We start from the raw sequence: 57,671 nt of genomic DNA, 5'->3' as shown, positions 1-57,671 counted from the left end.
GCGCTTTGAAGTCAAGCGCATTAGCTCTTTTCCGCTTCGCCGGCATTGGACGTCTTTCGCGGGGCCTTGCTTCTCTCCGGGATCGGCGCTCTGGCCCTGCCCTCTATGGGGATTCAGAAGAATGGGGTGGAACAATCTGTCGAGCGCCTTGATTGCCGATGATAGGCAATCGAGCCAAGCCAATCGACGAACTCACCTCATCCTCGTCCCGCGAAGGACGCTTTTCCACCCGTAGGTGGAACTGGTGTCGTCCCCGTCTATCGGAGGGGCGATGTTTATTAATTTTTCAGCCGGCGACCGGCATGATTTCCGTCCTGGTCCAGCGGAACTGTGTGCCGTCGCTCCAGATGCGATGCATGATCACCGCCAGCCGGCGGGCGAGCGCAACGATGGTTTTCCGCTGGCCGCGCCGCTTGGCGACGTCCATCGCCCAGGCCTTCAGCCAGGACCATTTCGTCACCCGCGTCAGTAGGGTCTGTGCGGCCTCGTAGAGCAACGTTCGCATCATGCCGTCGCCGCATAACGAGATCCCGCCCACCCGGCGGCTTTCGCCCGATTCATGGAGCGCCGGCGTCAGGCCCAAAATCGGCCCGACCGCCTTGGAGTTGCGGAAGCGGGCGGGGATATCGATCGTCGCGGTGTAAGCCAGCGACGCGACGGGGCCGACACCGGGGATCGACATCAGCCGGCGGCAAACCTCATCATCCCGGACGATCGCCAGAAGCTTGCGGTGCAGGGCGGCAAAATTCTGGCGCAGCTTGCGGCGCGCGTCGAGCAGCGGTTCGACGATCTCGGCCAGATCGAGCATTCCTTCGGTGAGCTCGCGGATCCGCTCCTCAAACTTGAGCGCACCGACCTTGCCAACCTTGAGCCCGAAGTTGCGCAACAGCCCGCGGATGTCGTTCTCGATGGCAATCGCCTTTTCCTTTAAGAGCTTGCGCGCCGTCAGCAGCGCCCGGCGCTTCTGGCTCGTCAGGGTCTTGACATGCACCGGGCGGAACAGATTGACCCGTATCATCTGCGCGATCCCGCGCGCATCATTGCGATCGGTCTTGTTCGGCTGCGCCTTCAGGAAGGCGTTGACGTGACGCGTCTCAATGCAAACCACTGGCAAGCCGGCTTTGGCAAGCCCCTCGAACAGCCATTGCGACAAAGGTCCCGGCTTCAAGCCCGACGCGTTCCAACCGCCAGGCGGGATCCTTGAGCACCCGCGCAAGATCCTCGGGATGGGTCGGCACCTTCACCTCGCGGCACACCGTGCCGGTTTCGTCGACGATGCAAATGGCGGTCTCTTTCACCGAGACGTCCAATCCGGCATAATGTTTCATGCTGCGCTTCTCCTTCCTGATGCTTGTGGCTGTTCCAGACAGACCACGTTCTACCATCAGCTCGAAGCGCAGCACCTCCATGCCGCTCCGCCAAGATGGGGCGCAAGCCGAATACCCCATCGTGTGCCACGAAAGCAAAGCAAGGAGATCAGAATGTAGGATCGCTTCGCAGCAGCTATGCTGCACGAGAGATGAGGGCAGGTCCCTCGGGCTCGGATTGCAGGATCAGGGTCCAAACCGCCACAAGCTGCGTCGGCACAACGGCCGGGGTGGTGAGCGTTGTGGAAAAGTCGGGTCACGAGCCCGGCAGGTAAGTTGCGGGAAGGCGAACGCGAGTGAACCGCTGATGACGTATCGAAAATTCGGACAGAAGTTGTCGAAACCAGAGATGGATGGGATCTCTGGGATAAGCCCGGCGGGTGCCTGCATATTGGCCGGGCGGCAACCGGTACAAAGGCGGCGCGAGCCCGTGACAGGCTCTTGTGCGGAACGTGGGAACCTGTGTCACGATGCCAAGGGAGAACCCGGAGACGGCAGCCCCGTCGAGGGCAGAGCACCGATGCGTGACATAGGGGCGGACGGGTTCGTAATAGTGATGAAACCCGGTAATGCGGGCGGAGCGAAGGGACCCGATTTTTCCAGCCAAGGTCAGAGGTCAACCGGAAACGGGAGGAGCCGATGACTGAGGCAAAGCCGTATCAGATTTCCAAACACCTCGTTCTGGAAGCCTGGAAACAGGTGAAAGCGAACCACGGTGCGGCGGGTGTGGATGGCGTCTCCATCGAGATGTTCGAAAAAGACCTGAAGAGGAACCTCTACAAGGTCTGGAATCGTATGTCTTCAGGAGCGTACTTTCCTTCGCCTGTTCGTCTCGTGGAAATCCCCAAGGCGAATGGAGGGATACGCCCTTTGGGCATCAGCACCATCGCCGATCGTGTGGCGCAGACGGTCGTCAAGATGGTTCTGGAGCCGGAGGTGGAGCCAATTTTCCACTCTGACTCCTACGGCTATCGTCCCGACCGTTCGGCGCTTGATGCGGTGGGGAAAGCGCGACAACGCTGCTGGAAGTTCGACTGGGTTATCGATCTGGATATTAAGTCTTTCTTCGACTCAATTCCATGGAACCTGATCGAAAAAGTCGTTGCTCACCATACGAAACTGAGCTGGGTCCGTCTTTATGTAAAGCGGTGGCTGTTGGCCCCAATGGAGCAAAAAGACGGTACTCTCATAGGGGAGAACATGCGGAACCCCTCAGGGTTCTGTGGTCTCTCCGGTGATCGCCAACTTGATTCTGCACTATGCATTCGACCTGTGGATGCAGAGAACATTCCCTCTTCTGTGTTTCGAAAGATATGCGGATGACGCGATTGTCCACTGTAGAACAGAGCGTGAAGCCCAAATCGTGGTGGAGGCAATACGAGGGCGTCTTGCTGAATGTGGTCTTGAACTCCATCCGGAGAAAACAAGGATCGTTTACTGCAAGGACAGCAATCGTAGGGAAGATTACGAGCATATCTCGTTCGACTTTCTCGGCTACACATTCCAGCCACGTGAAGCCAGAGGCCGAAATGGCAAAAGGTTCACGAACTTTCTGCCTGCTATCAGCAACAAGGCGGCCAAGGGCATCCGGCAAACTATCCGCAAATGGCGGACTGATCTGACCGGAAACGCTCAATGGCTCGAAGATCTTGCAAAACTGATCGACCCCGTGGTGCGAGGATGGTTGAACTATTACGGGCGATACTATCGCTCAGAATGCGTCAACGTTCTGCAACACGTGAATGAGGTACTCGCCCAGTGGGTGAGAAGGAAATATAAAAGGTTCAAGCACCGGAAAACTGCTGCGACATACTGGCTTGGACGGCTCGCTAAGCGGGATCCGGACATCCTGTATTTGTGGAAGATAGGTGTCCGACCAACGGCTGGAAAATAGAAGCCGGATGACGCGAGAGTGTCATGTCCGGTTTCGTGAGCGCGGAGAGGTGAAATTCCTCTCCGCTACTCGACTTGGACGGTGCGTTCTTGGCGCATTGTCGGCTCCGGCGGTGGCAGATTGTGCTTTGGAATCAGTGGCATGAGACCAAAGTGTACCTGAAACCGCCGGGCCTTGCCTGCGCAAAGTTCCGATTCACGCAATAATATCAATATGTTGGCGTTTGTGGACGGAAACTAGCTAGCATAGCACGCGCCCCGGCGCAGTCCTACGAGCTACTCCTTGAACGGTGCTCCATTACGCGCCGCGCCGGTTTGCGCCAGGACGGGCACATTTGCCAAGCGTCATGAATTGTCTAGTCGCTCATATCGCAACGCTGATGTTCCGCCGCCCGCGCCCATCCTGGCAGGACAACTCGATCGTCATAAGTGGTATGCATTGTCAATATCCGCCGCTCGTCACGCCGCGCGATCTCGCGCGACACAAGGAGAGCCAAAGCCTCGCGCAAGGTCATCTTCGAGCGTGCGGCCTCATCCAGCAGCGTGTCGAGTTGATCGCGGATTGCCGTCAGCTTCAACCGGTCGAGTGTCGCAACCAGCATGTCGTGATCCACGGTCGTCATCACCAGCCTCCCCCGACAACCGCTCGTATTCCGCCAGCGGCCGCAGCAAGGCGCAGGGGAGCAATCTCTTTAGGGGCTGCTGCGCGCACTGGTCCCTCGGCGCCAGCCACGCCGACAAAATGCGCCCGATCCACGATCCGTTGTCGGCGGCCTTGGCATTGGGAATGATCAGCCACCACCCGGCCCGCATGACGGATGATGACGCGACCGGCCAGAACCACTACCTGAACGCTCTCTCCGATCAGGCGCCAGGGCACTGAGTAGCTGTTCGTATCGAGGTCGATCGCGCAGTCCGCCTGAACCTTGCGCACCAGATCACGTAGTTGTCCGAACGGCGCCCGGCCTGCAAGCGGCCGAAGCGCACCGGCCTCAGCGGCAAAACGTTCCGCAGGCGCGACGCCGGTCGTGCCATGCTCACGCTGGTCGGCAATCTCGCGCGTCCACCGATCCAGATGCGCCTCGAACGCCGCCCAGCTCTCGAAACGGCGGGCGATCGCGTTCTTCTTGACGTAGGCGACCCCACGCTCGTCCTTGCCCTTCGTGCGGGCCCGATATGGCGCGCAAGCTCGTGGCGTAAAGCCCCAGTAGCGGGCAAAGGCATGCAGTCGGGCATTGAACCTCACCTCGCGCGTCACCGCGTCATGGTGCTCGACCAGAGCCTTCGCATTATCCAGCAGAACCTCCGCTGGAACCCCGCTGAAGCGCAGGAAGGCTCCTTCCATCCCATCAAACCAGTCCGCCTGGCGCTCCCGTAAAGAGGGGCGGATATGCACCCGTCGCGAATAGCCCAGCGTCCCCACGAACAGGTGAACGCGCAACCGCTCGCCGCCGATCCACACGCGCGTATCGCCAAAGTCGATCTGCATCTGATGACCTGGCGCCGTCTCAAAGCGAACCGTCGCGCGCTTCTGCGCCTTCAATTCCCGCCGCCAGCGCTTCACTCTCAGCTCCACCGAGCGAAGCCCGATCACGATACCATGTTCGCTCGCCAATTCCTGGCGAATGACATCCGCGTTTCCATCATGACGAAAGAAACGCTCTCTAAGCCAATCGTCCAGACCGTCGAATGCAGTTCGACGAGCAGGCTGGCGATACGCCACGACACCACCTTCACGCAGATAGCGGCGAACCGTATTGCGCGCGCAACCGAACTCTTGCGCAATGCGCTTCGCGCCCCAGCCGACCTCATGGAGCCGAACCATCGCTGAAACTTCTTCCCCCGACCGCATCTCCTCAACCCGCATTGTTGTCGACAAGGCGAGCTTCGATGGAAATTCTTCTTGCCTCCACTGATCCTCTCAAAAATGAGGGGTCAGTTCTTCGTTTCGTTAGGGGGTCAGTTTCTCACTTCGCCTGACACAAGCTCAAGGCGCATCTGCGCGCAAAGGCCGTCAGAACCATCGACGCCCTATGGCAGGCCATCGGCGACATCTGCAATCTCTTCTCCCCAACATAATGCAGAAACTACTTCTCCGCCGCAGGATAGGGACTCACATGAACGTCCGAAGCTCTAAGTGTTTAGTCTAGCTGATCAGCCACCAGACGATCGGACCAAATATCACGACGATGATGACCAGAAGCCACAATGATGGGCCTTCGTCTCCGTCGAGAGGTTCGTTCTCACCAGACATGGACATCTTTCATCCGAACCAGTCGTGAAAAAGGGGGGGCAGGCGGCTCGGGGGTTACAAATCCGACGAGCGAACAAGCGGTCTGTGACGGACCCACTCGAACCGGCTAATGCCGCGCCCTTTGACCTGACTAACCCAAGCCCATGAAAACCTCAACAGCTAGCTCGTGGAAGGTAAGCGCCACGCCGCTCCCCTCGTGCGGGGCATGAGGTGAATGTGCGAAGAATCCCCCCGATCGCGAGAGACGGAGGGCCTACGTGGGAGCAGACGGCAAAATGGACGTCGATTTGGACGTCCCAACAGCTGGCTACGCAGGCCGGCTCGAGGTTCTGGAAGGTCCAACGGGACGGCGGGTTCGCTCGGAGGCTGAGAGAGCCCGGATTGCGGCCGAGAGCCTGATGCCGGGGGTGCAGGTGGCGGCGGTCGCACGCAAGCATGGCGCGACCCGCTGGCAGGTCTACGATTGGCGGCGTCGCCTTCGTCAGGGGCAACTGGCACTGCCGGAAAGCATGGCGCCGATGTTCGCGCAGTTGATGGTGGACGAAACATCGGTGCCTCAGCGGAGGATGAGGCCATCGAAATCGACGCCGGCGAAGGTGGAGATCGTGATCGACGACATGGTGATCCGAACGGCGGTTGACCTCGAGCAGCTGTCGCAGGTGATCCGAGCGGTTCGGGCCTCGCGATGATTGCACCGGGCAACGATCTGAAGATCTACGTGGCGACCCGGCCGGTTGACTTCCGGCGCGGCATGGACGGATTGGCATTGGCTGTGCAGGAGATGCTAGGCCTCGACCCGTTCTGTGGGGCAGCCTTCGTGTTCCGGGCCAAAAGGGCTGACAGGATCAAGATTTTGGTGTGGGATCGCACCGGCCTTGTGCTGGTGCACAAGCGGCTCGAGGGCTCGAAGTTCGTCTGGCCGCAGGTTCGCGACGGCGTGATGCGCATGTCGCCGGCGATGTTCGCGGCCTTGTTCGAAGGCCTACAGGAATATCCCTGCTGGTGAGTCTGACGAATCATCGGTCGAAGTGGTCCGGGTATTGGATCCGTGTCATCCGCTTTACGGGCGATCCTTCCGTGTGATCCGCCGAGTTGCCCATCACCGCGGCAATTTTCCACCATCATACGAAGTCGAGCACCGTGATGGATCAACATTGCTGATCCCTGTGACAGCAACTCAGAAGTATGTAGAGAAGGCGAATCAGACTAAGTTGAGTGTCGAGGCGGTTCGGGATCTTGTCGCGGTGGCGGAATGTCTCGAAGGTCATGACCATAGACCCCAAGAGCCTATGGGCGACGCTGTCACCAGCTTTGCGGCGTCAAATCCTCGACGACGTCGCCGCGGTTCTGGCGGAGGTGTCTCGTGAAGTCCGAACTGGTCAAGCCAACTCATCTGGCGCGCAGAGCGGTTGTTTACGTCCGACAGTCGACGCCACACCAGATGGTAAGCAATCAAGAGAGCCTGCGGCTGCAGTACGCGCTTCGCGTGCGCGCCCGCGAACTCGGCTGGCATGACGCCGATATCGACGTCATCGATGCCGATCTCGGCTTGAGCGGAGCCTCAGCTGCAAAACGGAATGGCTTCAAGGAACTCGTCGGTCGGGTCGGCCTGAGCGAGATCGGGTTGATCCTCTCGATAGACGTCACGCGGCTGGCTCGCAATTGTTCCGATTGGTATCCGCTCCTGGATATCTGCGGCCTGCGCGGTTGCCTCATTGCCGATCGCGATGGCGTCTATGATCCCGGCAGCGCCAATGGTCGCCTGCTTCTCGGCTTGAAGGGAACGATCTCGGAGCTTGAGCTGCATACGATCCGAAGCCGTCTGACGGCCGGTCTGCTTGCCAAGGCCGAGCGCGGCGAGCTTGCACTAACACTGCCCGTCGGCTTGGTGCGCGATCCAAGCGGGGTGGTTGTCAAAGATCCAGATCTCGCCGTTCAGGAGCGGCTTGAGCTTATATTCGAGACATTCCTGAAGTTCCGCACCGTCGCCAAGGTCATGCGTGTGCTGAATGATCGTGGCCTGGCTCTGCCGCGCCGCGACTGGCACGGCGAACTTCACTGGGCGCGAGCGACGGTCTCGGCGGTGGCGGCAGTCCTGAAGAATCCCGCTTACGCCGGTGCCTTCGTCTATGGACGAACCCGCCTTCGTGCCGCCACGGGAGAAGGCGGTTCGCCGGGAAAGGTGCCGCGGCCAATCGATGAATGGCGCATCGTCGTGAAGGGCCGGTATCCACCCTACATCGACTGGCCAACCTATGAGAAGATCCGCGACATCGTACGAGACAACCGGGCCGAATATATGCGCATCAAAACGAGAGGTGCCCCTCGCAATGGCGAACTTCTCCTGCATGGCATCGCTTGGTGCGGGCGATGCGGCCACAAGATGTACGTTCGCTACAAGGGTGGCGGAGAGTATGTGTGCAATCACCTGCGCTCACACACGGGCTTGCCTGCGTGCCAGTACATCCGTGCTCCACGCGTGGATGCCGCTGTGGCCGCCGCATTCTTGACGGCGCTGGCTCCCGCCGAGCTTGACGCACTATCGCGGGCGCGGCGGGCACAGCAGCAAGTCGACAAGGCCTTGCGCACGAGCGCGGAGCGTGAGCTTGAGCGCAAGCGCTATGCTGCGGCACTGGCAGAGCGGCAGTTCAACCGCGTCGATCCTGACAACCGTCTTGTCGCCGGCGAACTCGAGCGTCGGTGGGAGGCTGCATTGAGCGAAGTCCGCGCTGCCGAGGAAGCCCTCGCTCGGCAAGCGTCGGCTGAGCCTGTTGCGCAATTGGCATTGGGCAAGGTCCTCAACAGTAAGGTAGTCGCCCTGTCCGGCTGCCTGCCGCAGATCTGGGCGGGCGACGCCACGACGGATGCTCATCGCAAGGCGCTATTGCGGTGCCTGATCGAAAAGATCGTTCTCGATCGCGGCGAGCGCGACGTTGCTCTGGTCAGGATCGTGTGGCGAGGCGGCGCGGTGACCGAACTTGAAGTGAAGATGAAGGTTAACTCCGTCGCCAAGCTCACGCGCGGTGGAGAGATGCGCGCGCGTCTGATCGAACTCGCGCAGGCCGGCATGCCTGACAATGAGATTTCCGCCGTCCTCACCCGGGAGGGGCACCACTCGCCCAATTGCTCGGACAAGGTCCTGCCGATCACTGTGCAGCGGATCCGGCTCGGTGCCGGGATCAGGATAACGACGCAGCGCAACCGATGGACCCACGAGTTCACTTCGCTCAGCGCCACACAACTGGCCGCACGGCTGAACATCCCCGTCAATTGGATCTACGTGCAGATCAGGCAGAAGCGCCTCTTGATCGACCGTCAGTCGACTGGAGCTTACCTGTTCCAAAACTCGCCTTCCGTAATCGATGCGGTCCGTGACCTCCGCAACCACACCATTAGCCACCTTGATCTGAGAATCATTCAGCTTCACCAGGAGGGGCATCAACATGCGTGATCGTTGAAGGTACTGACGCAGTGCAGGGTCGCGACACAAATCTGAAGGTCGAGCAGGGTGGTTTGGCAATATGGCCAAGGTTGTGTGGGGGCGTGGATCCCGGATCTGCGGTGATCAAATCCCCCGCGGGCGGCACTTCCGATTCGGCGCACGGCAAAACTGGTTGATTGATCGGTACTGCAAAGTCGGAAATTGCGAACAGCCTAATTGAGGCGGCACCGATTGAACCGGTGAACGAGCGATGGTACCTAGCGCGCTCCGCAAGGCCCACCTGTTCTAGGTGCGTCAATTGTGTCGTCGAGAGGGTTTCACTTGCCGATCTTAGTCACAGGTGCAGCTGGTTTTATTGGAAGCCACGTTTGTCTTAAGCTTCTGGAACGTGGCGACGACGTTCTGGGTGTGGACAATGTGAACGACTATTATGACCCGAGACTGAAGAGAGCACGGCTGGCGCGCTTGGCCGGAGCCTCGAGGTTTTCCTTTCTTGAAATTGATATCGCGGAGCCCATGGCTCTTGCGCGAGCTCTAAGCGGGCAGAAAATAACCAAGGTCGTTCATCTCGCGGCACAAGCTGGGGTGCGCTATTCGCTAGAAAATCCCCGAGCCTATATCCGGTCCAACATCAGCGGTCACCTTGAGGTTCTAGAATTTTGTCGTGGCTGCTCCGGCTTTGAGCACTTGGTCTATGCGTCATCGAGCTCGGTTTACGGGGGAAACCAGAAAGTGCCGTTCAGCGAGAGCGATCGGGTCGATAGTCCGGTGTCGCTTTACGCGGCCACCAAAAAGTCGGATGAATTAATGAGCCACACCTACGCTCATCTATTTCGTCTGCGGCAGACCGGTCTGAGATTTTTTACGGTCTATGGTCCCTGGGGCCGGCCCGACATGGCCTATTGGATATTCACCAAGGCCATACTTGAAGGCAAGCCGATCCGCGTGTTCAACAACGGCGAGATGCGGCGCGATTTCACCTATATAGACGACGTCGTGGAGGCGGTTATTGCCGTGGTTGACAAGCCGCCTTTGACAGACGCTCCGCCCGGCAGAATCTACAATGTTGGGAACAACCAGCCAGCTCGGCTCGGCGACTTCATTGATATCCTGGAAAAACTGTTGGGTGTAAAGGCAAACCGCCAATCCGAGACCATGCAGCCCGGCGATGTGGCGCAGACCTTTGCCGACATGACATTGTTGGAGCAAGACTTTGGATTCAAACCGCGAACTTCACTGGAGATCGGCCTGGGCAAGTTCGTAAACTGGTATCAATCAGAATGGACAGGAGGACTGTGACAATGAAGCCAAGGCCATCGAGCAAATCGGCACGCCAAAGATAGGAACTACTGCTCCATACAATCGCAAGCCACTAGCAACGCTTGTAATGTCCGTCGGAATTCTCTGGCTGGCCGCACAAAAAGCCTTGGCTTATTAGTTGTTCCGCGAGATCGGCCCCTTTCTCAGTAAAACATTGAGCGACGACAAATTTGTTGAGTCTTGGGGCGACAAGGCCGTCACAAGGCGTGCCGACTCCCACTGGCTTGCAGGTGACCATCTGCGGCGGGAACCGCTCCCTTGCGGCTTCGGACACAAGGCTGCTCATCCCAGCCGGTTTCGTGAAAGTTGCGCCGCACAAGATCACGTGCTTGGAACCGACCATGATGTCTCTAATATCCTTTATGAGGAGCGTGCCCCTAAAAGCTACAGGGCCATCGACTCTGACCGGCGGAGATCGTTTGTGGTCATTTGCTTGCAGGAGGGTAAGGATGCCCCATGTAAACAGCGCGAAAAACATAGCTAGAACGGCATACAACCGCCAAGACATACCTGATTGCCCCATGGTTCATACATAAGCGGCTTTATTTGCCGTCGCGGAAAGCAATTAAGCATAGATACTCAGCCGCGCTTTCCTAGCGGCCGCGAATTGCGCCGGTCTTTGCCTGTCGGCGGGCACGACCTCGGCTTGCATGCTCTCGAAAGGGAACTGGTCTATAATCAGCCGTCAAGTGGCCCGACCAACAAGCGAGCTGGCACAGCTGACCGCCGCCAGACCGCATGCAATGCCAATCCAATCGGCGGCAAAGTCAAGCCCATCAAAATCCCGCCTTATCAAGGCCGTACCTTGAAGGACCTCTATCGCAGCGCCAACCAAGGCGAGGAAGAGAATCAAGTTCGCTTTGCGTTCCGGCCATCCGAGGCCCCCAACAAATGTCAGCGCGACGAAGCAGTGGCGTGATTCAGCTTATCATAGTGAAAACCGACATCGAGTCCGAATTCTTCAACGCTGCACGGGTAGAAGCGCAATCGCAAGTGCGGCAAGCAGCATGACAAAAAAGCTATTCTTTCGGAGGCCCACTGTAATCTCATTCTGTTCCAACAAATGAACTGTTGCGGTTGAACCGTGGTGGGCAAGCTTCAACTCGCGACTGAACCGTCGCCCCGAATCCTCTTTCCTCATCAGTCCTCCTTGCGGAGAACTGTTACCCTTTTTGTGTCTCAGTTCAGGGGTGCACTACACCATGTCTCCGGTATAAGGTATAAACCGTAACCTATGTGGCCGGAATGGACCCCTTTTGCGCGTGGCTGGGGCGCCAGGATTCGAACCTGGGAATGTCGGTACCAAAAACCGATGCCTTACCACTTGGCGACGCCCCAACAGCCGAGGACATGCCCGCTGCGCGCGGCCTTATAAGACGAGCCGTGGGAAAGCTCAACGGCGAAGATACCAACCGCTTGTTTTTGGTCTGCCGGTCTCGTTTGCAATCGTCGCTTTGGATGCGCGGCTATTGGCTCCAGACCGCCATCTCATTACCGGCAGGATCTTTGAAATGGAACCGCCTGCCGCCCGGAAATGAAAAGATCGGCTCGAAGATGGTGCCGCCCCCATTCTCGAAGGCGCTCAATATTTCCTCCAGCTTTTCGGAATAGACCACGGGCAACGGCTTGGACGGCGCATCTTCGGCATCCGCCTGAAAACCGCCGTCCAGCCCTTCGGCAAAGGCTGAATAGGTCGGCCCGTAATCGGTAAACGACCATGAGAAGGCCGCGCTGTAAAAAGCCTTCACCCTGTCCAGTGTCCTGCCTGTCGCCGGCATTTCCAGATAATCAGCTTTCCGGTCACTCTCATCTCTCTGCCATTATTGTTCTTGTTATGTTCTACACAAGTGTGCCCAAAACGCAGGTCTTTTGGGCGCTGCTTTTCATTAATCGATTGTAGAGGCCGGTCGGCTTTGCCGATCCCTTGCCTTTCGCACTGCAGCATCATATCGCTCGATTGGTCAGTATTTCCAATCTCCTGCAACCGGGGAGCAAGCATGACCAAGTGGGTCTACACCTTTGGCGACGGCGCGGCGGAAGGCCGTGCCAGCGACCGCAATCTGCTCGGCGGCAAGGGCGCCAACCTGGCCGAAATGTGCAGCCTGGGCCTGCCGGTGCCGCCGGGCTTCACCATCACCAGCGAGGTCTGCAACGTCTATTACGCCAACGGCCACACGTACCCGGCTTCGCTGGAAACGGACGTTGCGGTCGCGCTCGACCACATCGGTCGGCTGACCGGGCGCCGTTTCGGCGATACCTCGAAACTGCTTTTGGTGTCGGTTCGCTCAGGTGCGCGCGCCTCGATGCCAGGCATGATGGACACCGTGCTCAATCTCGGCCTGAATGACGAGACGGTCGAAGCCTTGGCCGCCGATTCAGGCGATCCGCGTTTTGCCTATGACAGCTACCGCCGTTTCATCCAGATGTATTCCGATGTCGTCATGGGCCTCGACCATGAGGTGTTTGAGGAAATTCTCGAAGACCAGAAGGGCGGCCTCGGCCATGAGCTCGACACCGAGCTGACGACCATCGAATGGCAAGGCGTGATCGCGCTCTACAAGGCCAAGGTCGAGGAGGAGCTCGGCAAGCCGTTTCCGCAGGATCCGCACGAGCAGCTCTGGGGCGCCATCGGCGCGGTGTTTTCCAGTTGGATGAACAACCGCGCTATCACCTACCGGCGCCTGCACGACATCCCCGAAAGCTGGGGCACGGCGGTCAACGTCCAGGCCATGGTCTTCGGCAATATGGGCGACACTTCGGCCACCGGCGTAGCCTTCACCCGCAATCCGTCGACCGGCGAAAAGCAGCTTTATGGCGAGTTCCTGGTCAACGCCCAGGGCGAGGATGTCGTGGCCGGCATCCGCACACCGCAGAACATCACCGAAGCTGCGCGCATTGCCGCCGGCTCCGACAAGCCGTCGCTGCAGAAGCTGATGCCGGATGCCTTCCAGGCATTCGTCAGCATCTCCGACCGCCTGGAAAAGCACTACCGCGACATGCAGGATCTCGAATTCACCATCGAACGCGGCAAATTATGGATGCTGCAGACCAGGTCCGGCAAGCGGACCGCCAAAGCGGCGCTGAAGATTGCCGTCGACATGGCCAGGGATGGACTGATTTCGAAGGAGGAGGCCGTCGCCCGCATCGATCCGGCCTCGCTCGACCAGTTGCTGCATCCGACGATTGATCCGAAGGCGGCACGCGACATCATCGGCGTCGGCCTGCCGGCTTCGCCGGGTGCTGCCACCGGCGAGATCGTCTTTTCCTCCAATGACGCCGAGGAGGCGAAGGCGCAAGGCCGCAAGGCGATCCTGGTGCGCATCGAAACCAGCCCCGAGGACATTCACGGCATGCACGCGGCCGAAGGCATCCTGACGACGCGCGGCGGCATGACCAGCCACGCCGCCGTGGTGGCGCGCGGCATGGGCAAGCCTTGCGTTTCGGGTGCGGGCTCGCTGCGCGTCGACTACAAGGCCGGCACGCTGATGGCGATGGGAGCGACCTTCCGCAAGGGCGACATCATCACCATCGACGGCTCCAACGGCCAGGTGCTGAAGGGCGCCGTGCCGATGCTGCAGCCCGAACTCTCGGGCGATTTCGCCGCCATCATGGCATGGGCCGACGGCGCGCGCCGCATGAAGGTGCGCACCAATGCCGAGACGCCGCTCGATGCGCGCATGGCGCGCTCCTTCGGCGCCGAAGGCATCGGGCTTTGCCGCACCGAGCACATGTTCTTCGACGGCGATCGCATCATTGCCATGCGCGAGATGATCCTGGCCGATACGGAAAAGGATCGGCGAACGGCGCTGGCCAAGCTGTTGCCGATGCAGCGCTCGGATTTCCTCGAACTGTTCGAGATCATGGCCGGCCTGCCGGTGACGATCCGCCTGCTCGATCCGCCGCTGCACGAATTCCTGCCCAAGACCGAGGAGGAGGTGGCCGAGGTCGCCGCCGCCATGAACGTATCGCCGGACAAGCTCAGGCGGCGCACCGAAGCGCTGCACGAGTTCAATCCGATGCTTGGCCATCGCGGTTGCCGGCTTGCCGTCTCCTATCCCGAGATCGCCGAGATGCAGGCGCGCGCCATTTTCGAGGCGGCCATCGAGGCCGGCAGGAAGGCTGTCGCGCTGGTGGTCCCGGAGATCATGGTACCGCTGGTCGGGCTGGTGACGGAGCTCGAGTTCGTCAAGGCACGCATTGACGCCGTCGCCAAAAGCGTGATGGAAGAGACCGGCGTCAGGATCGATTATCTGACAGGCACGATGATCGAACTGCCGCGCGCCGCCATCCGCGCCCATGTCATCGCCGAGGCGGCAGAATTCTTCTCTTTCGGCACCAACGATCTGACCCAGACAACCTTCGGCATCTCGCGCGACGACGCGGCCTCGTTCCTCGAGACCTATCGGAAAAAAGGCATTATCGAGCAGGATCCGTTCGTGTCGCTTGACATAGACGGTGTCGGCGAGCTGGTGCGGATGGCGGCAGAGAAGGGCAGGGCGACGCGGCCCGACATCAAGCTCGGCATCTGCGGCGAGCATGGAGGCGATCCGGCATCGATCCATTTCTGTGAGAAGGTTGGCCTCGACTATGTGTCATGCTCGCCTTACCGGGTGCCAATTGCCAGGTTGGCTGCCGCGCAGGCGGCGGTACAGGCTGCGAAAGCCGGGGACCTGAATAAATCTGATCGAAGGGATTCGGACAGATAAGCACGGTGACCACGGAAATTCTTACTGCCTGACGCCGAGCTTGGGGCATCGCGACCCTTTGGATGCACAGCAAGAATATTGCACTGTCTAGTTGTTTGATCCCTCCGCGCAGCAAGTGTAAGTTGATGCTTTCAATCGGCCGTGTGAAATGGGCGCGGGATGGTGAACATGTCTGATGATGAACAAACCGCTGCGGCGCGCTGGACGGTGAAGTCCGAACTCCGCGCGGTCGGCCGCGACAAGCCGCTGCTGCTGGTGCTGGCGGCGATCCTCTGCCTCTATTGTGCATTTATCGCCGGACCGATCGTCTATGCGGTGCTGGCCATCAACGGCATTGCAGATTTCTTCAAATGAAGCCGGTTCCGGCGATCTCGCTCCGTTCCGGCGTGCTGCGTCTATCGGCCCCGAAATTGCTTGACCTGGACGAAATTGCTTAGCCGGGATGAAACTGTTCCCGTCTATCGTTCGTAGCTTTAGGGGGTGCGGGAGGACACGTGACGATAAGAATCAGGCTTCCGGGCGGGACCTTGAAGATCAAGAAAAGGGAGGAGCTGCGGCGCCGCGAGCAGAAGGGCGAGGTACCGGTTTGGCAGGTCGGCAATTACTTCGTCATCTGGTGGCCGAGCGGCATGTCCGATCGCCCATCCTCGCCCAAAAAATCCTCGCCCAAGAAATAACCCGCGCATCCGACGATCTCGGCTGGGCACTGACGCCTCCGTGCGGGATCAGGAACCGCCGTGCGCGCCCAAACCTCCGACGGCCGCTCAACTAGCCCAGAAATAGTCAGGAGGCAGGCATTGACTCTTCCGCTACGGAAGGTCTCTGGTGCTGCATTGCACAATGGGGCGGCGGAATCGATGGCGGTGCGTATCAGGATGCCTGGCGGCACGCTGAAGGTGAAGGTGTACCGCGAATTGCGCGACCGCGAGCGCGCCCGCCGCATACCCGTCGTCAAGATCGGCCGGATCTATTTCACCTGGTGGTCGAACCGGCAAAGCGCCGTCAATGATCAGCCGCTGGGCTGACCCACCTGACGCTCGCGGCCTGGCGAGGCGCCTCCCCCTCTATTACCGCATTGCACATCATTGCTGCGCTGCACAACGGGAGTTGGACCGATGACGGTGCGTATCAAGTTGCCGGGCGGCACCTTGAAATTGAAGACCTATCGCGAATTGCGAACTCGGGAACGCGACCGGCGCGTGCCTGTCATGAAGATGGGCTCGCTGTATTTTGTCTGGTCGAAGTCTCAAAGTCCTCAGGAAAAGCCACACGACAGCCCTCGGTAAACCCAGCACGCCTTGCACCATCATCAGTGTTCGCGCGGAGTGCAAACGAGGGCGGTGACGAGCCATAGTTTGGGGTGGCAATAGCTGTCGTGAAGTCGGGCTCGAGCCATCTTGCACTGTGTGACCAGAGAGCTGTGCCGCTGGTTGAACGCGAACAAGGCTTTCGTCTGACGGTTGGAGGTCAACCGGTTCTTGGCGCATTGCGCGAGCCCTTTCACGCACGGCTAAGGCCGTGGAGCACGCACTGTGACCTGGCGCCTTGATAGAGATTTTAAGATCGCCGCTGCGACTTTGGTCTGGTCAATCTGGAACGGATAGATGCGCCGTGCAAGCAGCGATGCAGGCTGCAAAGAACGGCCGCGGATAAGAGTTGGAGTCCACTAGCATCTGACCTTACCGATTTGTAACCAAATTCACGCGAACGTGCGCCTGACGGCTCCAAATCCCGACATCGTTTCTGCCCAGTTTCCGGCTCCCGAACCCGCCCCGGTGCCAGAAACAGATGTTGCAGAACCCGCCCACGCACGTCCGCTCGATTCTTATCCTCCAGACGAAATTCATCGGCGATCTTGTCCTCGCCTCCGCGCTCGCCAGTAACCTGCGCCTCGAATATCCACGGGCCAGAATCGTATTCCTTTGCGAGGCGAGTTTTGCCAGTTTCTTGACGGCTCATGGCATCGCCTCGGACGTGGTGGCGTTCCGGCGCGCGCGCATGCGTGGCACCCCTCTGGAGCGTGGCAGCGAGCTTTATGCGATGGTGCGCGCTCTGCGCCGGTTCCGGTTTGACCTGACCATCGACCTGGCCGATTCCAAAACCTCACGCATCATCGTCCGGCTCGTCAATGCCAAGACCCGCGTCGGATACGATCCTCCCGAAAAACCGTTGCGCTGGCTGGAAAGCCAGCCCGCCAACGTCGCAGCCAAGCCGTTTGGCTTTGGTGGTCAGCATTATCTCTACCGCTATCTTTCGCCGCTTGAGGCGCTTGGCGTGGAGTTGCGTGCGCAGGTCCCAACGATTCAGCCGCTGCCGTTGGAGACCGCCAGGGCGTTGACGCTTCTCCACCGGCATCACCTTCGGCGTAACGCCTTCATCGCCGTTCATGCGGGAGCGAGCTTCCGGGGGCGGCAATGGCAGCCGGAACGTTTTGCGCTGGCGATCGACGAGATTTCGCGGCAGACCGGGTTGGACTTCCTGCTTGTCGGTGGCCCCGATGAACGGGCATCTGCCGAGCGCATCATCGCCAAGGCCGCTTCGCCGGTCGTCAACGTCGTCGGGGCGATGTCGCTTGCAACGCTGCTGGCGGTCCTCGGACAGGCACGCCTGTTTCTCGGGAACGAGAGTGGCCCGATGCACATGGCCGCCGCCGCGGGAACGCCGGTTGTCGGCCTCTTCGGCCTGACCGACCCGGCCGTGTGGGGTCCTGTCGGTGTGGCCAATGTTACGCTGCGGCCCTCCATGCCTTGCGAGTGCATAGCCAGGGACCTGTGCCGCCGGCCCGATCCGAGCAAGGCTTGCTGCGTCTGGCGGCTAGAGGTCAAAGCGGTTGTCGACGCGGTGCGCGCGATGCTTTCACGTACGGTTAAGGACGTGGAGCACGCATTGTGACCCCGCGCTTGCCAAAGGTCAGGCCCGCGGTCAAATTGCCGCTGCCGACGCTTTTGCAGGGGTATCGTCCCGATTTCCGCCTTGATGCCGGTCTTGGGGTCGCCGCTTCAACTTTGATCTGGCCGACCTGGAAATAATCAATGCGCCTGTTCCAAAAGCTTTTTTGCGCAGTTGCGATATCGCTGTGGGCTGTCTCTCCCGGCAACGCCCAATTGCTCGTCGAACCGACGCTGCACATCAAGGCCGAGGTGGGCAGCGGCCGCGTCGCGCTGACGCTCGATGCCTGCGGCGGGAAGACCGACACGCGGATTCTCTCGGCGCTGGTGGAAAACAAGATTCCCGCCACCATTTTCGTTACCGGCATCTGGCTCAAGCACAACGCCGTCGCCGTCGAGATCATGCGGGCGCATCCCGAACTGTTTGAATTGGAAAACCATGGCGGCCGCCACGTCCCGGCCGTCGACACGCCGCAAAGGGTCTACGGCATTCGCAGTGCCGGCAGCTCGGAGGCCGTGCTGGCCGAGGTCGAATCCGGCGCCGCCGCTCTTGCCGTGACCGGCGAACCGGCGCCGAAATGGTTTCGCGGCGCAACCGCCGAATACAGCCCGTCGGCAATCGCGATGATACGCAAGCTTGGCTTCAAGATCGCCGGATTCTCGATCAACGGCGACGGCGGCTCGTTGCTCGGTGCAAAAGAGACCGCCCGGCGCATTGCCGCGGCAAAGGACGGCGACGTCATCATCGCTCACATCAACCAGCCGACCCATGCGGCCGGCGAAGGTGTGGTGCAGGGGCTTCTGGCGCTGAAGGAGAAAGGCCTTACCTTCGTGCGGCTCGACGATGCCGACGGTGTTGGCGATGAAGGCACCACCGACTGATCAGTCGGGCGTGGCCTCGATGGTCACCTTGTTTGGATAGAACGCGCCGTGATCGCGGATGTCCGCCATCTCGTCGAAGGGCTGCTCATAGGCCCACATCGCATCCTTGCCTGCATCGCCGGCGGGCAGCACGCTCCAATAGCTGGCATCGCCCTTGTAGGGGCAATGGGTCGAGTGTTCGGTCTTGCCAAGTTGCTTGAAGTCGATGTCGTCGAACGGAATGTAGAAAACAGGGAGGTATGGAGGTTCGGTCAGCACCTTGACCTTGTTGGACGACGCGATGACGACATCGCCGGCACGCACCGTCAGGGTGCCTTTGTAAGGCGCGACGGTGATGACCTTGCCCGGATTGCGTTGGAAGCCGGGTGCCGGGTTTGCGATTTGGTCCATGTCGGATCTCCTTGCCTCAACCCCAAGATGTGTCTGGCAAGAGCCTTGCGCAAGACCTGCCTGCCACCAGGCGGGCGTCGCCCGTGGGGGGAAGTCTCGCCTCTTTCTTCCGCTTCGCCGAAAACTCAGGCGGCGGCCTGGAATGCATCCATCAGCCCGGCATAGGCGGCGGCAATGCCGGCCACCGGATTGGTGCTTTTCGCGGTGGTCTCGACCTTCAAAGCACCACCGCTGGTCGGCAAGGTGAGCAGCAGGAACTGGCGATTGCCGCCATCGCCGACCGATGCGGCGGCGACGTGCTGGGCTTCGCCCTCGTTCTCGACGCACATCTTGAACAAGAGCGTGCCGCCGACAGCTTCGAGGGCGCCGCCGACGACCTCGACGAATTCATCTTCGGAAACGGTTTTGCCGTCGGGAACCAGATCGGCCGGCGCCACATCGGTCGCCACCAGATCAGCCAGGCTTTCGGCAAGCGTATCTTCGAGGGCTTTGTCGTCGAGCTGCGCGTCCATGCGAACCTCTTTCATTCGCCAATCGCGCCCCACCCATTAATCAACGTTAACGCCGAGCATGGCCGGATTGTGGCGAATTCGGCCTCATTTCGCTTTGTGCACCGCTCCAGCCCGGTCATGGCTGGACAATCCGCCGGTTCGTTCCACAATGGCGCAAAAAATAACGGGAGGAACAAGATGCTCGGGCTGATGCAGGAATGGCCGCTGCTTTGCCACAAGCTGATCGACAATGCCGAGCGGCAGCACGGCCGACGCGAGATCGTGTCGCGCTCGATCGAGGGGCCGATCGTGCGCAGCACATATGCCGAAATCCATCACCGTGCCCTGAAGGTCGCCGAGAGGCTCGAGCGTGACGGCTTCGGGCTTGGCGACCGCATCGCCACACTGGCCTGGAACACCGCGCGCCACATCGAGGCCTGGTACGGCATCATGGGTGTCGGCGCGATCTATCACACGCTCAACCCGCGGCTCTTTCCCGAGCAGATCACCTGGATCATGAACAATGCCGAGGATAAGGCGATCTTCGTCGACCTGACCTTCCTGCCGCTGCTCGAAAAGATCGCCGGCGCGGTCAAATCGCTGAAGCAGGTTATCGTGCTTACCGATAAGGCGCATTTGCCGGAGACTGCGCTGCCCAAGGTCGTCGCCTATGAAGAATGGCTTGCTGAAGCCGACGGCAGCTTCGTCTGGAAGACATTCGATGAAAACACCGCCGCCGGCATGTGCTACACCTCGGGCACGACGGGCGACCCGAAGGGCGTCCTCTACAGCCATCGTTCGAACGTGCTGCACGCCATGATCGCCGCGATGCCCGACGCCATGGGCCTGTCGTCACGCGATACCATATTGCCGGTCGTGCCGATGTTTCACGCCAACGCCTGGGGCCTTGCCCAGAGCGCGCCGATGATCGGCGCCAAGCTGGTCATGCCCGGTTGCAAGATGGATGGCGCTTCGCTTTACGAGCTGCTCGACACCGAGAAGGTGACCTTCAGCGCCGCCGTGCCGACGGTGTGGATGATGCTCCTCCAGCATCTGGAAGAGACCGGCAACAAACTACCCTATCTGCAGAAAGTCGTCATCGGCGGCTCGTCCTGTCCACGCGCGCTCACGACGAAGTTCCAGGACCATTACGATGTCCAGGTCGTCCACGCCTGGGGCATGACCGAGATGTCGCCGCTGGGCACGCTGTGCACCCTCAAGCCAAACTATTCCGGGCTGAAGGGCAAGGCCCGCCTCGACGTCCAGCAGAAGCAGGGCTTTACGCCGTTCGGCATCGAAATGAAGGTGACGGACGACAGCGACAACGAACTGCCATGGGATGGCAAGACCTTCGGCCGGCTCAAGGTCCGCGGGCCGGCCGTCGCACGCGCCTATTATGACGGTGTCGGATCCGAACAGTTCGATGAACAAGGCTGGTTCGATACCGGTGATGTCGCGCATATTGATCCCGACGGCTACATGCAGATCACCGATCGCGCCAAGGACGTGATCAAGTCGGGCGGCGAATGGATCTCGACCATCGAGCTCGAGAACCTCGCGGTCGGTCATCCGGACGTGGCGGAGGCCGCCGCCATCGGCATTCCGCATTCCAAATGGGGCGAGCGGCCTTTACTCGTGATCGTCCGCAAGCCGGGCAGGGAGCCGACCAAGACGGACATCCTGGCTTTCATGGACGGCAAGGTGGCGAAGTGGTGGATGCCGGACGACGTTGCCTTTGTCGGCGAAATCCCACACACCGCTGCAGGCAAGATCCAGAAGACTACCTTGCGTCAGCAGTTCCGGGATTATCATCTGCCGACGGATTGACCGGAGATGCGGCGTCTTTGCGCCTTCAAGCCGCCGCTGAAAGGCACTATGCCTTGTTCGGGTTGGGGGCAGCGCGGAAAAGAATGACGGCAATTCCAGAGCGACAGACGTCGAGGGCTGCCGGTTGGTCGCGGCGCACCGGCGCTTTTTCGGCGGTCCTGCTGCTGACGGTTCTCATCGGCCACCGATATGATCTCGTCGAGACGCCGGCTTTCCTGTGGGTGCTCGGCGTTGTCGCCTTGCTGGCCGCGTTTGCGCTTTTGTTTGCCGGGTTTGCCTTTGCGCGATTGTGGAATTTCGGTGATCGCGGCGGCCAAGACCTGACCGCCGGCGCGTTGCTGGCGCTTCTGGTGCTCATCCCTTACGGCGTCGCGGCCTATTGGGCGGCGACCTATCCGCCGCTGCGCGACATCTCGACGGATTTCGACGATCCGCCGGCGCTCGATATTTCTACCCGGACAATGGATATGAACGAGCTTTTGCCGCTGACGCCCGGCGAGCAGCGCCTGCAAACCGAAGCTTATCCGCTTGTTACCGGACGCAGCTACACCTTGCCTTTCGATCGCGTTCTGGAGGCGGTCAAGACCGTGCTCGATCGGCGGGGTTGGCAGCTCGCGGCGCCATTTCCCGACGCAGTAGGGCAAAGCGACGTGACGGTCGATGCGCTGGCCAAGAGCTTCCTGCTTGGCCTTCCCGCCGATGTCGCCATCCGCGTGACCGACGATGGCGACGCGGTCATCGTCGATATGCGCTCGGCCTCGCGTTACGGCCGCTATGACCTTGGCGACAATGCAGCGCGCATCACCGATTTCCTTGCCGAACTCGACCAGGAAGTCGCCGGCCAGGTGGGCGTGGCGCCGGCGGAATGATAGCCGAAGGGTATTACTTTGCCGGCGAATAGATGCCGTCGATAGCCGGCGCGCCATTGGTGTGGACCAGACCTCGCGCCACCAGGTCTTCCAGATGGGCGAGCACCGACAGGCCGGCTGCGCCATGCAGGCGCGGGTCGGTGTCTCGATAGATCGCCACCACCATGTCCTTGATTGTCTGGTCGCCGCTGTTGATCCGTTTCAGAATTGCCCGTTCGCGCATTTTGCGATGCGTTTTCAATCCGCGCATGAAGTTGCGCGGCTCGGTCACCGGCCCGCCATGGCCGGGCAGCAGCAGCCGGTCGTCGCGTTCGATCAACCGATCGAGCGATGTCATGTAGTCGGCCATAGCGCCGTCCGGCGGCGCGACGATGGAAGTCGACCACGCCATGACGTGATCGGCCGAGAAAAGGATGCCGGTTCCTTCCAGTGCGAAGGCCGCGTGATTGGCGGTATGGCCGGGCGTCAGCACCGTCCGGATCGCCCAGCCGTCACCGTCGATCACCATATTATCCGGCAGCGCGACGTCCGGAACGAACTCGATGTCAGCGCTGGCATCGAGCGGATTGACCTCGCCGGTGCGCAACGGCCGCGCCGGGCGATGCCGGCCTTCCGCCAGAACCGCCGCGCCGGTGTGCTGCTTCAGCCGCGCCGCCAGTGGCGAATGGTCGCGATGCGTGTGGCTGACGAAGATATGGCTGACCGGCCTGGTCCCGATCGCATCGAGCAGCGTTCGAAGATGTGCCCCGTCATCCGGACCCGGATCGATCACCGCCAGCGTCTCGCGCCCGACGATATAACTGTTGGTTCCGTGAAAGGTGAACGGGCTTGGGTTCTTGGCGGTGATCCGAAGTACGTCGGGCGCAATGGTCACACCCCTGCCGTAGGCAGGATCGAAGCGTGTGTCGAATTTCAGCGCCATGCGAACGTCGCGACCTTTTTTGGGGGGAGGGCAAAACCGATTGCCGCATAGCACGGAAGCCAATATAGGAAAACGCAAGGCCGCGTTCGGCGGCAATCCGGAACGGGGAAGACCATGGCAATTGCAACCACGATGCGTCCGCTCATTTCTCTCGCTTTGCCTGAAAAGGGCGCGGCCCGTCTGGCGGGACAGATTTTGCTGGCGATCGCCGGAACGCTGCTGCTGATCTTGTCGGCCAAGACGAAGGTTATTCTCGGACCGGTCGATATCTCGATGCAGACGCTCGCTGTCTTCCTGATCGCCGCCGCCTTCGGAATGCGCCTCGGCGTCGCCACGCTGCTCCTCTACATGGCCGAGGGCGCATGGGGCGTTCCAGTCTTCCAGAGCACGCCGGAAAAGGGCATCGGCGTTGCCTACATGCTCGGTTCGACCGGCGGTTATCTAGCCGGCTTCGTCGTCATGGCGGCGATCGTCGGCTGGGCTGCCGACCGTGGCTGGGATCGCCATCCTATCAAGCTCTTCAATGCGATGCTGGTGGCCGAGATCGTCATGATGGCGATGGGCTTTGCCTGGCTGGCGCTGTTGATCGGCCCGGAAAAGTCGTGGCAGTTCGGGGTGGTGCCCTTTATCGTTGGCGATCTGATCAAGGTTGCGCTGGCCGCGAGCCTGGTGCCGGCTGCCTGGTCGCTGCTGAAGCGTTCGTGAATCCGGTCAAGAACCGGGTAGTGGGTCAGTTTGACCATCACGAATGAAAATATTTTGATGGTTCTTGGCATCGTTCTCGTCGAAATTCGCGCGACCGATGATCTAACCAAGGCACGTATGCTCGCGGACTCATTTCACAACGCGCCGTCCAATATCGCGAATGGCGCCGGTCCGCAGGATACGTGGGCAAGCGTTCTTAATACTGCTCGCAGGCTTGATATGGAACGATATGTCGTCTCGCTATTGAGCCACGTTCAGGCGAGACAGATTTCAAACTGACCCACTACCAAGAACCGGCATCGCTGTGCCATGATCGGGATTTCGTGGCTTGCTGGCAATTTTGTCTCAGTGCCGGCCTATCGAAACACCTTTTTATCGCAAACTGGAATGGCTCTGCAGGTATCCCCCGCCGGCGGGCATGTGTTGCGCAACGACATACCGGCGACCCGTCACATTAGCTTCAAGTCGGTGGACTAAGCACCAGAACATCCGGGGATCGCCGCGCCAATATAACCAAAGAGCTACGCATCACAGCGAATTGCCCGATATCGCATGTCGGGCAGCTGAAAAAGAAAGCGGCCCGATGACTATTTAGGCATAGCTAATTTCATGGACAATTTGCGGGTAATTTTTCTATGAACCACCCTGATTCTCGGCGCATGGGTGCTTGCCGGCATCGACACACTGTCGTAACCCTTGGCACCGATATGCCCGCCCTGAGAGGGAGACACGTGATTAGCGCGGAAAAAACAACGAGTAAGGCGACCATGCTGTCGCCGGAGCCGACAGCCGCGCCGGCAACGCGCTGGTACGCGGCCAGCGTCTTTCCCGGAAAGGAGCATGTCGCCGAACGGCATCTCCGGATCCAGGGATTTCAGCCGTTTGTGCCTCGCTGCGAGAAAACCGTCCGACATGCCCGGCGGCTCGAAACCCGGTCTGCGGCGTATTTCCCGGGCTATATGTTCATCGCCCTTGACGTTGCGCTGCAACGTTGGCGCTCGGTCAATGGAACATTCGGTGTGCGTTCCCTCGTCACGCAAGGCGACCGGCCTTTGCCGGTCCCCTCGGGTCTGGTAGAGCGTTTCATTGCATTGACCGGTAAGGACGGGCTGCTTGATTTCAGTGGAGGCCTTGCAGCGGGCGCCTCGGTCCGAATCCTTTCTGGCCCTCTCGCGGAAACGATCGGTCGCCTTGACCGGCTCGATCCAGCCGGAAGAGCCCGGGTTCTGGTGGCCATCATGAATGGCGAAATCCCTGTCGACTTGGATGCCAGGGATCTCGTAGCAATCGCGTAGCCGCAACATCAAGGCGGCGTCGTGATGTAAATTGTTGTAGGATGCGCTCTCGGGTTTCACCCGGGAGTGCGGTAGCCGTCGTTCGGTGGGGAATAGGCGCTGTCTGGCGAGATCGTCTCATCGGCGCTGATTGGGAGTACGCGGTATGCGAATAACAATGATTGGTGCCGGCTATGTAGGGCTCGTCTCGGGCGCCTGCTTCGCCGACTTTGGCCATCAGGTCTGCTGCATCGATCGTGATGCGGAAAAGCTCGCCCTGCTCAAGCTCGGCAAGATACCGATTTACGAGCCAGGGCTTGACGATCTCGTCACGACCAACACCCTGCAGGGTCGCTTGCGTTTCGGCGACAATTTGGCGGACGCCGTTTCTCAATCGGATGTGGTCTTCATCGCCGTGGGCACGCCGTCGCGGCGTGGCGATGGGCATGCCGATCTGTCCTTCGTCTACGACGCGGCCGCCGAAGTGGGCCGCGCGCTCAAGGGATTTACAGTCGTGGTGACGAAATCGACCGTCCCCGTCGGTACCGGCGATGAGGTGGAACGGATTATCCGCGAGCAAAATCCGACCGCCGATTTTGCCGTGGTCTCCAATCCCGAGTTTCTTCGCGAAGGATCCGCGATCGAGGACTTCAAGCGACCCGACCGCATCATTGTCGGAACCGATGCCGAACGGGCCAAAACGGTCATGGGCGAGATCTACCGCCCGCTCTCGTTGAATGCCGCGCCGATATTCTATACGAGCCGACGTTCGGCGGAGCTTACCAAATATGCCGGCAACGCTTTTCTGGCCATGAAGATCACCTTCATCAACGAAATTGCCGATCTCTGCGAGCGGTTGGGGGCCGATGTGCAGGACGTCGCGCGCGGCATCGGCATGGACAACCGCATCGGCGCAAAATTTCTTCATGCCGGGCCGGGTTACGGTGGCTCCTGTTTCCCGAAAGATACGCTGGCGCTGGTCAAGACTGCGCAGGATGCGGCAAGTCCGGTCCGGCTTATCGAGACGACGGTCTCTATAAACGATCAGCGCAAGCGGGCGATGGCTCGCAAGGTGGTCGAGGCCTGCGGCGGGTCGGTTCGCGGCAAGACCATCGGTATCCTGGGCCTTACGTTCAAGCCAAACACCGACGATATGCGCGATGCCCCCTCATTGGCCATCATTCAGGCGCTCAAGGACGCGGGCGCTTCGATCAAGGCCTATGATCCGGTCGGCATGGAGCAGGCGCGCAAGATGATCGAGGGCATTGAATTCGGGGAAAGCGCCTACGCGGTGGCCGACAGTTCGCATGCGATCGTCATCGTCACCGAGTGGAACGCGTTTCGGTCATTGGATCTCAAACGGCTTCATGCACTTATGGTGACGCCAGTGATGGTCGATCTTCGAAACGTCTACCGCGGCGAGGACGTCGTGAAGGAAGGCATAGCCTATTCGAGCGTTGGGCGAGAGCAGCATCTTGTTTAGTGAACGTCAGGTTTTCATGGGGCCCGGTTCGCGGGATTCAATTTGACCACCACCACTATCCATTTACCTAATCGAAGGCACCTCCTGCTCCGGATGCGCTTTCAACTGCTTGGCGGACTGACGTTCGCCATACTGCTGCCTGCGTTGATGCGCATGTCGTTCGATCGGGAAGTAATCTGGCAGTCGAACATGCAGGTTACGATTGTTGCGGCATTCATCGCCCACACCACCGGCTATCTGCTTTACAAGCGCATCGGCAATTTCCCGGGCGTTGCGGCGGCCGGCTACATCTTGCCAACGTTTGCACTGACTTACGGTCTCGTGTTCGTGACTATCTTCTTCTTCAGGTTCGAATACAGCCGGTTCCAAGCCGCAGCGAGCTTCATCCAATCGACATTGTGGTATTTTGGCCTGAGCCTGGCCACGCGGCGGCTCGATGCACACCGGCTAGCGATCATTCCTGGCGGAGACGTTGACCGGCTAGAGAACATACCGGGTGTCAATTGGCACAGGATCCATTCGCCTGACATGATTGTCGAATATGCGAGCGGCGTGGTGGCCGATCTTCGAGCCGACCTTTCGGGTGAGTGGGAGCGTTATATCGCCGACCGAGCGCTCTCGGGAACACCGGTCTACCACGTCAAGCAAATTAGCGAGTCGCTCACCGGTAGGGTAGAGATCGAGCATCTTTCTGAAAATACACTAGGTTCCTTGAACCCAAACCAGGCCTATCTGAAAATCAAGGAGGCGATAGACTGGGCTTCCGCGTTGTTTATCCTTGTTGTTTTCTCTCCATTGCTGTTGTTCGTGGCGATTGCAGTGAAGACCGACTCACCTGGACCGGCGTTATTTAGACAAAAAAGGATGGGCTATAGAGGTCACCCTTACGAGGTCTACAAATTTCGAACGATGAAGCTCAATGACACCGTTGTCGACGAGAAGGAAGCGGCCATCACGAAGGCCGGCGACGCACGCATCACGCGTTTGGGACAGTTCTTGAGAAAATCCAGGATCGACGAGTTGCCGCAGGCCTTCAACATCCTGCGTGGCGAGATGAGCTGGATCGGTCCGCGGCCGGAAGCTCTCGTACTCTCGATGTGGTACGAGGCGGAACTGCCATTCTATCGGTACCGGCACATCGTTCGGCCTGGCATCACCGGATGGGCACAAGTCAACCAAGGCCACGTTGCGGCCGTGGACGATGTTCTGGAAAAACTTCACTACGATTTCTACTATATCAAGAACTTCTCGCCTTGGCTCGACGTGCTGATTGTATTTCGCACCATCCGAACCATGCTCACTGGATTTGGCGCGCGTTGACAGAGTATTTCTCTACAAAATATCTCTGATATGAAACTTCTGATATCCGTCTCGGCCTGTTTCTTCGTCTGCCGTGTTGCGTCCAGATATGTTGAGGTTCTGGAGGAGGCAATCGCCGGACCCGCGGGGGGCTTCTTTCCCTTCAGCCAAATGAAGTGACCGATACATTTGCTGAGAAGTGCCTGGTGGAGGCGGACAGACATCGCAGCAGCAAAAGTGTGCGCGAGGGCGTAAGAAAATTCTTGGGCTTTTGCAAGTCTCACCGAACCAAGGGCGTTATCGTTTGACCCAGCATTCTATGATCGCATCACTACGCGAGCTTTTCGCCCATGTGTCCCGCCGCCGCCGCCGCCAACTTGGCCCCGTCCTGATGCTGATGCTTGCCGGCGCAGTGGCCGAGGTGGTCTCCCTGGGAGCGATTCTGCCATTTCTCGCTGTCGTCTCCAAGCCACAGGAGGCTCTTGCTAGCGAAAGGCTGCGGCCGCTGCTCAATGCGCTCGGACTCAACACGCCCATGGAGCTAGTGATCGCGGCCGCCGCCGGCTTCGCGCTGTCGGCGGTCGTCGCCGCAGCGGTGCGGCTGTTGCTCGTCTGGGGCAGCCAGAAATTCGTCTTCGCCATCGCTCAGGAGCTTAGCGTGGCAGTCTACCGCCGTACTCTGCACCAGCCTTATGCCTACCATACAGCTCACAACTCAAGTGAGACTCTGGCCGCCATTAACAAGGCACAACTTGTCACAAATGGCCTGCTGGTGCCGCTGATGCAAGCGGCCAGTTCTGCTGTGATTGCGCTGTTTATCCTGCTTGGCCTACTCTTTGTTGACCCAGTGGTGGCACTGACCTCGGGCCTCGGTTTCGGCCTGATTTACCTGCTGGTTATGCATTTCACAAAGCGGATAATGCGGCGCAATGGCGGGGTCATCGCCCGGGCACAGAAAGAGCGTGTGCAGGCGGCGAGCGAAGGCTTGGGCGGCATACGCGACGTGTTGCTTGATCGATCGCAAATGGTCTTCATCAAGCGCTTTTCAGCCGTCGAGAGCGACCTACGCCGGACACAAGGGACCAACAATTTCGTTGCCGCCGCGCCGCGCTTTGTTGTCGAAGGACTTGGGCTAGTGTTGATCGCTGGGCTAGCGCTAATGCTCAGCTTCCGGGATGGAGGGCTGGTTGCGGCAATCCCGGTGCTCGGCGCCCTAGCGCTCGGCGCCCAGAGATTGCTTCCGTTGCTGCAACAAGTCTACTACGGCTGGACGTCCTACATGGCCAACGGTCAGTCGCTGCGCGACGTTCTTGACATTTTGCAACTGCCAGACGCGCCGCACTTTGCCGCCTCACAGAACCTGGACCCTTTGCCTTTCAACAGAGCGATTACGCTAGAAAAGATCCGCTTTTCCTATCCTGTGGGCAGTCGGCCGGCAATCGAAGACGTCAGCCTCGTCATCTCCAAGGGAACGCGCGTCGGCTTTGTCGGCAAAACCGGCAGCGGCAAGTCGACGTTAATGGATATCATCCTCGGACTTTTGACGCCCACCAGCGGCCGCATCATCATCGACGGCGTCGAACTGAGTGATGCCAATCGCTCGGCCTGGCAGGAGCGCATCGCACATGTGCCGCAGGCGATATACCTGTCCGACGGCAGCGTTGCCGAGAACATCGCCTTTGGGGTCTCTGCAGAAATGATTGACCACGAACGGGTTAGACACGCTGCCGAACAGGCTGAACTCCTGGACGTCATCGCAGCGCTGCCCCACGGGTATGACAGCATCGTCGGCGAGCGCGGGGTTCGCCTGTCGGGTGGGCAGCGCCAGCGCATTGGTATCGCCCGCGCACTCTACAAGCAGGCCGACGTGCTCGTGTTCGACGAGGCAACCAGCGCGCTGGACAACGAGACGGAGAGCGCGGTTATGCAGGCGATAGACGGGTTGAGCCGGTCGTTGACAGTTATAATGATAGCGCATCGGGTATCTACATTGGCAAAATGCGATTTTATCGTTGAATTAAAAGATGGCCGTGTTTTGCACGGAATAGATCGCCGACTTGAAGAAATTGACTAGTAAGATAAAGTCCCGCATAAGGAATACACGATCTTTCCACTTCGCTACGCTCAATGAGATTGCGGGCTTGACGGGCAGTACTGAATGGTTAACCGGGCGAAGGCCTGCTGAGGCGAGGAAAGTTCTGGATGAGTGCCATGCGTTCACTAAACTTTGTGGCTAGATTGACGTCTGATCTCATGCCATATATCGGTGGAGATAGAAGGACGCCCGTTGTTTACTTTGACAAAGTCCGCAATGTTGGTGATCTGCTTAACCCGTACATTGTTCCAAAAATAACGGGGCAAGAGACGCGGCGGTCGAAATCAAATGTTTTCGCGCATTTGAGGGCGATCGGAAGTGTGTTGGGCTCGGCCAACCGGCAGAGTTACATTTGGGGATCCGGCTCAATCGATGGCAACCCTCCCAGGTCCAGATTGGATCCGCAAAAAATTCGCGCAGTGAGAGGGGTTCTTACGCGCGAAATGTTGCATGGTTGTGGTTACCCGATCGAGTCAGTGCCGCTCGGTGATCCAGCCGTGCTGCTTCCAAGATACTATTCGAAGGAACGTCTTGCGACTACCTTTCGTGTCGGTGTCGTACCTCATTTTTCTGACATGGATATAGTGCTTAGCGGGAATATAGTTGTCCCAAAGGACTGCCTTGTTATAGACGTTGCGCAAGATCCGGAGACGTTTGTCGATTCGCTTCTGAAATGTGACTTTATCGTAAGCTCGTCTCTTCATGGTTTGATCCTCGCCGATGCCTATGGAGTTCCAAATGTTTGGGCAAGTTTCTCGGGTAGACTTCTGGGAGGTGAGTTCAAGTTCATGGATTATTATACAACAACCGACTCTCGGAAGCAGGTGGTGTACCACGTTGCAACGCAAAGTGACTTTACCGAGCTGTTGAAGAGCATCTCATCGATTGCGTCTAGAAAATTATATAAATTCAATGCTGACGATTTGCTTGATGCATTTCCAAGAGAGATGAAGTCTGTTTAGGCCGTCAAGGGGCCTGCCGAGCGCCGCGGGCCGTAGAACGGCGAAAAGGAGCGGATCGGGCGAATGGTCATTTGGTCGAGTGCGATTACCGATTCTGCGTCTCACGATAACCTCGCAAGTGGTGGCCACTACGTGGCGGTGCAAAGGCGCTTCGGGGGAAGTTCGATTGGATTGTTTTGAAGTTCGATTGGATTGTTTTGTTGATGAGGAGAACCGTCTTGGTTGAGGAGGAGACGCACCTTGTCGAATCGGTCCCCGCGCCGGTCTTTCGGCCTGGAACAACTCAGGCCTGTAATGTAATCGTGACCCGCTCAGGAATGTGCTTCCAAGGACCGCTCATGCTGTCAGATTCTGTCCATGTCGGTTACGGCTTCCGCAAGAGCCTTGCAACCTACGCAACCGGAATCGGCAGCCTGTTAGCACGCGGTGTGCGCTATCATCGCACCACGCGCGAAGCGATTGTATTCCATAACCTGTGGACTGGGGGATACTATCACTGGATGACAGAAGCCTTGCCGCGGCTATTCGCTGTCCGTGACCGGTGGAGCACGTCTGCGTTAGTTATGCCGCACCACGCTCCGAATCCGTGGCTTCTCAGGTGGATCGAGAATGTAGGCCAATTTGAAGAAGTCGTCCGGTTTGAAAGCGGGCGAAATTTGTGGTTGCCGCGCGTGTTAATCCCGCATTGCCCAACAAGGCAGGATGAGTTTGACGTGCTAAACCTTCAAAGGGTTAAGAGTGAACTCTTTGCTTCGATTGGCGTTGACCAACGGTCCAGGGCCGATCGCCGGATTTTCATCACGCGACGAAACGCCAGATGGCGCAAAATCCCCAATGAGGCTGAGGTAGTCGCGCGACTCGAACCACTAGGATTCGAGATCTTCGATTTCGACAAACTGGACTACGAAGGGCAGGTACGCACCATGAGTGAGGCAGGTATTCTTGTCTCTTTGCATGGAGCGGGCCTGACCAACTTGATGTTCATGAGGCCAGGTTCGCACGTGGTCGAATGTGCAATGCGCCCTGCCTTTCCGCTTACCTACAACCGTTTTCGGAAGACGCACCTGGCAAATCCATCTTATGTCAGACTGGCGCGACTGTTTAGGGTAAATCATCATTTCGTGTTTTGTGAACTGGATATGTCGAATGTTCCAAAAAGCAGAACCAAGAAGATAACCGCAAACGATTATGACCTCATCGTGGACGTGGATAAGTTGTTGGCGACGCTGGGCGAGATCATTCGATGAGCAAAAGCTCGTATGAGATGATGAGGTCTGCAGCAAAATTCGTGCATTCATGGCTGGCGAATCCGGTCTCGCGCTTTTTCTACCGGAGATTCGGAGCTGGATCGGTTGTCGCGCGCAGAGCCGAAATCATAGGTCGTCGGCGTGTGTCAATCGGGGCGGGCGTTCGTGTAATGCCGGGCGCTTCCCTAATATGTTCGGGCATGCCACCCTATCTTTTTAAGCGCAAAGGGACAATCAGCATCGGTGATGGAAGTATTATCAGAGAGAATTCTTTCTTGATCACGTACGGTGGCAATATAGAACTCGGCAGTCGTGTAACAGTTAACCCATTCTGCTGTATCCAAGGAAATTGCGGTGTCGAGATTGGCGATGACGTTCTCATCGCAAGCCACGTATCGATTTTCTCTGCAAATCATGTGTTCGAGGATGCATCTAGAACCATTCGTTCCCAAGGCGAGCGTGGGAAGGGTGTCCGCATAGCCGATGACGTCTGGATCGGCTCTCACTCCGTCATCCTCGATGGCGTGACAATCAATCGAGGTGCTGTAATCGCAGCTGGTGCCGTGGTGACACGTGAGGTTCCGGCATTTGCCGTTGTCGCTGGTGTTCCAGCCCGAAAAATTGGGCAACGTGGCGCATCTACAGAGATGGCAGACATATCAAGGAATCGTTCCCAATGAGCGGCGGCGTCCTCTACATATCGTATGACGGCATGCTTGAGCCGCTCGGGCAATCGCAGGTGCTTGGGTATATCGAGCGTCTGGCAGCGGATTTGCCGGTACACCTGATCAGTTTCGAGAAGCCGGAAGATTGGAAGCAGGTCGCGGAGCGCGAGCGCGTCGCGAGCCGCATCTCCCAATCCGGGATCCACTGGCACCCGTTGAGCTATCACCGACGCCCGACGGCGCCTTCTACCGCCTACGATATAGCTCAGGGAATCCAGCTTGGCACCTGGCTTGTCATACGCCATCGCCTGTCGATTGTGCACGCGCGGTCTTATGTTCCTTCGGTCATGGCACTCGCGATCAAGCGGTTAACTGGTGCTCGTTACCTTTTCGATATGCGTGGCTTTTGGGCAGACGAACGTGTCGACGCCGGCATGTGGTCGCCGGACGGACGGCTCTATCGTGTTGCCAAGGGCTTTCAGCAGCGCTTTCTGCAGGCGGCCGACGCTGTCGTATCATTGACGCACGCCGCCGCACGTGAAATCAGCGGCTTTCCATATCTTGCCGGACGAATCCCGCCCATCACCGTTATTCCGACCTGCGCCGACCTTGGGCGCTTCACGCCTCGTATCGGTGCTGCACCGGAACGGTTCACGCTGGGTTTTGTGGGGTCGGCCGGGACATGGAACCAATTTGGCGAAGTCCTGTCCTTCTTCAAAGCCGTCCGTGCAATTCGGCCTGATGCCAGGCTGCTTGTCGTAAACCGCGGTGAGCACGATCTCATTCGCAAGGCGGTCGCGGATACCTCGCTCGACGACAACACCGTCGAGATCACAGCGGCCGATCATTTCCGGGTTCCAGGCCTTATCCGGCAGATGACAGCCGGCATAGCAATGAGGAAACCGGCCTATTCGAATCTCGGTTCAGCGCCGACCAAAATTGCCGAATACCTCGGCTGCGGCATTCCCTGCTTGGGAAACCGGAGCGTCGGAGATGTAGCGGAGATATTGGAGGGATGCCGAGTCGGCGTCGCAATGATAAGCTACTCAAAGGAAGACCACGCCGTCGCAGCCAACAGGCTGCTCGCACTTCTGGAAGAACCGGAGTTGAGCGCGCGCTGCCGGCAAACGGCCGAAGCGATCTTTTCCCTCGACAAGGGTGTCGAAGCTTACCGGCTAATTTACGCTTCGCTCCAGGGACTGCAACCTTAGATCGGTTGCGAAACGAACTCTGCTGACGACGACAGAAGGACCAAGCGACCGAAATGAGTTCCTATTTGATCACTGGAGGAGCCGGCTTCATCGGCTCTCATTTGTGCGATATCATCCTGGCTCGAGGTGACAGGGTGGTCGTCCTCGATAACTTTCTGTCCGGCAAACGGCAGAACCTTCCAGCTGCCCATCCTAATATCAGCGTTCTAAATGGCGACATTCGGGAGATCGCCAAATTCCGCAGCGAGATCGGCGATGTCGACGCAATTGTCCATCTCGCGGCGCTGATCAGCGGCTATGACAGTCTACGAACGCCTGACGAGTATGTAGACGTCAATGTGACCGGCCTGCAGCGGGTGATCGATTTCGCGGCCACTCAACGCATCAGGAGAATCGTCTTCGCGTCCAGTTCGACGGTTTACGGGAATACTGATCTGTCGTCCATCGACGAAAGTATCACGCCGGCGCCGGTCACTGTCTACGCCGCCTCGAAGCTGTTCGGCGAGCACCTCCTGGCCATGTACGCCAAATTGCACGGGTATTCTTATTGTTCCCTGCGCCTGTTCAATGTTTATGGTCCACGGCAGGCGGTCGATCATCCTTACGCTAATGTCACGTGCAAGTTCTCTTACGCCGCCGCCCATGCGCTTCCCATCAAGAAATTCGGTGACGGTGGGCAAAGCCGCGATTTCGTCTATATAGCGGATGTGGTAGATGCTTTCGTTTCCGTACTGGATGAAACGGGTAACGGGCTCTATAACATCGGAACCGGAACATCTAACAGCATCAATGCGCTGATCTCGGAGCTGGAGAAGCTCACGAAGAGCACTCTCGGCGTCGAGTTGCTCGATCCTTGGCCGAACGATGTACGGCGAATACAGGCCGACATTGCAAAATATGTCACGACGTTCGGCCGGCGCCCGAAGGTAAGCCTTCGCGAAGGTTTGGAACGAACGGTCGATTTCTTTCGCGCATGATGGAACACGCACCCTTGGAAAGATCTGAAGCGGAGGCATTGGAAAGTGTCGTCCTCGCAATTTCGACCTTTCGAACCGCTGAACATGTGCTCACGCTCCTTCGATCGGTGTTTGCCAACGGCAAAACGCCATTCTTGGCGGTGGTGGTCGTCGATTCGCTCGGCGACGGTCGGTTGGCTACCGCCATTGGGGAGAACGGTTGGGCCGTCGAGTATCACAATGCTGACCGGAATCTCGGTTCCGCCGGTAATTTGCAGAAGAGGCTCCAGATAGCGGCGGACCTCGGCGGACGGTGGTGCTATGCGATCAACCACGACGGCGAGGTCGACCTCCGTGCCGTGCAGGCCATGGTGCGAGCCGGCAACGCGGGCGAGCGGATCGGTGCGGTGTATCCAAATCGATTTCGGCCAAACCGTGGAGGGAGTTGGGAGAAGCCGCGTCGGAGCGCGGTGCCGCAGCTATTTTCACCAAGGCTCTCTTCCCAACTTGCTGTGGGCGAGGAAGTTGTTTGGAGCAGCTCGAATGGCGCACTTTATAGCTTGCAGCCTCAGCGCGAGGGCGTCGAAGTCTGGAGCGATCTCTGGATGAGTTGGGAGGACTTGGGCTACGGTCTTTGCCTGAAAAAAGGAAAGTGGCGGCAGATTGTATGTGCCGATGCAACATTCGTCGACACGTACGAATATAGAAAGGCGAGTTTCTTGGGCAAAACGATTTATGTTGCGGATAAGCCCACTTGGTATCAGTACTACCATTTTAGAAATTTGATTCTAATAGCCAAAAGGATAGATGGTGGATTCAACCTTTATCTGAGTCTATTTCCAATGCTGCTAAAGGATCTCGCTGCTATTGTGTTGTACAAATCGGAGCCGCTGACGCGACTTCGATTGCTGTTCAGTGGTGCTCTTGACGGGATTCGAAACATCTCGGGCAAGGGACCTCTCCCATGATTGGCAATTTGAGCGTCAGCCGTCGATGGTAAGACGGGGATAACCAGCTCGTCAGAGCCATCGACTCAAAGACACAGGCCCTCTACGTTGCTTCCTTACTGGCTCATGTTTGGCGTCCCTGCCTTCGCTGCGCTTTTCGAGCGACGCGGGAAGGCACTTGACCACCCCGGCGAACGATGGCTGTTCTTCATTGCTGGGCTTGCCGTATGCCTGCTGGTCGGCCTTCGTAACGATGTGGGAGCCGATTGGCCCGCCTATTTGGGTCACCTCGTTCGAGCAAGCTTAACGGTATTCATAGATATCCCAAAACTGGGAGATCCGGGCTATGCGCTGCTGAACTGGATCAGCGCCCGCGTGGATCCAGAGGTTTGGCTGGTCAACCTTGTATGTGCCGGTTTGTTCAGCTGGGGGCTTTTTTCGTTCGCACTGGCCCAGCCGCGTCCCTGGCTCGCTCTGGCCGTCGCGATACCTTACCTGGTTATCGTCGTTGCGATGGGGTATACGAGGCAGGGCGTGGCGATCGGGTTGGCGATGCGTGGACTCGTCGCCCTTGGTCGTGAGCGTTCCAACCTCAAGTTTGTCGTGTGGGTGCTCATCGCGGCGACCTTCCATAAATCGGCCGTCCTGCTGATACCGATCTCGGCTCTCGCCGAGAGTCATGGCCGCGTTTGGACCATATTGTGGGTAGGTTGCGCTGCAATACTGGCCTATTTCGCCTTGCTTCAGGATAGCGTTGACAAGCTGATGTACACATACGTTGCTCGTGAGTACGATTCTGGTGGTGCCGCAGTCCGGGTCATCATGAACGCGATCCCGGCTGCACTATTTATCCTCGTTAGGAAACGGTTTCTGCTTAGTCCGCGTGAGAAGCAGCTTTGGCTTATCCTAGCGCTGATCGCGATAGCGCTGGTGCCAGCCCTTGTCATTTCGCCGTCATCGACAGCCGTTGATCGCGTGGGGCTCTACCTCATTCCGATCCAGATCATGGTCCTGTCGCAGATTCCGGAATCTTTCGGGAGGTCCGGCCGATCTTATCGGTTCCTGGGTTTCCTAGTGGTTTTATATTCCGCGTTTGTACAGTATGTCTGGTTCAATTTCGGATCTCACTCCATCTATTGGCTTCCCTATCAAAACTATCTCCTTCAAGGTTGACAAAATTTGCGCATCATCATCTGTGCCAATACTGCGTGGAACCTCGTCAATTTTCGCGCTGGGCTCATTCAGAGCTTTCACGAGCGCGGCATGGAGGTTATTGCTGTCGCTCCACCGCATCAGCAGCATGCAGCGCAGTTGATGAGGATGGGCTGTCGTTTCGAAGAAATGCCTATGGACAATATGGGCACGTCGCCGTTTGGTGACCTTGCCCTTCTGATGCGATTTACAACCCTATTCAGGCGAACTCGACCGGATGTCTATCTCGGCTACACGATCAAACCTAACATCTACGGATCCATCGCCGCAAAGATGCTTGGTGTCGGCGTCATCAACAATATCGCCGGCCTTGGAGTCGCATTTTCAAGGGGATCGAAGATACAAGGCCTTGTGGAAGTCCTTTATCGCTACGCTTTGCGCGGATCGCGGCGCGTATTCTTTCAGAATCGAGAAGACCGCGATGATTTTGTTCGCAAATCTATCGTAATGCCGGAATTGACCGAACTGCTGCCGGGGTCGGGTGTGGACCTGCAGCATTTTACGCCCGCACGGGCTGTCCCGAGCGAGAATGGGGCCGACAGCGTTTTCTTACTGGTTGCCCGACTCCTCTGGGAAAAAGGCGTCGGCGAGTTTGCCGAAGCTGCGCGAATCGTGCGCTCGACGAAGCCGCAGGCCCGTTTCCAGTTGCTTGGCTTTCTCGACGTCCAGAATCCCTCGGCAGTCTCGAAAGCGGTGATCGAGCAGTGGGTGAACGAGGGGGTTGTCGAGTACCTTGGTGTGACGGACGACGTACGCAGATATCTCGCGGCTGCCGATTGCGTCGTCTTGCCGTCTTACTATCGTGAAGGAACCCCGCGCAGCCTGCTCGAGGCGGCAGCCATGGGCCGGCCAATCATCACGACGGATTGGACCGGGTGCCGAAATGTGGTCGACCATGATGTCAACGGCTATCTCTGCCAGCCACGGGACGCCGGGGACCTTGCCAGTCGAATGTTGAGATTCATGTCGCTTTCCCTGCACGAGCGAGTCGCTATGGGTGATGCTAGCCGCGCCAAAGCCGAACATGAGTTCGACGAAAAGTTCGTAATACAAAAATACTTAAATGCGATAGGAGAGGTATAAATGGGCATTCCTACACGTTGCAGGCAGCAAGGTCGAGCATGAAGGGCATCATCCTTGCGGGCGGGAGCGGAACCCGGCTTTATCCGTTGACGCTGTCTGTGTCGAAGCAATTGCTGCCGGTCTACGACAAGCCGATGGTGTATTACCCGCTGAGCGTGCTGATGCAGGCGGGCATTCGCGATATTCTTGTCATTTCGACGCCGCGTGACCTCCCTGGCTTTCAGACGCTGCTGGGCGATGGTGGCGTCTTTGGCCTGAACCTGTCCTATGCCGAACAGGCGCAGCCAAATGGGCTGGCCGAAGCCTTCATCATCGGCCGCGATTTCATTGGCTCGGACAATGTAGCCATGGTGCTCGGCGACAATATCTTCTTCGGCGCCGGATTGACAGCCATCTGCCAGACTGCCGCGAAGCAGACACAAGGCGCTTCAGTGTTCGCCTATCATGTCGAGGATCCGGAACGGTATGGCGTGGTCAGCTTCGAAGCGGCAACCGGCAAGGCGCTGACGATCGAGGAGAAACCGAAGGAGCCGAGGTCAAACTGGGCGGTCACCGGCCTTTATTTTTACGACAATGATGTGGTCGACATTGCTGCCTCAATCAAGCCGTCGGGGCGCGGTGAGCTCGAAATCACCTCAGTCAATAACATTTATATGGAGCGTGGCGCGCTTCATGTCCATCGGCTGGGCCGCGGCTTCGCTTGGCTCGATACTGGTACGGTTGACAGCCTGCATGACGCGTCCTCCTTTGTTCGCACCATTGAACATCGGCAAGGGATTAAGATCGCCTGTCCGGAAGAAATCGGCCTGGAAATGGGCTGGATCTCGGCCGACGCGGTTCTGGCGCGTGCGGAAAAGCTCGGCAGGAACGAGTATGCCGGCTATTTGCGCCGCCGGGTGATCGAACTGGCGCGAGGCTGATCGTGACGAACGTTCGCAACCTCAGCCTGGACGGCGTGCTGGAAATCACGCCAAAGCGCTTTGCCGATGCGCGCGGCTTCTTCTCCGAGACTTACAACGCAGCGGGCCTTGCCAAAGCTGGAATCGATCTCGTCTTTGTACAGGACAATCACAGCCTCTCCACTGCGGCGGGCGTTCTCAGGGGGCTTCACTACCAATTGCCCCCTTTTGCCCAAGCCAAACTCGTCCGCGTCGTGCGTGGCGCGATTCTCGATCTCGCGGTGGACATCAGAAAGAGCTCACCGACCTTCGGCAAATGGGTATCCCTAGAGGTGTCCGCTGAGAGGTGGAACCAGATTCTGGTTCCGACCGGCTTCGCACATGGTTTCGTCACCCTGGCGGAGAATACGGAGGTGATCTATAAGGTGACGAGCCCATATTCACCGGCGCAAGATCGTGGCATCCGCTTCGATGACCCGGCGATTGGCATCGAGTGGCCGACCTTTCCGAATGGCCTCGTGCTATCGGATAAGGACCGCAATGCCCCGCTTCTCGCCGAAGCCGAGATTTTCGACTAGATCAATCATGGTAAGGGGAGGGCCTTTGGATTGAACATATTGGTAACGGGCGGGGCGGGCTTCATCGGATCGGCGGTTTGCCGGCATCTGTGCGGAAACGCTGGGCATCGCGTTGTCAACGTCGACAAGCTGACTTATGCCGGCAATCTCGGTTCATTACGCCAGATCGAGAACCATCCCAACTACTGCTTCGTGCGGGCGGACATTTGCGACGAACATGCAATCTCGCGGATCCTAGGCGAACATGACATCGATGTCGTCATGCATCTTGCCGCCGAGAGCCATGTGGATCGCTCGATAGATGGGCCGGCAGCGTTCGTCGAGACGAATATCGTCGGTACGTTCAAGTTGCTCTCGGCTGCCTTGGCGCACTGGCAGAAACTGTCGGCCGAGCGCCAAGAAAACTTCCGTTTCCATCATGTCTCGACAGATGAGGTGTTTGGGGATTTGCCCTTCGACGGCAGCCTCTTCACCGAAGACACCGCTTATGCGCCGTCATCCCCCTATTCTGCGTCCAAGGCCGCTTCGGATCATCTCGTTCGTGCCTGGCACGAGACATACGGGCTTCCTGTGGTCGTTTCCAACTGCTCGAACAATTACGGCCCGTTTCATTTCCCTGAAAAGCTGATTCCGTTGATCATCCTCAATGCGCTCGAGGAGAAGCCGCTCCCCGTCTATGGCACTGGCGCAAATGTGCGAGACTGGCTGTTCGTGGACGATCACGCGCGGGCGCTGGAACTGGTCGCGACGAAAGGAAGGCCGGGCGAAAGCTATAATGTGGGCGGGCGTTGTGAGCGCAGCAATCTCAGCGTTGTGGAGACGATCTGCCGGATGCTCGACAGCCTTCGGCCGCGGCGCGGCGGAGCACGCTATCGCGACCTGATCGCGTTCGTGGCTGACCGCCCTGGCCATGATCGGCGCTATGCGATCGACGCATTCAAGATCGAGCGCGATCTGGGCTGGACGCCAGCCGAGACATTCGAGACCGGCCTTGCCAAGACCGTCCGATGGTATCTCGACAATCCTTGGTGGTGGGAGCCGATCCGCAGCAGCCGCTATGCCGGCCAAAGGCTAGGCGCAGCGGAAAAGGCACTGTCGTGAGAATTCTTGTCACGGGCCGCGAAGGGCAGGTTGCGTGCAGCCTAGCTGAACGCGCCTCGACCATTCCAGGCATCGAGTTGATCGTGACGGGTCGGCCTGACTTTGATCTTCTCGATTCCAAATCAGTCCGGTCGGCGATTCTTGCCAGAAAGCCTGATATCGTTGTCTCCGCCGCAGCTTATACATCCGTCGACCAAGCAGAGGACGAACCCGACACGGCGCAGGCAATCAATGTGTTGGGGGCCGGCGCCGTCTCTGCTGCGGCAGCCGAAACGGGCGCTCCCGTTATCCATCTCTCGACCGACTATGTGTTTGGTGGGGAGAAACCCGGCGCCTACATTGAAACCGATACCACTGGCCCAATTGGGGTCTATGGCCGCACCAAGCTCGATGGCGAGGCAGCGGTCGCCACCGCCAATCGCCGTCATGTCATCTTGCGCACTGCCTGGGTACACAGCCCGTTCGGCCGTAATTTCGTGAAGACCATGCTCAGACTGGCAAAAGATCGTGATATGATCCGTGTCGTCTCCGACCAGTTCGGCAACCCAACCTCTGCTCTCGACATCGCAGACGGCATTCTGCACATCGCGAAAACCATGGAGCGGAGAGAAAATTCCGCCCAGTTCGGCATATTTCATCTTGCCGGCACCGGTGGTACGAACTGGAGTGGTCTTGCTCGCGAGATATTCGTCGAAAGTCGACGGGTTGGCGGTCCATGGGCGAATGTCGAGGACATATTCACGGACGAATACCCTACTAAGGCGAAACGCCCAGCCAACTCGCTGCTCAACTGCCAAAAGCTGTGGTGCACCTATGGTTGGCGCGCGCCGGAATGGCAGCAATCGTGCAGGACTGTCGTCAGGAGACTTGTCGGCTAGAGGGCTACCAGACCGTCGGTAGCAGGTCACGGGAGCCTCCGAAGCATCGGATCCTCTCTCCAATAGGGGCAGTGATCGATCTTGCCCGATCGAGCGGAAGCATGGTGCCATTCGTAATGGAAGAGGACGCGGGATCCCACATGATATGCCAGATTTGATGGCTGAACAGACGGAACGTGGTCTCACCGCCCCCTTTCGGCGTCTGCAGGCTTCCAGACCGCGAGCGAAAGAGATTTCAAAACCAACCGTTTTGCCTTCGAGTAGTGCGAAACGCCGCTGATGAGTCGGCGAGCGATGACGGCGCGGCCAGAGGAAAGCCAGATTGGCACCCTGCAACCCGCAATCGCGGCCGGCTGTAAAGATGATAAATTGCGATATTCTAAGAGTGTGTTCAATCAACCACACCGAAACCAAAAATTATCTCGCATTTGCGATATGAGTTGGAATTGGCTCAAAAAGCTGTTACGCGCTGAACCAGTAGCTTGGTGCTTGGGTGGGCCTCAGGTAACGTAGGACAGAAGGATAGTTGCGGATGAACCAAATGTTGAGAAGCGCGTTGGTCGGAGTTGTGTTGGCCGGCTTCGCCCCGGTGTCGTCTTTCGCGCAGGATGCATCGTGCACGTGTACAACTGCCTATCAGGGTGCAAATCCGATTGGATCGATCGGCAACGTCAATGGCGACGTGATGGTCTCGCAGGTGGCTGGCTACGGCCCTGCACAATCGGGCGGCGCGCTGGACTTCGGCAGCCGTGTCGTGGTTGGCGGCAAGGGCTCGGCTTCGGTTCGGGTCGGTGGCTGTAATCTGAGCGTCCCCGCGAATTCGACGCTCGATATCTCGCGCGTCGAGAACAAGATTTGCCTCAACGTCCTGGGTTCTGAGAAGACCGCCCAGACGGGCAATGCCAACGACAACAACAACGACAAAACGCCGCTCTTCATCTTTGGCGGCATGGCTCTTGGGGCCGGTATTCTGGCCGCAACGGCGAATAAGCACCACGGCGTCAGCCAATAAGCGAGTGGCCCGACAGCCCGCAGCAGCAGAGGCGGGCGCCTCTGCTGTGCCGTTCTTGCTGATGCGCAAGGCCGTTGGTGTTGGTGGACATGCTTCCGTTCGGACGGATCTGGCTTCGCGAATTTGTTAGCTGTATCGGCCTGTTGCTGTTGATCTGGCGCCAAAATGAACGTCTTGGGCGGATTGCGTTGGTTGGTCAGGCCGCACGTTGCTAGAGGATGAAGGTGCGCCATTCGCTTGGTCCCATTTTCTTTTGTGTATCGGCGATTGCAGGCGTCATCTGTTTGAGTTCCGGCCCTTTCGTGCGGGTATATGGCGCTTTAAGCGGCGGTGCGGCGCTGATCATCGGCCTGCATGATGACGACTCTGTCAGCCAGTAACTGGGACCCGGCATTCATCCTATTGCATGAGCTTGACAGACGCGTAACTCGCTGCACTGCGGGTAACGCATTTGTGGTTTTTTGCGCTGACGTCGCCATCTTGCTTCGTTGCAGCCACAAGCGCCCATGATCGATCTACATTCCCACATCTTGCCAGGCCTCGACGACGGCTCACCCAATCTTGCCGAATCGCTGGAAATGGCTCGACTGGCGGTAGCCGACGGAACGACACACATGGCGTGCACGCCGCACGTCACACCGGGCGTATACGAAAACGGAACATCGAACATCGTCCGGGCGGTTCAAGAGTTGCACCAGGCGCTGCGCCACGCCGCCATTCCGCTTGCTCTTTACGTTGGCGCCGATGTTCATATAGCGCCTGATCTTCCCGAACAATTGGCGGCCGGCAGTGTGCCAACTTTAAACAGGTCCCGCTATTTTCTGTTCGAACCGCCGCATCATGTTTTACCTCCACGAATGGAGGATCTTGCTCTACGCCTCATAAACGCCGGTTTCATTCCGATTCTTACACATCCTGAGCGTTTGACCTGGATCAAAACGAATTACGACGTTATCGAGAGGCTGAATGCAGTGGGCTGCCTTATCCAGCTGACCGCAGACTCGATTGTTGGTGCTTTTGGGCGCACGGCGCTTTATTATTCGGAAAAGCTGATTGACGAGGGCAGGGTGGACATTATCGCATCGGACACGCATAGCGCTACGCGCCGTCGCCCTGGGCTTTCGCAAGCGGTTGCCGCTGCTGCCAAGCGATGTGGCGAAGACGAGGCCCGCAATATGGTGTTGAAACGTCCAGGTGAGATATTGGCGAACCGGCCCATCGAACCGATCGGAAAGGCACGTCCGCCGAAGCCAAACGCCGGTAACGCCAGCCGCTTTGGAGGATTGGGCCGGTTGTTCAAGGGCGGGACTGCGTGATGGGCATTTTCCGTTTCGCAAACCATAAGGGCACGGTTTTGGTCTTGCTCGCTTCACTCGCGATGTCGGCATGCACGAGCACTTCGTCGACGACACCATCCTCGTCCGTTGATGCGCTGCAATTGACATCATCATCCACGCCACTATCGGGCGGCGGCGCACTGCAGATGGTAAAGGATCTGCCTGCGCCGCAAAACACCCAGAATGGGAGCGAGCAGCCGCTATCTCCGAACGATGTGCTGGAGGTGAACGTGTTCCAGGTCGACAATTTGAACAGAACGGTTCAAGTCGATGCTGGCGGGCAGATTTCGCTTCCGCTTATCGGAACCATCGCCGCCGCAGGAAAAACCGTCCGTCAGTTGGAACAGGAAGTCGAAACTGCCTATGGCGCCAAATACCTGCAGTCACCTGATGTGACTATTTTCGTCAAAGAATCGATCGGACAGCGCATTACCGTCGACGGAGAGGTCAATAGGGCTGGTATATATCCCGTGTCGAGCAATTCCACTCTTCTGGACGCCGTTGCTTTGGCGGCGAATTTCAGTCCCATAGGAGATGCGAGCAAAGTCTTCGTCTACCGCAACATTGGCCCAAACACGCTGGTCGCAAATTACAACGTGGAGGCCATTCGTGCCGGCAAGGCCCGCAATCCGCGCGTCTACGGCGGTGACAAGGTCGTCGTCTTTGCCTCGAAATCGAAAATCGCGATGAACAATCTTAAGGACGCTCTCGGCATTGCTTCAAGTGCAGCTCGACTTAGTGTGATTCCATAGATGCTTTCCGCTCATTCAAATCATAGGCAAACGTAGGATCATTTCGCACTATGCTCGATCGCAACAGGCAGCATCAAATTGCGGCTCCCCGACATGGTCAAGCCCTGTCTGCAGATCAGTATTATGACGGTCCCCAAAACTATGGCCCCTACGGTCGCGATTACTCTGAGCAGGAGGAGGGCTTTAATCCGCTAAGACTGTTGTTTTACGTTGTCCAGTACCGGTGGCTAATCGTTATGCTGGCAGCTGCTGGGCTAGTCGCCGGTATCATCATTACCATGATGCAGACGCCGAAGTATCAGGCAACAACGCAATTGGAAGTGCTGGTTCCTTCTGCTAAGGTCTTTCAGGACATTGAGGTGGTTTCTGAAAACGCTGACGTCCGTGCTTTTCTGACAGCCCGTGAAAAGCTCAAAAGCCGTGCATTGGCGCAGCGCGTAGTATTCCAATTGGGGCTGAGCGAAAAGCCGGAGTTCCTGTTTCCGACCGCTGACTTCTCTCTGAGCAACATCTTCTATCGTGCGTTCAGGATTTCGAAATCGCCTTCTATTCAAGACAGAACCCCGGAGCAACGCGAAGACATTGCGATCCGACGAGTTATAAACGACCTCACGGTCAATCTAGTCCCCAACACAAGCCTGCTGTCTATCACCTTTGTCGATCAAAATCCAAAATATGCAAGCGATGTAGCCAATCAGATTGCGCAAAGCTTTATTGACCAACGCCTCGATCAAACCAGTGAGACCTCGGACCTGGCACGGCAATTCATCCAGGAGCAGGTTTTGCAGGTAAAGCAAAAGCTCCAGAAATCGGAAGAGGAATTGGTCGGATATGCCAAAGATGCTGGCATCACGATAACCGGCGACGACAAATCGCTGATAGGGTCAAATATCGAGGCCCTAAACACAGCGCTCGCGACGGCTATTCAAGAACGTCTCGATGCTGGACGGATGGTCGACCAGATCGACAAGGGCCGCGGATCAAGCCTCAGCCCAGTCTTGGAAAGTAAAGGGCTGCAAGCGCTCAGCGAGAAGCTGGCGGATTTGACCAGCCAATACCAGCAGAAATTAGGGGTTTTGAAGCCTGGTTTTCCGGAAATGCAGCAGCTCCAGTCGCAGATCAAGGAGTTGCAGCGGCTGTATAATAACGGTGTCCTAGCCATAACGGATTCGCTGCGGTTGAAATATCAGGAGGCGCAGAATAAGGAGGCCGATCTTAAGACCAAACTTGCCGAAATGGAAAAGCAGCAGGTTGTGTTCAACGACAAGAACATCAAGTACACGATCCTGAAGCGCGAAGTGGATTCGAACCGGTCGCAATATGACAGCCTTATTGCTAAGCTAAATGAGGTCGGTGTCAGCTCTGAACTTAAGACACAGAGCGCTGCAATCGTTGATTTTGCTGCACAGCCGAATTCTCCCTATTCGCCACGCCTAAGCATCAATCTTGCGATTGCAATGGCTGTGTTTATGGCCTTGAGTGCTGCGATTATCTACGCTATTGAGCTTTTGAATAATACTTTTGCTAATCCCGAGCAGATCGAAAAGGAACTGGGGTTGCCGATGCTTGGTATCTTGCCGCTGGTTGATGACCGAGAATTGACAGCGAGCATCGCCGATCAGAAATCCGGATTGTCGGAGGCTTATCGATCGCTTCGCACATCGTTGCAATTCTCCGGTGCGGAAGGCGCGCCACGGTCGTTGCTTGTTACGAGTTCTGAACCTTCCGAAGGCAAGTCAACGACGTCGTTCAAGCTCGGCCAGGATTTTGGTGCGCTCGGTGCAAGAGTTCTCATCGTGGACGGCGATCTTCGAAAGCCGAATCTTCATCGCCTGTTTGGCCTCGACAACACGATCGGACTAAGCAATCTCTTGACAAATACCGTCCGCAGAGAGGATCTGGCGAGCATCTTCAGGGGGACGAAATTTCCGAACGTGACCGTTCTCACCTCTGGAACGATCCCCCCAAACCCTGCGGATCTCCTCTCGTCACCGAAAATGGCTCTGATCCTCACAAGCCTCGGCAAGCGCTTCGACCTTGTCATCATCGACGCGCCGCCGGTGGTCGGCCTCTCGGATGCTCCGATCCTCAGCAGGCTTGCTGAAGGTACATTGATGGTCATCTCTACCAGTCAGGTGACGCGCAAGTCGGCCAAGACGGCGTTGAAGCGCCTGCGCGCCGCTGGCGCGAACGTAGTCGGAGCCGCGATGTCAAAGTTTGCGGTGAACAAGTTCGATTACAACTACGCCTATAAATACATGAACTATCAGTACTACAACTACGGCACGGACACGGGTGCTCCGAAGATTGAGGGCAAAGTCGATGGTGGAGCTAGCCAACCCGCTTATGCAAAGTCTCCGACATTCAGTCGTTTGGTTCGTCGCGTCCGTTCTAGTGTTGGCGGCTTCCTCGATCGGGCTAAGTCGATTTCTTGAAACAGAAACACCGGCCGTTTCCCTTGCGCTGGATCCGTTCAACGTCGACGCATTGATAGCTGAAATCACCGGTGACCTGAACGACACGAGCAATGCTCCTGATTTGGATGCATTGCTTGCCAAGGCTAGAGGTGCGCTCGCCTTCGATCTGGGGGACGCGCGGCTGTACAGTCTAATAGGCGAGATCAAATACCGGCAGGGCGAAAAAGACGAGGCCTACCAGCTCTTCGATCAAGCCCGAAAATTGTCCAAAACAGAAATTCATGCGCTGCAGAGATCAATCAGCCGCGCGATAGAATCGGGTGATTTGTCAAAGGCCGTTGGCGAGATCGACATATTGCTACGGCGATGGCCGGACCAATTTTCGGCGATCGCCGAAGGTATGCCAAAAATTCTCTCAAATCCTGAGGGGTTCCAGGCGGTGCTGACGGCCATCAGGTCGGAAGCGCCCTGGCGAGGCGGTCTGTTCCGCGCTCTTAACAAAACCCCCGAGGGGCTCGACATCGCAAATCAGCTGTTGCTCGATTTAACCGGATCAAGAGCACCGCCAACGTCGAGCGAACTGACGACCGTGATTGCCGGCTATATCGTACAGGGAGAATATGAGCCGGCATACCGCCTGTTTCTTTTCACTCTAACTGACCAAGAACGGAAGTTGGGCGGATATATTTTCAACAGCACCTTCGAACCCGGGTCGGGCGGCAAGCCTTTCGATTGGCAGGTCCGTGATCAATCGGGCCTGGAAATTGCATTCGCACCATCCCAGAATGCCGTAGAAGGAGAGGGCGGGGCGACGGTCCGGTTCTTGAACACTCCGGTCAAGAATACAGCTCTTCAGCAATATGTTGCGCTGCCCCCAGGCTCGTATAAGATTTCCCTCGTAGCCTCTGCACGAAACCTGAAACTTCCAAAGGAATTGTTCTGGTCGATCAGATGCCTCGGGCCGGCCGGCGAAATTGCACGTTTCAATATTCCAGAGGGCACATTCAACCGTCAAAATCTGAGCCAGGATTTCTCAGTTGGACCGGCTGGCTGCCCCATGCAACTATTGACGCTGCAGACCGCCGCCATTGCCGAGAGCTGGCGATTTCGATATGTCGGCACCTTGGTAATGCACAAATTGAGCATCGAGAGACTTGCATCTTGAAGGACCGGCCGTCGGAATGGGATAAATATCTCCTCGGCTCGGTCCTGTTTGTATCCCTGCTGATCGGCGGGGGTACAGCGAGCGGCCTCTATACGGAGACTCTGATCGAGGTCGCGGCCATTGTTTCGGCGGCCGCTGTCTTCACCCAAACCTCTGGCGAGAGAAGCCCGCATTCTGTTCTATGGCTGCTGATCTTCGCCGTGGCGCTGAACTTTTTGCAAATCGTCCCACTGCCGGCGGCGATATTCGACGGGTTGAGGCCGGAGCTGCTGCTCGGAGATCCCTGGGCTGGAGAAAGTCGATTTCGCTTCATCAGCGTTGGGGTTGGCCGCACGATCGAAAGTCTGCTCTATCTCTTGGCTGCGGCGGCGTTTTTTTTGGCTGTATTGCGTTTGCGTGCCGAGCAGGTCAGTGCGCTCCTACCGTTTTTTTTCATCGGTGTTATTTGCAACGGTTTGGCGGGAGCCATTCAATATTCGCTCTCCGACCACGCCGCTATTGTCGGGCTGTTGCCGTTTACGATCAATGCCGGGCTTTTTGCCAATCCGAATCATTTTTCGGCTTTGCTTTTTGTCTCCATTCCTTTCGTCGTCTATTATGGTTTGTTCCGCGGACACCTTTTGTCCGGATCCTTCGGCTTGATCGCGCTTTTGCTGCTTCTTTTGGCCGCCGGCTCCCGCGCCGGCGTTTTGATTGGATTGGCGATCACCGTGTTGTCTGTCATCTTTCTATCTGCCCGTTCGAGGGCGAGTGGTTTCGGCGTTCTCCTCGTTTTTATCGGGCTTTCGATTTACACCATAAGCGCCTGGACCAAGATAGATGCACAGGAGCTCGATCCGGCTTTTGGACGAGTAGAGTTTGCGAGAACCACAATCGAGGGCATCAAAGACAATTGGGTGACGGGCGTTGGATTCGGAAATTTCCAGAAAGCCTATCAGATATACGAAAGGGAGGGCATGATTTTCAAACAATATGTGAACCATGCCCATAATGAATATCTTGAGATTGCCTTCGAGGGCGGGATTCCTGCTATCCTTCTGATGATAGGTTATTTGGGATTGCTTTTGACTGCATTGGCTAGAGTTCGCCGCGACTCATTTCAGAAGGCTGCATTTCTCTCTGCATCGTTCCTTCTCATTCATTCACTGGTCGACTATCCGCTGCGAACCGAGGCGCTGGCGATGACCTTTGCCTATATGAACGCCATCATCTTCCACAAAGGATTTGCGGAACGCTTGAGCCGCAAGAGTGAGATGATCGAGATCGATCACAACGGTGACAAGCTTCATGTTCCCATCGGAACTTCATCCTAGCGACCTCGTCGCCACGGCGGCCGTCGGCTGAATGAGGCGGACGATTGTCAGACGAGCGCCCTGACCGCCGGCTCATGGCTCTCAGCTTCCCAAGCCCAGGCAATATTTTCCTACCCCTTTCAAGCGCAACTGGTCGCTGAGCAGAAATTTCCCGATTTTGCCGGCTCTATGGAAAATTCATTCCCGAACCATTCGACTGCAGGCTTGTCTTGCATTGTTCTGGGCAGGAACGATCTGCTAGAACGCCCGCACGAAAATAGATTGTCCAGAAGTGCAGCTTGAACCGGGCGGCTGAAGATCGCGCCCGTTACAGCTCTTCTGTGGATGGCACGAAAGAACGCTCACAGTCCATGACCATCGCGCTTACGCACCTTCAGCGGCTTGAGGCTGAATCCATTCATATCTTTCGCGAGGTCGCCGCGGCTTTCGCCAAGCCGGTGATGCTCTATTCGGTCGGCAAGGATTCGTCCGTGCTCATGCACCTGGCGATGAAGGCGTTTTTTCCGGCCAAGCCGCCTTTCCCCTTTCTTCATGTCGACACGACCTGGAAATTCCGCGAAATGATCGCCTTTCGCGACCAGATGCAGCAAAAGCTCGGCTTCGATCTCCTGGTCCATGTCAATGAAGACGGCGTGCGCGACAACATCAATCCGTTCGACCACGGCTCCAACATCCATACGCATGTGATGAAGACGATGGCGCTGCGGCAGGCGCTCGACAAATACGAGTTTGACGCTGCCTTCGGCGGCGCGCGACGCGATGAGGAGAAGTCGCGCGCCAAGGAGCGCATCTTCTCGTTCCGCAACGCCCAGCATGCCTGGGATCCGAAGAACCAGCGGCCGGAGATGTGGAAGATTTTCAACACCCGCATCGCTGCCAGTGAATCGATCCGGGTGTTCCCGTTGTCGAACTGGACCGAGCTCGACATCTGGCAGTACATTCTCCAGGAAGACATCCCAATCGTGCCGCTGTATCTGGCCAAGGAGCGGCCGGTCGTCGAGCGCGATGGCATGCTTATCCTGAGGGATGACGAGCGCATGCAGCTGCGGCCCGGCGAGGCGGTTGAGAACCGGATGGTGCGGTTCCGCACGCTCGGCTGCTATCCGCTGACCGGCGCGATCGACTCGGAAGCCGACACTCTGGAGGCGATAGTCGGCGAGATGCTCACGGCGCGCACTTCCGAGCGGCAAGGTCGCCTGATCGACCGTGATGAAGCCGGCTCGATGGAAAAGAAGAAGCGCGAGGGGTATTTCTGAGTATGCGCCACATCATGGCCAAGAGCCTCGCCCCGACCGACGGCGTCCGCGACTATCTGGCGGCGCAGGAACGAAAGTCGCTTCTGCGCTTCCTGACCTGCGGCTCGGTCGACGACGGCAAGTCGACGCTGATCGGGCGTCTGCTTTCCGATACCAAGCAGATTTTCGAGGACCAGTTGGCGGCGCTCGAGCGCGACTCGCGCAAGCACGGCACGACCGGCGACGACGTCGACTTCGCGCTGCTGGTCGACGGCCTCGAGGCCGAGCGCGAGCAGGGCATTACTATCGACGTCGCCTATCGCTTCTTCGCCACGCCGAAGCGCAAGTTCATCGTCGCCGACACGCCCGGCCACGAACAATACACCCGCAACATGGCGACGGGTGCATCGACTGCCGATCTCGCCATCGTGCTGATCGATGCCCGCCAGGGCGTGCTGCGCCAGACAAGGCGGCATTCGATCATTGCCTCGCTTCTGGGCATTCGCCACATCGTGCTCGCCGTCAACAAGATCGATCTTGTCGGTTTCGACGAGGCGGTTTTCGAACGGATCGTCACGGATTACTGGCGGTTCTCACGTGAGCTCGGCTTCCAGACAATCGTGCCCATTCCGATGTCGGCCCGCTACGGCGACAACGTTACTGGCCGTTCCGACAGGACAGAGTGGTATTCCGGCCCGACGCTGATCGAACATCTCGAAACCGTCTCGGTTGACGAGACCGCGGTCGAATTGCCGTTCCGGTTTCCTGTCCAATATGTGAACCGTCCCAATCTCGATTTTCGCGGTTTCGCCGGCACCATCGCCTCCGGCTCGGTTGCGCCAGGCGACGAGGTGGTCGTCGCCAAATCCGGCAAATCCTCCCGCGTCAGGCGCATCGTCTCGCATGGCGGCGACCTCCAGCAGGCCGTCGCCGGCCAAGCCATCACCCTTGTCCTCGACGACGAGGTCGAGGTCTCGCGCGGCAATATGCTTGTGTCGCCGGCAGCGCGGCCGCAGGTCGCCGACCAGTTTGCAGCCAACATTGTCTGGTTCGACGAGCATGCGCTGCTGCCCGGCCGTTCCTACATCCTGCGCACCGAGACCGACCAGACCAGCGCCACCGTCACCGACTTGAAATACCGGGTCAACGTCAACGACTTTGCCCATGAGGCGGCCAAGTCGCTTGAAATGAATGAAGTCGGCATCTGCAACATCTCGACGCGGTCGCCGATCGCCTTCGACCCGTTTGCCGAGAACCGCACCACCGGCGCCTTCATCCTGATCGACCGCATCACCAATGCCACGGTCGGCGCCGGCATGATCCTGCATTCGCTGCGCCGCGCCGAAAACATCCACTGGCAGTCGCTCGATGTCGGCAAACGCGCCCGCGCCGATATGAAGAACCAGCGGCCGGCGGTGTTCTGGTTCACCGGGCTCTCGGGCTCGGGCAAGTCGACCATCGCCAATCTGTTCGAAAAGAAGCTCTTCGCCACCGGGCGCCATACCTACATTCTGGATGGCGACAACGTCCGTCACGGCCTCAACCGCGATCTCGGCTTCACCGACGCCGATCGTGTCGAAAACATTCGCCGCGTCGCCGAAGTGGCGCGCCTGATGGCCGACGCCGGGCTGACCGTCATCGTGTCGTTCATTTCGCCGTTCAGCGCCGAGCGGCGCATGGCACGCGAACTGATGGCCGACGGCGAATTCGTCGAGGTGTTTGTCGACACACCCTTCGAGGAATGCGCCAGGCGCGATCCGAAGGGCCTTTATGCGCGGGCGTTGAATGGCGAGATCAAGAATTTTACCGGCGTCGATTCACCGTATGAGGTGCCGGAAAAACCCGAAATCCATCTCAAGACACTCGGCAGATCGGCCGAGGAGATGGTGGACGCCCTGGAACACTGGCTGATCGAGCGCGACATTGCCGAAGACCAATATGACAGCGGCGGCGGTATCTGACGACGAAGCGATGCTCGCCGTCTTCGAGCACCTTGCCTTGGCGGCGGGGCGCGAGGTGATGCGCGTCTTTCGCGCCGGCTGTGCGGTCGACCAGAAGTCGGACAGTTCGCCGGTGACGGAGGCAGATCGCGAGAGCGAGAAGATCATCCTTGCCGGGCTGCGCGCCGCATTTCCCGAGATTCCATGTGTGGCCGAGGAGGAAGCGTCGGCCGGCATCATGGCGCCGGATCTCGGCGACGCCTTCTTCCTCATCGATCCGCTCGACGGCACCAAGGAGTTCGTCAACCGCAGGACCGATTTCACAGTTAACATCGCGCTGGTTCGCCACGGCGTGCCGGAGATCGGGGTCGTCTTCGCGCCTTGCACCGGCCGCTTCTTTTCCGGCCGGCCGGGCAAAGCGGAAGCGATCGAGATCAATGACGACTATGAGATCGTCGATCGCCGGCCGATTTCGGCGAGGGCCGGTATGGTGCCGCTGACCGTCGTTGCCAGCCGGTCCCACAACACGCCGGAAACCGACGCCTATATCCGCGCGCTTGGCGCGGCCGAGATCGTCTCAGTCGGCTCATCGCTGAAATTCTGCCTCCTCGCCGGCGCCGAGGCGGACGTCTATCCACGTTTCGGCCGCACCATGGAATGGGACACTGCCGCGGGTGACGCGGTGCTACGCGCTGCCGGCGGCATGACGCGCACGCTGGATGGTGCACCGCTCGCCTACGGCAAGCGCAACCAGAGTGACGACGAGGATTTCGCCAACCCGCATTTTATCGCAAGCGGCAAGGCTGCTGGATCTGGCTAGACGATGATTGCGCAGTTCCAGACCCGTACGAAAGTGCGGGTGTTACAAGTATGGAAGCGACCTCAGTACTGCTCGAGATCTGTAAACACAACGGTACGATCCCCATCCAGCCTACAGTTGGGTCGGCGTGGCGATTCGCTTCGTGTTCGGTCGATGCTGCGGGGCCTTCACACGGTGTATCCAATTGCTATATACCGATACACTTGGACGGCTATACGAGCGAGTGATGGCGTTCCACATCAAGAATCGCGAGACCGACGCGCTGGCCCGCCGGGTCGCCGCGCTTAAGAGGACTGGTCTGACAGAGGCCGTCCATGCCGCGCTCAAGCATGAGCTTGAGCGCGAACAGGCTAGGCCGTCCCTGGTGGAGATCGGCGTCAAGTTCTGCCGTGATCTGCGAGCCCGGGGCAAGCCTGATCACGGCAGGCCCGCCGACAAGGCGTTTCGCGACAGCCTGTACGAGAATGACTGATGTTCATCGACGCCTCGGCCCTGACGGCGCTGATGACCAACGAGGATGATGCGCGCGAACTCCTTGCACGCATGCAGCAGACCAGAAAGCGGCTGACCTCGCCACTCGCGGTATGGGAGGCTGCAATCGCGGTCGCGAGAGTCTTGGACTTGGCAATCAGCGAGGCGGCCGAGGCCGTGGAAAGCTATCTCTCGTTGATGGAGATTGACATGGTCGCGGTGCCGCCGAACACGGCTCGACTCGCGCTTGACGCTTTCGATCGCTTCGGCAAGGGCCGGCACCCGGCGCGGCTGAACTTTGGTGACTGCTTCGCCTATGCTTGTGCCCGGCATTTTGACCAGCCATTAATGTTCAAAGGCGCCAACTTTCCGCAGACCGACATCGAGGCTGCGTGAGTGCCACAGTCTCGCGAGGCAGAGCGCAAACGTCGCTTACCGGCTTGTCGCGCTCCCCATTAGTGCGACGGTTTAGCCGACTGTCACGGAACAAAAGTAGGTTGCCCGTTCCACGGTCCAGATTGCATCTCAAGAACCTAAAATGCAGCGGGCTTGCTTCGGATGGTTAAGGCCAGGAGCGCCTCCGAAAGTCGTTTCTTCGCCCGCTCGACCCCGTTCTCGTCGATTGCCTCAACATCGAGGAACAAGTCGAGGCCAGTCGCGTGCTCGCTGATGACCTGAGGGCGCTGGGCGAGTTCACCCAGGAGGCCCTCAACTTCATAGGGCACAACCTCCCGGCTGATCCCCTTCATGGCAATCGGTGCTAACGGACGCGCCCGGACAAGGTCGCGCACGAGCGCGTAAGTCTCATAGCTGAGGCAGATGCCGCCGGGCTCGGCAATCGACTGCAGACGGGCCGCCAAGTTCGCTTCGGCTCCGATGATCGTGTAGTCCATCCGATCATCGGAACCGAAGTTCCCAACATTGCAATAGCCCGTGTTGATGCCCATGCGAGCTCGGAAGGGCCGTTCAACTCCGCGGTCATGCCACACCCTGTTCAACTGCTCCAGCCGACGCTGCATGTCGACAGCCATGCGCAAGCAGGCTCTCGCGTCTTCCTCGATGCCTTGCGTCTCGGGGTCTCCGAAGAACACAAGAAGCGCGTCGCCGATGAACTTGTCGACGGTGGCGCCGTGTTTGAGCGCGATCGTCGACATCTCGGTGAAGTACTCGTTGAGGAGAAGCGTCAGGTCCTCGGGCTGGAGCCGTTCCACGATCGCGGTGAAATCCTTGACATCGGAGAAAAAGATCGTGAGCTTCTTGCGCTCGGTGGCGATGGTGACGTCCTTCTGGCCGCTGAAGATGCTTTTGTAAATTTGAGGCGAAAGATATTTGGCGATCTTCAATGAAATCGCGGCCAGGAAGTCGTTTGCCTCGGAAAGCTCCTTGTTGATGCCCTGAATCAACGCGGACTGCCGACGCTGCAGGAGAATGAACGTCAGGCCCGCCGCCGCCGAGAAGCCGAAATATAGGAGCAGATACTTGAAGGTGAGGACGTTGGCAGCAATAGGCTGATTGACTGATATCTCCTGGATCCCTCGGACATCCCCTACCTTCCAGTCCGTCTTAGGGCTGTCCGGGTGTGAGTTATGGCAGGTCACGCAGACCTGTCCCATTACAACAGGGGCCGCGGCGCGGACCTGCCGGTCAAACAGTGAACCCGAGACTTCGATGATCGGCACCTTCGGGTTGGCGCGCAAAGCCAAGATTGCATTCCGCTCGAATACATCGAGCTGGTGGGGGGCGCGACCTTGAAAGGCAGATCCGAGACGAACCGATATTTGACGGACCCGTCGTGAGCGCTGATGCGCTTGCCGAGTTCGATCGAGAGGGTTGCTGGAATAGGGATCGCACCTGGCACGTCCCGGTAATTGTGCGTCGCAGTCACGGCGCCGTCTGCTTGCAGCACGCGTCCCACGACGTCGCTGCCGTAGAATCCGCGCATTTCGTCGATGATCCGGCTGATTTCGCTGGCTTGCCTGCGCAGCATCCGTTCCGATAGGTCTCGGAGGTCGAGCCAGGCGGCGACGGGCAGACCGATAAGGCCGATGACCACTGCGGCCACCAGGAGCGGTCCCATGGTGCGCTGCTGACGCGCAATCTGTTCACCCAGTCCAGCCATTGTGCAAGCGCCCGGCCGTCACAGTATCTGAACTATAGCTCATTCCCGGCACGGTACTAGAGTCCGTCTTGGCTCGATGAAAACACGTCAGCCCTGCAACGTCGGACCGACCTTGAGCGGTTGTTGCTAAGCCCCGACCCTCACAGCAGATTTCGCATTCTGGCTAGACGGGCAGTGAATCAGTGAAGGGGATGTCGCAAAGCCGGTTGTGGCCCGGAATGCGCTCCGCGATAACCGCTCAGGGGTCAAAAATTCACCTCTGGCAAGGTTGAGACTTCTGCGGCCGGAGAGCGCGTCGGAAAAGAAAGTGTCCCGCCAAACGTATCCGCGTTTCGGCCGCACTATGGAATAGGACACCGCGGCGGGTGACGCGGTGCTGTGCGCTGCCGGTGGCATGACGCGCACGCTCGATAGCGCGCCGCTCGCCTGCGGTAAGCGCAACCAGAGCGACGACGAGGATTTCGCCAATCCGCATTTCATTGCCAGCGGCAAGGCTGCCACGGCCGCTTAGGCACCATGATGAACTCCGCTCCCATCCCGGCTCGTCGCCCGCGCAAATGACGCTGTCGCGCATGCGACGCCTGAGTGAAGCACTTATTTTCAGCCGAACGCTCGTGGCAGGCAGTAACTATCCGGTGTGGATCGTGGCAGAGGCCCTTTCGCGTGTTAGACTGCTTGCATGGAGATCGACACCGACAAGATCGACGAAGCCGTTCTGGGCCTGCTTTGGCTGACGCTGCATGAAGAGAGGCGCGCCTGGAAGGGTTTGGATTGGAACGCTCTGGATCGCTTGCACGAGAAGGGGCTGATCGCGAATCCAGCAAACAAGGCGAAGTCAGTGGTTCTGACAGATGAAGGACTGCGACGTGCGGAGGAGCAATTCCGAGCCCTGTTCACCCGCCCGGCGCTATCAGCCATGAGCGCTGGGAGGGCGCCGCGAGATGATGGCGCACATGGCTGAATTTCGATACCGGCGGCGCGCTGACGGCAGGCGGGACGGGCAGTGCCCTCGCCGTGGCGGCCAAACTCGTCTTCGTCACCTAGGCCAACGGGGGCATCCTGTCTGTTAAGGCAGTGGCAGAGAACACCGCAGTCGCGACGCTAAATGTCAACGGCATTGGCGCGAGGTCCATCCGCAAGATGCTTTCTGCCGGCGAATCGTAAGCGGGCAGCTGAGGCCGTTCAGCGCTGGTAATTCCATGGCATGAGGGCGTCGATATCGCTGTTTGGCCAGCCATTGGCAA

General features: G+C 58.3%; 51 protein-coding genes, 1 tRNA gene and 4 pseudogenes. 46 read left to right on the top strand and 10 right to left on the bottom strand.

What is annotated here, in order from left to right; all coding sequences use genetic code 11:
• Nucleotides 1-286: 286 nt before the first annotated feature.
• Nucleotides 287-1,328 (bottom strand): annotated as a pseudogene (locus NKH70_RS29625) (IS110 family RNA-guided transposase).
• Nucleotides 1,329-2,006: 678 nt separating this feature from the next.
• Between NKH70_RS29625 and NKH70_RS29620 the strand changes: the two are divergent.
• Nucleotides 2,007-2,690, top strand: a complete 684-nt coding sequence (locus NKH70_RS29620; protein WP_353026841.1) for a reverse transcriptase domain-containing protein — start codon at nucleotides 2,007-2,009, stop codon at nucleotides 2,688-2,690.
• Nucleotides 2,590-3,261 (top strand): group II intron maturase-specific domain-containing protein, encoded by a 672-nt coding sequence (locus NKH70_RS29615; protein WP_353026839.1) that lies wholly within the window; start codon nucleotides 2,590-2,592, stop codon nucleotides 3,259-3,261. The genes NKH70_RS29620 and NKH70_RS29615 overlap by 101 nt, the downstream gene beginning before the upstream one ends.
• A gap of 445 nt (nucleotides 3,262-3,706) precedes the next feature.
• Here the strand turns inward: NKH70_RS29615 and NKH70_RS29610 are convergent.
• Nucleotides 3,707-3,883 (bottom strand): annotated as a pseudogene (locus NKH70_RS29610) (ATP-binding protein); the annotation flags it as partial.
• Nucleotides 3,883-5,127, bottom strand: a pseudogene (gene istA, locus NKH70_RS29605) (IS21 family transposase). The pseudogenes NKH70_RS29610 and istA, both read right to left, overlap by 1 nt.
• Before the next feature lie 662 nt (nucleotides 5,128-5,789).
• Here istA and NKH70_RS29600 point away from each other — a divergent pair.
• The 5 genes from NKH70_RS29600 (at nucleotide 5,790) to NKH70_RS29580 (ending at nucleotide 11,195) form a co-directional block, all read left to right on the top strand.
• Nucleotides 5,790-6,203 (top strand): transposase, encoded by a 414-nt coding sequence (locus NKH70_RS29600; protein ID WP_353026837.1) that lies wholly within the window; start codon nucleotides 5,790-5,792, stop codon nucleotides 6,201-6,203.
• The gene (gene tnpB / locus NKH70_RS29595; RefSeq protein WP_353026835.1) at nucleotides 6,200-6,520 is read left to right on the top strand and encodes an IS66 family insertion sequence element accessory protein TnpB; all 321 of its coding nucleotides are present in this window, start codon (nucleotides 6,200-6,202) and stop codon (nucleotides 6,518-6,520) included. The genes NKH70_RS29600 and tnpB overlap by 4 nt, the downstream gene beginning before the upstream one ends.
• Before the next feature lie 357 nt (nucleotides 6,521-6,877).
• Entirely contained in the window at nucleotides 6,878-8,965 is a 2,088-nt protein-coding gene (locus NKH70_RS29590; RefSeq protein WP_353026833.1) for a recombinase family protein, read from the top strand.
• A 312-nt stretch (nucleotides 8,966-9,277) separates the two neighbouring features.
• Nucleotides 9,278-10,255, top strand: a complete 978-nt coding sequence (locus NKH70_RS29585; RefSeq protein WP_353026831.1) for an NAD-dependent epimerase/dehydratase family protein — start codon at nucleotides 9,278-9,280, stop codon at nucleotides 10,253-10,255.
• Nucleotides 10,256-10,922: 667 nt separating this feature from the next.
• Nucleotides 10,923-11,195 carry a hypothetical protein gene (locus NKH70_RS29580; RefSeq protein ID WP_353026829.1) on the top strand — a complete coding sequence of 91 codons (273 nt, stop codon included), beginning with the start codon at nucleotides 10,923-10,925 and terminating at the stop codon, nucleotides 11,193-11,195.
• Nucleotides 11,196-11,539: 344 nt separating this feature from the next.
• On the opposite strand, the gene NKH70_RS29575 is transcribed toward NKH70_RS29580, so the two are convergent.
• Both NKH70_RS29575 and NKH70_RS29570 read right to left on the bottom strand, forming a co-directional pair.
• A tRNA-Gln gene (locus tag NKH70_RS29575) sits at nucleotides 11,540-11,614 on the bottom strand.
• Between the two features lie 128 nt (nucleotides 11,615-11,742).
• Entirely contained in the window at nucleotides 11,743-12,054 is a 312-nt protein-coding gene (locus NKH70_RS29570) for a VOC family protein (protein WP_353026827.1), read from the bottom strand.
• 219 nt (nucleotides 12,055-12,273) lie between these two features.
• On the opposite strand from NKH70_RS29570, the gene ppdK reads away from it, so the two are divergent.
• The 6 genes from ppdK (at nucleotide 12,274) to NKH70_RS29540 (ending at nucleotide 18,752) form a co-directional block, all read left to right on the top strand.
• Nucleotides 12,274-14,982 (top strand): pyruvate, phosphate dikinase, encoded by a 2,709-nt coding sequence (gene ppdK / locus NKH70_RS29565; protein ID WP_353026825.1) that lies wholly within the window; start codon nucleotides 12,274-12,276, stop codon nucleotides 14,980-14,982.
• A 168-nt stretch (nucleotides 14,983-15,150) separates the two neighbouring features.
• On the top strand, nucleotides 15,151-15,336 hold the full coding sequence (locus NKH70_RS29560) for a hypothetical protein (RefSeq protein ID WP_254820493.1): 186 nt from the start codon (nucleotides 15,151-15,153) through the stop codon (nucleotides 15,334-15,336).
• 173 nt (nucleotides 15,337-15,509) lie between these two features.
• Nucleotides 15,510-15,659 (top strand): hypothetical protein, encoded by a 150-nt coding sequence (locus tag NKH70_RS29555; protein WP_352524146.1) that lies wholly within the window; start codon nucleotides 15,510-15,512, stop codon nucleotides 15,657-15,659.
• Nucleotides 15,660-15,779: 120 nt separating this feature from the next.
• Entirely contained in the window at nucleotides 15,780-16,007 is a 228-nt protein-coding gene (locus NKH70_RS29550) for a hypothetical protein (protein WP_353026823.1), read from the top strand.
• Nucleotides 16,008-16,770: 763 nt separating this feature from the next.
• Complete coding sequence (locus NKH70_RS29545) at nucleotides 16,771-17,874, top strand: glycosyltransferase family 9 protein (protein WP_353026821.1); 1,104 nt, start codon at nucleotides 16,771-16,773, stop codon at nucleotides 17,872-17,874.
• Between the two features lie 140 nt (nucleotides 17,875-18,014).
• The gene (locus tag NKH70_RS29540; RefSeq protein ID WP_353026819.1) at nucleotides 18,015-18,752 is read left to right on the top strand and encodes a polysaccharide deacetylase family protein; all 738 of its coding nucleotides are present in this window, start codon (nucleotides 18,015-18,017) and stop codon (nucleotides 18,750-18,752) included.
• On the opposite strand, the gene NKH70_RS29535 is transcribed toward NKH70_RS29540, so the two are convergent.
• Nucleotides 18,753-19,142: a DUF427 domain-containing protein gene (locus NKH70_RS29535; protein WP_353026817.1), complete on the bottom strand. Its 390-nt coding sequence runs from the start codon at nucleotides 19,140-19,142 to the stop codon at nucleotides 18,753-18,755. It lies immediately after the preceding gene.
• 125 nt (nucleotides 19,143-19,267) lie between these two features.
• Nucleotides 19,268-19,654, bottom strand: coding sequence for a hypothetical protein (locus tag NKH70_RS29530; RefSeq protein WP_353026815.1), 387 nt, complete (start codon nucleotides 19,652-19,654; stop codon nucleotides 19,268-19,270).
• Nucleotides 19,655-19,831: 177 nt separating this feature from the next.
• Between NKH70_RS29530 and NKH70_RS29525 the strand changes: the two genes are divergently transcribed.
• Together NKH70_RS29525 and NKH70_RS29520 are read left to right on the top strand one after the other, a co-directional pair.
• Nucleotides 19,832-21,460 carry a fatty-acid--CoA ligase gene (locus tag NKH70_RS29525; RefSeq protein WP_353026814.1) on the top strand — a complete coding sequence of 543 codons (1,629 nt, stop codon included), beginning with the start codon at nucleotides 19,832-19,834 and terminating at the stop codon, nucleotides 21,458-21,460.
• Nucleotides 21,461-21,543: 83 nt separating this feature from the next.
• Nucleotides 21,544-22,329: a DUF1499 domain-containing protein gene (locus tag NKH70_RS29520; RefSeq protein ID WP_353026812.1), complete on the top strand. Its 786-nt coding sequence runs from the start codon at nucleotides 21,544-21,546 to the stop codon at nucleotides 22,327-22,329.
• A gap of 13 nt (nucleotides 22,330-22,342) precedes the next feature.
• Here the strand turns inward: NKH70_RS29520 and NKH70_RS29515 are convergent, their stop codons facing one another.
• Nucleotides 22,343-23,251 carry an MBL fold metallo-hydrolase gene (locus tag NKH70_RS29515; RefSeq protein WP_353026810.1) on the bottom strand — a complete coding sequence of 303 codons (909 nt, stop codon included), beginning with the start codon at nucleotides 23,249-23,251 and terminating at the stop codon, nucleotides 22,343-22,345.
• Between the two features lie 114 nt (nucleotides 23,252-23,365).
• Between NKH70_RS29515 and NKH70_RS29510 the strand changes: the two genes are divergently transcribed.
• From NKH70_RS29510 to NKH70_RS29420, 19 genes are all read left to right on the top strand, one after another.
• Entirely contained in the window at nucleotides 23,366-23,956 is a 591-nt protein-coding gene (locus NKH70_RS29510) for a biotin transporter BioY (protein WP_353026808.1), read from the top strand.
• A gap of 30 nt (nucleotides 23,957-23,986) precedes the next feature.
• Complete coding sequence (locus NKH70_RS29505; RefSeq protein WP_353026806.1) at nucleotides 23,987-24,235, top strand: hypothetical protein; 249 nt, start codon at nucleotides 23,987-23,989, stop codon at nucleotides 24,233-24,235.
• A gap of 488 nt (nucleotides 24,236-24,723) precedes the next feature.
• Nucleotides 24,724-25,251, top strand: coding sequence for a transcription termination/antitermination protein NusG (nusG, locus tag NKH70_RS29500; protein WP_353026804.1), 528 nt, complete (start codon nucleotides 24,724-24,726; stop codon nucleotides 25,249-25,251).
• A gap of 145 nt (nucleotides 25,252-25,396) precedes the next feature.
• Entirely contained in the window at nucleotides 25,397-26,713 is a 1,317-nt protein-coding gene (locus NKH70_RS29495; RefSeq protein ID WP_353026802.1) for a UDP-glucose dehydrogenase family protein, read from the top strand.
• 42 nt (nucleotides 26,714-26,755) lie between these two features.
• Nucleotides 26,756-28,033, top strand: coding sequence for a sugar transferase (locus NKH70_RS29490; RefSeq protein ID WP_353026800.1), 1,278 nt, complete (start codon nucleotides 26,756-26,758; stop codon nucleotides 28,031-28,033).
• Nucleotides 28,034-28,331: 298 nt separating this feature from the next.
• On the top strand, nucleotides 28,332-30,086 hold the full coding sequence (locus NKH70_RS29485; protein ID WP_353026798.1) for an ABC transporter ATP-binding protein: 1,755 nt from the start codon (nucleotides 28,332-28,334) through the stop codon (nucleotides 30,084-30,086).
• Nucleotides 30,087-30,214: 128 nt separating this feature from the next.
• Nucleotides 30,215-31,069 (top strand): polysaccharide pyruvyl transferase family protein, encoded by an 855-nt coding sequence (locus NKH70_RS29480; RefSeq protein WP_353026796.1) that lies wholly within the window; start codon nucleotides 30,215-30,217, stop codon nucleotides 31,067-31,069.
• A gap of 218 nt (nucleotides 31,070-31,287) precedes the next feature.
• Nucleotides 31,288-32,316, top strand: coding sequence for a glycosyltransferase family 61 protein (locus tag NKH70_RS29475; protein WP_353026794.1), 1,029 nt, complete (start codon nucleotides 31,288-31,290; stop codon nucleotides 32,314-32,316).
• Nucleotides 32,313-32,996 (top strand): acyltransferase, encoded by a 684-nt coding sequence (locus tag NKH70_RS29470; RefSeq protein ID WP_353026793.1) that lies wholly within the window; start codon nucleotides 32,313-32,315, stop codon nucleotides 32,994-32,996. The genes NKH70_RS29475 and NKH70_RS29470 overlap by 4 nt, the downstream gene beginning before the upstream one ends.
• Nucleotides 32,993-34,192 (top strand): glycosyltransferase, encoded by a 1,200-nt coding sequence (locus NKH70_RS29465; protein WP_353026792.1) that lies wholly within the window; start codon nucleotides 32,993-32,995, stop codon nucleotides 34,190-34,192. The genes NKH70_RS29470 and NKH70_RS29465 overlap by 4 nt, the downstream gene beginning before the upstream one ends.
• Nucleotides 34,193-34,245: 53 nt before the next feature.
• Entirely contained in the window at nucleotides 34,246-35,169 is a 924-nt protein-coding gene (locus tag NKH70_RS29460) for an NAD-dependent epimerase/dehydratase family protein (protein ID WP_353026790.1), read from the top strand.
• Nucleotides 35,170-35,183: 14 nt separating this feature from the next.
• Entirely contained in the window at nucleotides 35,184-36,116 is a 933-nt protein-coding gene (locus NKH70_RS29455) for a glycosyltransferase family 2 protein (RefSeq protein ID WP_353026789.1), read from the top strand.
• An 87-nt stretch (nucleotides 36,117-36,203) separates the two neighbouring features.
• A complete protein-coding gene (locus NKH70_RS29450; RefSeq protein WP_353026788.1) occupies nucleotides 36,204-37,268 on the top strand; it encodes an EpsG family protein in 1,065 nt (354 codons plus the stop codon).
• 6 nt (nucleotides 37,269-37,274) lie between these two features.
• Complete coding sequence (locus NKH70_RS29445) at nucleotides 37,275-38,390, top strand: glycosyltransferase family 4 protein (protein WP_353026787.1); 1,116 nt, start codon at nucleotides 37,275-37,277, stop codon at nucleotides 38,388-38,390.
• A 38-nt stretch (nucleotides 38,391-38,428) separates the two neighbouring features.
• Nucleotides 38,429-39,310 carry a glucose-1-phosphate thymidylyltransferase RfbA gene (rfbA, locus tag NKH70_RS29440; RefSeq protein WP_353026785.1) on the top strand — a complete coding sequence of 294 codons (882 nt, stop codon included), beginning with the start codon at nucleotides 38,429-38,431 and terminating at the stop codon, nucleotides 39,308-39,310.
• Between the two features lie 2 nt (nucleotides 39,311-39,312).
• Nucleotides 39,313-39,867, top strand: coding sequence for a dTDP-4-dehydrorhamnose 3,5-epimerase (rfbC, locus tag NKH70_RS29435; RefSeq protein WP_353026784.1), 555 nt, complete (start codon nucleotides 39,313-39,315; stop codon nucleotides 39,865-39,867).
• A gap of 30 nt (nucleotides 39,868-39,897) precedes the next feature.
• Complete coding sequence (gene rfbB / locus NKH70_RS29430; RefSeq protein ID WP_353026782.1) at nucleotides 39,898-40,968, top strand: dTDP-glucose 4,6-dehydratase; 1,071 nt, start codon at nucleotides 39,898-39,900, stop codon at nucleotides 40,966-40,968.
• Nucleotides 40,965-41,846, top strand: a complete 882-nt coding sequence (gene rfbD, locus NKH70_RS29425; RefSeq protein WP_353026781.1) for a dTDP-4-dehydrorhamnose reductase — start codon at nucleotides 40,965-40,967, stop codon at nucleotides 41,844-41,846. Before rfbB ends, rfbD begins: the two co-directional genes overlap by 4 nt.
• Nucleotides 41,847-42,378: 532 nt before the next feature.
• The gene (locus NKH70_RS29420; RefSeq protein ID WP_353026780.1) at nucleotides 42,379-42,858 is read left to right on the top strand and encodes a hypothetical protein; all 480 of its coding nucleotides are present in this window, start codon (nucleotides 42,379-42,381) and stop codon (nucleotides 42,856-42,858) included.
• Between the two features lie 211 nt (nucleotides 42,859-43,069).
• Here NKH70_RS29420 and NKH70_RS29415 read toward each other — a convergent pair whose 3' ends face one another.
• Complete coding sequence (locus tag NKH70_RS29415) at nucleotides 43,070-43,204, bottom strand: hypothetical protein (protein WP_353026778.1); 135 nt, start codon at nucleotides 43,202-43,204, stop codon at nucleotides 43,070-43,072.
• 160 nt (nucleotides 43,205-43,364) lie between these two features.
• Here NKH70_RS29415 and NKH70_RS29410 point away from each other — a divergent pair, with 160 nt between their 5' ends.
• From NKH70_RS29410 to NKH70_RS29365, 10 genes are all read left to right on the top strand, one after another.
• Complete coding sequence (locus NKH70_RS29410; protein ID WP_353026776.1) at nucleotides 43,365-44,174, top strand: tyrosine-protein phosphatase; 810 nt, start codon at nucleotides 43,365-43,367, stop codon at nucleotides 44,172-44,174.
• Nucleotides 44,174-44,947, top strand: coding sequence for a polysaccharide biosynthesis/export family protein (locus NKH70_RS29405; protein ID WP_353026775.1), 774 nt, complete (start codon nucleotides 44,174-44,176; stop codon nucleotides 44,945-44,947). Before NKH70_RS29410 ends, NKH70_RS29405 begins: the two co-directional genes overlap by 1 nt.
• Nucleotides 44,948-44,997: 50 nt before the next feature.
• A complete protein-coding gene (locus tag NKH70_RS29400; protein ID WP_353026774.1) occupies nucleotides 44,998-47,382 on the top strand; it encodes a GumC family protein in 2,385 nt (794 codons plus the stop codon).
• Entirely contained in the window at nucleotides 47,342-48,529 is a 1,188-nt protein-coding gene (locus NKH70_RS29395; RefSeq protein ID WP_353026772.1) for a tetratricopeptide repeat protein, read from the top strand. Before NKH70_RS29400 ends, NKH70_RS29395 begins: the two co-directional genes overlap by 41 nt.
• Nucleotides 48,526-49,842, top strand: coding sequence for an O-antigen ligase family protein (locus NKH70_RS29390; protein WP_353026771.1), 1,317 nt, complete (start codon nucleotides 48,526-48,528; stop codon nucleotides 49,840-49,842). Before NKH70_RS29395 ends, NKH70_RS29390 begins: the two co-directional genes overlap by 4 nt.
• 350 nt (nucleotides 49,843-50,192) lie before the next feature.
• The gene (gene cysD, locus NKH70_RS29385; RefSeq protein WP_353026769.1) at nucleotides 50,193-51,098 is read left to right on the top strand and encodes a sulfate adenylyltransferase subunit CysD; all 906 of its coding nucleotides are present in this window, start codon (nucleotides 50,193-50,195) and stop codon (nucleotides 51,096-51,098) included.
• A 2-nt stretch (nucleotides 51,099-51,100) separates the two neighbouring features.
• The gene (cysN, locus tag NKH70_RS29380) at nucleotides 51,101-53,038 is read left to right on the top strand and encodes a sulfate adenylyltransferase subunit CysN (protein ID WP_353026767.1); all 1,938 of its coding nucleotides are present in this window, start codon (nucleotides 51,101-51,103) and stop codon (nucleotides 53,036-53,038) included.
• Nucleotides 53,039-53,048: 10 nt separating this feature from the next.
• Complete coding sequence (gene cysQ, locus NKH70_RS29375; RefSeq protein WP_353026845.1) at nucleotides 53,049-53,837, top strand: 3'(2'),5'-bisphosphate nucleotidase CysQ; 789 nt, start codon at nucleotides 53,049-53,051, stop codon at nucleotides 53,835-53,837.
• A gap of 226 nt (nucleotides 53,838-54,063) precedes the next feature.
• Nucleotides 54,064-54,309, top strand: a complete 246-nt coding sequence (locus NKH70_RS29370) for a type II toxin-antitoxin system VapB family antitoxin (RefSeq protein WP_353026765.1) — start codon at nucleotides 54,064-54,066, stop codon at nucleotides 54,307-54,309.
• Nucleotides 54,309-54,704 (top strand): type II toxin-antitoxin system VapC family toxin, encoded by a 396-nt coding sequence (locus tag NKH70_RS29365; protein ID WP_353026763.1) that lies wholly within the window; start codon nucleotides 54,309-54,311, stop codon nucleotides 54,702-54,704. Before NKH70_RS29370 ends, NKH70_RS29365 begins: the two co-directional genes overlap by 1 nt.
• Nucleotides 54,705-54,841: 137 nt before the next feature.
• On the opposite strand, the gene NKH70_RS29360 is transcribed toward NKH70_RS29365, so the two are convergent.
• Nucleotides 54,842-56,242, bottom strand: coding sequence for an adenylate/guanylate cyclase domain-containing protein (locus tag NKH70_RS29360; RefSeq protein WP_353026843.1), 1,401 nt, complete (start codon nucleotides 56,240-56,242; stop codon nucleotides 54,842-54,844).
• 507 nt (nucleotides 56,243-56,749) lie between these two features.
• Here NKH70_RS29360 and NKH70_RS29355 point away from each other — a divergent pair.
• Both NKH70_RS29355 and NKH70_RS29350 read left to right on the top strand, forming a co-directional pair.
• Nucleotides 56,750-56,938, top strand: a pseudogene (locus NKH70_RS29355) (3'(2'),5'-bisphosphate nucleotidase CysQ); the annotation flags it as partial.
• A gap of 168 nt (nucleotides 56,939-57,106) precedes the next feature.
• Nucleotides 57,107-57,388: a DUF6429 family protein gene (locus tag NKH70_RS29350; RefSeq protein WP_353026761.1), complete on the top strand. Its 282-nt coding sequence runs from the start codon at nucleotides 57,107-57,109 to the stop codon at nucleotides 57,386-57,388.
• Nucleotides 57,389-57,671: the final 283 nt, after the last annotated feature.

Origin of the sequence: Mesorhizobium sp. M0991 (assembly GCF_040318915.1) — a bacterium.
GTDB lineage: Bacteria > Pseudomonadota > Alphaproteobacteria > Rhizobiales > Rhizobiaceae > Mesorhizobium.
This window is presented reverse-complemented; position numbering and strand designations above follow the sequence as displayed.

Coding starts and splice junctions, on each gene's coding strand:
- NKH70_RS29620 (WP_353026841.1), top strand. CDS start 2,007: ATGACTGAGGCAAAGCCGTATCAGATTTCCAAACACCTCGTTCTGGAA.
- NKH70_RS29600 (WP_353026837.1), top strand. CDS start 5,790: ATGGACGTCGATTTGGACGTCCCAACAGCTGGCTACGCAGGCCGGCTC.
- tnpB (WP_353026835.1), top strand. CDS start 6,200: ATGATTGCACCGGGCAACGATCTGAAGATCTACGTGGCGACCCGGCCG.
- NKH70_RS29570 (WP_353026827.1), bottom strand. CDS start 12,054: ATGCCGGCGACAGGCAGGACACTGGACAGGGTGAAGGCTTTTTACAGC.
- ppdK (WP_353026825.1), top strand. CDS start 12,274: ATGACCAAGTGGGTCTACACCTTTGGCGACGGCGCGGCGGAAGGCCGT.
- NKH70_RS29560 (WP_254820493.1), top strand. CDS start 15,151: ATGTCTGATGATGAACAAACCGCTGCGGCGCGCTGGACGGTGAAGTCC.
- NKH70_RS29545 (WP_353026821.1), top strand. CDS start 16,771: ATGTTGCAGAACCCGCCCACGCACGTCCGCTCGATTCTTATCCTCCAG.
- NKH70_RS29540 (WP_353026819.1), top strand. CDS start 18,015: ATGCGCCTGTTCCAAAAGCTTTTTTGCGCAGTTGCGATATCGCTGTGG.
- NKH70_RS29535 (WP_353026817.1), bottom strand. CDS start 19,142: ATGGACCAAATCGCAAACCCGGCACCCGGCTTCCAACGCAATCCGGGC.
- NKH70_RS29530 (WP_353026815.1), bottom strand. CDS start 19,654: ATGGACGCGCAGCTCGACGACAAAGCCCTCGAAGATACGCTTGCCGAA.
- NKH70_RS29525 (WP_353026814.1), top strand. CDS start 19,832: ATGCTCGGGCTGATGCAGGAATGGCCGCTGCTTTGCCACAAGCTGATC.
- NKH70_RS29520 (WP_353026812.1), top strand. CDS start 21,544: ATGACGGCAATTCCAGAGCGACAGACGTCGAGGGCTGCCGGTTGGTCG.
- NKH70_RS29515 (WP_353026810.1), bottom strand. CDS start 23,251: ATGGCGCTGAAATTCGACACACGCTTCGATCCTGCCTACGGCAGGGGT.
- NKH70_RS29510 (WP_353026808.1), top strand. CDS start 23,366: ATGGCAATTGCAACCACGATGCGTCCGCTCATTTCTCTCGCTTTGCCT.
- nusG (WP_353026804.1), top strand. CDS start 24,724: ATGCTGTCGCCGGAGCCGACAGCCGCGCCGGCAACGCGCTGGTACGCG.
- NKH70_RS29495 (WP_353026802.1), top strand. CDS start 25,397: ATGCGAATAACAATGATTGGTGCCGGCTATGTAGGGCTCGTCTCGGGC.
- NKH70_RS29485 (WP_353026798.1), top strand. CDS start 28,332: ATGATCGCATCACTACGCGAGCTTTTCGCCCATGTGTCCCGCCGCCGC.
- NKH70_RS29480 (WP_353026796.1), top strand. CDS start 30,215: ATGAGTGCCATGCGTTCACTAAACTTTGTGGCTAGATTGACGTCTGAT.
- NKH70_RS29470 (WP_353026793.1), top strand. CDS start 32,313: ATGAGCAAAAGCTCGTATGAGATGATGAGGTCTGCAGCAAAATTCGTG.
- NKH70_RS29465 (WP_353026792.1), top strand. CDS start 32,993: ATGAGCGGCGGCGTCCTCTACATATCGTATGACGGCATGCTTGAGCCG.
- NKH70_RS29460 (WP_353026790.1), top strand. CDS start 34,246: ATGAGTTCCTATTTGATCACTGGAGGAGCCGGCTTCATCGGCTCTCAT.
- rfbA (WP_353026785.1), top strand. CDS start 38,429: ATGAAGGGCATCATCCTTGCGGGCGGGAGCGGAACCCGGCTTTATCCG.
- NKH70_RS29420 (WP_353026780.1), top strand. CDS start 42,379: ATGAACCAAATGTTGAGAAGCGCGTTGGTCGGAGTTGTGTTGGCCGGC.
- NKH70_RS29415 (WP_353026778.1), bottom strand. CDS start 43,204: ATGATCAGCGCCGCACCGCCGCTTAAAGCGCCATATACCCGCACGAAA.
- NKH70_RS29410 (WP_353026776.1), top strand. CDS start 43,365: ATGATCGATCTACATTCCCACATCTTGCCAGGCCTCGACGACGGCTCA.
- NKH70_RS29405 (WP_353026775.1), top strand. CDS start 44,174: ATGGGCATTTTCCGTTTCGCAAACCATAAGGGCACGGTTTTGGTCTTG.
- NKH70_RS29400 (WP_353026774.1), top strand. CDS start 44,998: ATGCTCGATCGCAACAGGCAGCATCAAATTGCGGCTCCCCGACATGGT.
- cysD (WP_353026769.1), top strand. CDS start 50,193: ATGACCATCGCGCTTACGCACCTTCAGCGGCTTGAGGCTGAATCCATT.
- cysN (WP_353026767.1), top strand. CDS start 51,101: ATGCGCCACATCATGGCCAAGAGCCTCGCCCCGACCGACGGCGTCCGC.
- cysQ (WP_353026845.1), top strand. CDS start 53,049: ATGCTCGCCGTCTTCGAGCACCTTGCCTTGGCGGCGGGGCGCGAGGTG.
- NKH70_RS29370 (WP_353026765.1), top strand. CDS start 54,064: ATGGCGTTCCACATCAAGAATCGCGAGACCGACGCGCTGGCCCGCCGG.
- NKH70_RS29365 (WP_353026763.1), top strand. CDS start 54,309: ATGTTCATCGACGCCTCGGCCCTGACGGCGCTGATGACCAACGAGGAT.
- NKH70_RS29350 (WP_353026761.1), top strand. CDS start 57,107: ATGGAGATCGACACCGACAAGATCGACGAAGCCGTTCTGGGCCTGCTT.